We start from the raw sequence: 57671 nt of genomic DNA on the forward strand, positions 1-57671 counted from the left end.
AATATAAATTGAAGAACTTGTCTAACCTTATTAATTCCCCAAAAAGAAATACCCCCTATCCGCCGGGGATAGAGGGACACTTCATGTCGCAGCGCAGGCTCGACCTGGAGCGCTGCATGTTCTAGCCCCCATACTTCATCAAAATATGGAGGACGACGACTTCATCGGACTGATTGATATAAGAATGCGTGGTGTCTGCGCAAAAACGGATAGAATCGTATTGATGTAATAGGTGTGACTCCTGACCGACACGAATCGTGACCGTTCCCGACATGACGGTAACGATCTCCGTTGTACGGGGGTGATGTTTTTCCGGATCGTAGGAGCTATTCGGCTGGAGATAGGCTCGGCACATCTCCATTTCATCACTGGCATGATGGAAGATCGGTTCGATCACCCACGTCTTCTCTTCCCCGGCGATTCTTAACCCTTTCCCGGCTCTGGACACATTCACTCCGCTTTCTGCTGAAAATAAGGCCATGAGCGGGATCGCCAAGCTTTTTGAAATTTTCCACAACATGCCTATGGTCGGATTCGTTTCGCCTCGCTCAATATTGCCCAGCGTGAGCTTGCTCACCCCCGATAAGGCCGCTACATCGTCAAGACTGAGCTGCTTCTCTTTGCGAAGTCTTTTCAGCACCGCTCCTACCTGCAAAACCACTTGTTTCGGATCTTCAGATTCTATAGGCATGCTCTCTCCCCTTTGTCGTGCAATGGAAGCTGCAAAGTATATTATAGTTAGCTTGTTATCTATTATACTTCACTGAAGAGAAGCAAATAAACCCGACTCCCCCGTTATGCACCTCTTCACTCTTCAAGGTAACGGGCGGCCTGCTCGTACCTGTGGATTTCCTCCATAATCGCCATAGGCTCCATCCTGCTATTATGGTATGGTGAAGGTAGATTAGAAAAAGGAGTGTGCCCCTTTCATGAACCTGACCGACATTCGCCGGATGGCGCAAAACGTGAAACATAATATAAACAAAGTCATCGTCGGCAAGGAAGACGTCGTCGACCAACTGCTGATCGCCTTGATCGCCTCCGGCCATGTGCTGCTCGAAGATGTCCCCGGAACCGGCAAAACGCTGCTGGCCAAAGCAATGGCCAAATCGCTGCACTGCACCTGCAAGCGCATTCAGTTTACGCCCGATCTGCTCCCTTCCGATCTTAGCGGCATTAACTACTATAACCAGAAAGCAAGCGAGTTCCAGTTCCGTCCGGGTCCGGTATTTACGAATATTTTGCTGGCCGATGAAATCAACCGGGCAACACCGCGCACTCAATCCAGCCTGCTCGAATGTATGGAGGAGCGGCAGGTGAGCATCGACGGGGAGACCCGCACGCTGGACCGCCCGTTCATGGTAATTGCCACACAAAATCCGGTCGAAAACCAGGGGACGTTCCCGCTTCCGGAAGCCCAGCTCGACCGGTTTCTGCTAAAGGTGCGCATGGGGTATCCGTCGCGGGAGCAGGGCGTTGATATTTTGAAGCGGTTCAAGCAGGACAATCCGCTAGACTCGCTCGAAAGCGTTGCCGACGCCCGCGAACTGACGGCCGCTCAGCTCGCTTATTCGCAGGTCGCCGTCCACGACGATCTGCTCGATTATATGATGCACATCGTCGAACGGACGCGCAGCCACCCCGATATCGCCCTTGGCGTCAGCCCCCGCGGCAGCCAGTCGCTGCTGAAGGCGGTGCAGGTGCACGCGATCCTGCAAGACCGGGATTACGTCCTGCCCGACGATATTAAGGCGATGGCAAAGCCGGTGCTGGCCCACAGACTGCTGCTGCGACACGCGATCCGGTTAAAGGAAGATGCGGCTGACGCGATCATCGACCAGCTGCTGCGGGACACGCCGGTTCCGTCCGAGACGCTGGCGCGTAACGGGTAGTCCGGCATGAGCGTACATTGGCTGCTGATCATAACCGCCCTGATCGTGTTCGCGCAAGGCAAGGCGTACCAATGGTGGGGCTTTCGCCATGTCAGCTACAAGCGGTACTTCGACGTCCCCGCCTGTTTTCAAGGCGACGAGGTACAGCTTGTCGAGGTCATCTCCAACCGCAAGGCGATGCCGATGCCCTGGCTCCGGCTGGAATCGCTTATGCATGCAGGGCTCCGCTTCCAGAACCAGTCCAATCTGGACATCTCCAGCGGGGAACTGTTTCAGAACCATAAAAGCTTGTTCAGTCTTATGCCTTATACGCGAATTACGCGAAAACATAAGGTCCTCTGCCTGAAGCGCGGCTGCTACGACCTGCAAACCGCAACGATGACCAGCGGAGATTTGCTCGGAGTATTCGTCTCGTACCAGACGCTGTACTTCGATAAAGAAACGCGGCTGCTCGTCTATCCCGAGCCGATCCCTCTCGAAGACATCCCGCTGCCTTCCCACAGCTGGCAGGGCGATATTTCCGTGCGGCGCTGGGTCGTCGACGATCCGTTCCGGATCGCCGGGGTGCGCGAGTACCGGTACGGGGACACGATGAATACGATCAATTGGAGCGCCACGGCCCGCACCGGCCGTCTGCAGGTACATCAGCGCGACTATACAGCCGACCACCGGATCATGATCTATCTGAATTTCGAAATTACCGAAACGATGTGGGGCGCGGTTACCGAGCCCGAACGGATCGAGAAAGGGATCTCGTATGCGGCCGCGCTCGCCGAGATGTGTATCGGCCGGGGCATCGACACCGGATTCGGCTGCAACGGCTGCGTAATCGATCAGCCCAAGGAACCGGTCCGTATTCCTCCGTCGGGAGGAGACGCTCACCTGGCCGGTCTGTACGAGACGATGGCCATGCTGCTTATCGAGCGAACGACAGGCTTCGCGGAATTTATCGAGTACGACCTGCTTCAGGGCACATCGAATACGGACTTTATCGTTATCACTTCTTATATCAGCGAAAAGATGGAGCGGCAGTTCGAACGCCTTCGCTACAATGGCAACGCCGTACAAGTGGTAATGCTGGAGGAGGAAGGTCCTGCCCGGCAGAACGGCAGCGCGCAGCAAGCCGGACAAGATTCGTCCGCCGGCTCCGGTCCGTCCCCCGGGAGCACTGCGGCTGCGCCGGCGGCACCGGCCTCGGAGCCGGCTCATACGAAAGGGGCTTGAGTGCGATGCGGCATCTGAAAAACCTGACTCTCGCCTGGCTCCAAGGGCTGGCCGAGCTGCTGCTTTATTTCCCGGTATTCGCGGCCGTATACGTGATCGTGCCGCGTTTCGCCCTCTCTGTACCGGAATGGCTGGCTGTCATCTCCGTTATGTATGCGCTCGGCTATGCCTTTCACTATATGCTTCGGTCGGTATGGCAGCTGCTGGCGTGGATCGGCTCCGTTGCGGTTCCCGCCGTATGCGCCTGGCAGATCGGCGGTTCGCCGCTGATGATCGCCGTCAGCTTCCTAAGTTTCGCCGCTGCCTGGATTCGCGGCAGACAGAACCGGCTGCGCGGCTGGGACCGCTCGTTCAGCACCGGCGTCTGGTGGATCGGAATGATCGGTTATTTTATCGCTTCGTTCGTCTATCCGCGTCTTGACGAAACCGCTCCGTTCTCGCCCTGGATCACGGGCTTCGGCATTGTGGCGCTGGCTCTTACGCTGTACCGGACGAACAGTTCCACGCTCGACAAAGAATCCCAGAGCCGGGAAGGCGCACCGATTGCAGGCGAGACGAGATGGCGCAACCGTGCGCTGCTGTTCGGATTGTTCGCCCTGATCCTGCTTCTCGCGTCTTTCCGGACGCTCGCCGCGGCTGCCGCCCAGGCGGGGGCGGCGCTGTTCGGCGGAGCTATCGCCCTTCTGCTTCAGTTGCTTAATATGCTCCGCCCGGAAGAGGCCGAACGGTCCAATCCGCCGCCGCAGCCGCTTGATCTCAGCCAGTTGTTCGGCGAATCCGAGCCTTCCGCTCTCGCCCTTTTCCTGCAGAAGGTGATGTACATCGTCGTGGCGCTGATCATGCTGGCGGCCGCCATCTGGCTTCTGTATCTCCTCGTCAAACACGGAAAGCGGTGGCTTCACCGGTTTATGGGGTGGTACGGGGAACGTCTGGAAAGCTCCGACGCCGGCTACGTCGACGAGAAGCAGTCGCTTCTGGACAGCAGGGAGTGGGCGCGTGAACGCGCCGATGCATGGAAGCGCCGGTTCACCGGCTGGTTCGGCAAGGAACCCGGCTGGGAAGATCTGACGGACAACCGCGAGCGGGTGCGCCATGCTTTCAAGCGTCTCCTCCTCGGCCGGATCTCCGGAGGGTATAAGCATCACGATGCGCGGACCCCTCGCGAGACCGGGCGCGAACTCATCCGGCGCAGCCCGCTGCGCCCGGACGAAGAAACCGCGCTGCGTCTGTATGAGGAGGTCCGATATGGCAGCAAAGACGTAAGCGACGAACAGGCTGCCGAAGTCAAGACGCTGTTCGGAGCCGGAAGCCGGAACAAGCCGCGTAAATGACTCGGCGGCGGTTCGGTTCATCCGTCCCCAGCACATATCAAATCCCCCTCCGTCGCCACGTGTGGCTGCAAAGGGGGATTCGATAATGAGTCTAAGGGTCATTCGTCTTGGAAAGAGGCTTCGTTCAGAAGCTTGTCTTAGCGGGCGGAACAGGGTGATGTTCAGGTGCAGGTGGCGTTTGTTCCGGAATGCCTCTCCGATTCGAAAAGGTTGGGGTCATGCCGGCCGGCCTATGGCCGGCTCCAGTCCTGATCGTACTGAGCTACAAGCTTTTTGGGCGCGGTCAGCCGCCAAGCCCGTTCCACCTGCTCCCGCAGCTCGTCCGCCCCTACTGCTGACAGACGCACCAAAATGTACGGATACCCTTTATAATGATCGGTTATATAATAAATGTCGGGGTAAGCTTGAAGCAGGAAGTCTTGCGTTTCAAAATCCGTTTTGAGAACAAGCGTCTCTCCGTCCTCGCGAATTCTCGAGAAAAACTTCCCCCGGACGCGCAATGAAGCCGTTCCGTAGGTGGTCCCTTCCTCTACCTCCGGCAATCGCAGCGCAATCGCCCGAACACGATCGAATAAAGCCGGACCGGTCATCGGCTACCCCTTCCCTCTTTACGAAATCCCGCTGATCAGTCGGCCTTCCCGAACTCCCGCGGTTATCCGTTCGAATGCGACGATTTGCGGAAGATGAGCAGATGCAGAAGCGCCGCAGCAATGGACAAGCCGGCGCAGTACATGTTCACCTCTTGCGGACTTAGCGTCTTCCACCAGACGACCACCTGAACCAGCTGGCCCGTCGGGGTCAGCACCAGCCACAAAAATAAACATGCTGCGATCAGCAGCGGCTGAAACAATTTGGACCACGTCCAAGTCCGTCTCTTCATCTCCGTGCCGTTCGTTGGTTTTGTTTCCACTCCATATCCTCCTAACGAGCCAATATCCAGGCGCACATTAGGCTCTCCCGTTATATTCCTATTGTTCTCTCTCTGTTTCATTCGTAAACTGCGGGCCGAGCAGATCCGACAGCGCCCGTTCCAAATAAGGAGAAATGCCGAGCGACTGCGCATAAGCCCGATAAGCCGCCGCTCCCGCCGGATCAGGCGTTCCTGCCGAATCGCCTTCCTTCACGGCCCGGATGAGCAAATTTTTGGGCGTATGCTCCATATCGATAAATTCCAGCACCTGCGTCCGGTAGCCGACCAGCTCGAGCAGTTGCGCCCGTGCCGCGTCGGTAACCAGCGAAGCGAACCGTTCCTTCAGGATGCCGTGCTTCAGCAGCGGCGCCAGCGCCTCGCTCCGCACTTGGCTGAACAGCTCGTGCTGGCAGCACGGGACGGACAGGATCACTTGGGCTCCCCAACGGACCGCCTTCTCCAGGGCGGCGTCGGTAGCCGTATCGCACGCGTGCAGCGTCACGACCATGTCGACCTCTTCGAATCCTTCATACCGGCTTATATCGCCGACCAGGAACCGGAGCCGGTCATAGCCCAGCCTTACAGCCAGCTCGCTGCAATGGCGGATGACGTCCTCCTTCAGATCGAGGCCGACAACTTGCAGATCCAGCTTGCGGATTTCATCGAGGTAGTGATACATAGCGAACGTCAGATATGACTTGCCGCAGCCGAAATCGACGATCCGCACCGTCCGGCCTTGCGGCAAATGCTCCGCCACGTCGTCGATCATCTCGAGAAACCGGTTAATTTGCCGGAACTTGTCGTACTTCGCCGCGATCACTTTGCCCTGGGCGTTCATGACGCCGAGCTCGATGAGAAAAGGAACCGGCGTCCCTTCCTCCAGCACGTAACGCTTCTTCCGGTTATGTGACAGTTCCGCTTCAGGCTTGGTCGCCTTTTTCTTCAGAATGGTGGCTTCGCCCTTTTTGTTTAGCAAAATATGATAGTCCGCTTCGCTAGTCTGCAGCAGCGCCTGCTTGTAGTGAGCGCGCAGCAGCTGCTCCGCCCGGCCGGCCGCCTGATCGGCCGCCACGTTCTCGTGCAGCACCTTCGTTCCTACATAAAGAGCAAACTGGTAGTGAAGCTTGCCTTTGAGCAGTACCGGCTTGATCTTTACTTTGTCGGCCGGAGCGTCTGCCCCCTTCTTCGGTCCGCTGAGCACCGCTTGTGTCCACGAACCGGCTTCCGCTGACCCCCGCAGAATTTCCGTTAACGCATCCATAGGTTCCCCCTGCTAGTTTCCATTCCTAAGGAAGCTATTCGCTTCGGGAACCATTATACTGCAAAAAGGGTACGGAAAGGAAATCAGAACGCCCCGCTCCCGCCGGCTGCCGCTTTCACCTCGACGACGACACTGCCGTGCAGCCGGTCTCCAATGAACGCCATAAGGCGCCACAAGCCCGGTTCCGGCAGCGACATCATCGTAGGCGCTGCAGCATCCGCTCCGTTCAGCGGGGAACCGGCAGACTCACCTTCGAACACGTCTACGACCCGGTTCGAATCCTTGCGTACGGCAACAATCCGAAGCCTGCCCTCCAGCTCGCTCTTGCCCCCCCAGAAGTGCCACATATACTTGTTCGCTTGACCTGCCCTAAAACCAGGGTCAATAAAACCCAGCCTTCCCTTCACTCCGTGCAGGTCGTAGGCACCGCTTCGGAATACCGGACTCACCTGCCATGGTGCATCGGGCACATCGAACACGACATCGGCATACGGCTCCCCGTCCATAAATACGACGAACGACCATACTCCCGATACGGGCAGGGCAAACCTCGTAGAGATCCGGGTAAAATCGTCGTACGCCCTTCCCGCCTCCGATACTTTCATCTCCGCCAGCTCCGTTATTCGGGTTCCAGTTTCGCGATTCACCCCCTCGATGCGAATCATGCGATCCTTCAACTGGTCGAACGGCGTGTAGAAGTTCCACCAGCTGCCGGCAGGCGTTCCGGCGGCATAATCTCCACCCGGAAACACCTCCAATACTTTGACGTTCTTTACGGTATAAAGGTTTCTCGTTTTCCTGTTATTGCCATTATTTTCACGAGGCGTTCCTCTTCCCTCCGGGTTACCGCCGACTCCTCCTTGAATCGTTCGATCTTGTCCCGTAAAGATCGGAGACCATTCCACCGTGCGCATCAGCACGAGCGCCAGCAACACGCCGGCAACCGTTACGGCTGCCGCCAGAGCCAGCGGATTGCGGCGCCGGAGGTACCCGCGTTCCCGTTCCAACCGCACCCGGCCGAGCACCTGCTCCTTTTGCTGCGCGTTCAGCCCTTCCCCGAAGTAAGGCGTCCGCTTCAGCCCCGCGTACCAAGCCGGCTTCGTCTCTGCCGCCCGCCTCCGTTCCTTTTCCCGTTCCTCCATGCCCCTCTGCTTCTGCCGATTGCCTTCGTGACGATCCTCGCTGTTGTTGCCTGTCATCGCGGTTCCTCCTCCTTCAGCTTCCGTTCCACCTTCGCCCTTGCGCGATGCAGGCGGGACTTTACCGTTCCTTCCGACAAATCAAGCAGCTCCGCAATCTCGTTGTTGGACAGCTCGTAATGCGCATCCAGAACCAGAACCTCCCGGTATTTCGCCGGCAGGCCGAGCACCGTTTCCCATAAACTTCGCTCCGCCTGCCGGTCCATCATAACCGACTCCGCGGAACGGGAAGTGCCTTGCGGGGAAAACAATCCGAACAGCGTCACCTTGCGGACGAACGCGGAGCGCAAATAATTAATCGCCGTCCGGCGTGTAATGCCGAGCAGCCAAGTTTTGACCGAGCATTCTCCCCGGAACGCGAATCGATGACGGTACGCTTTCCAGAACACGTCCTGCGTAATATCGTCCGCCGCATCCCACCGCTTCGTTATGAAACAGGCGTACCTCCATACGTCGTCCCCGTACGCCTCCATCCAATCCTGGATTAGCGACTCGGGATCGCCGCTTTGGATCACATGCCGCACATCTTCGTGGCTCAAACCGGAATCACCTCACCCATATAGACAACGCATCCCGCTCAAAGTTCCAACCGGTGCGAAATTTTTGCCGAGCAGCCCGACGTTCTGTCTGCAGGCGGTTGATCATACGCTTATTAAATGATAGCGAGTTCGACATACTGGGGGACTGGGTTATGGCAATCAGGCCGCCGATCTTGAGAGCGGGCGATACGATCGGCATCGTAACGCTCGGAAGCCCGCTCGCGGCAAGCGTCATCGACAGCAGAATCGAAACGCTGCAAAGCCTCGGGTTTCAAATTGCGATGGGCAGGCATGTGTACGACGCCGACGGCTTCCTGGCCGGAACGGACCGCGAGCGAGCGGACGATCTGATGGCGATGTTTCTGGACCCGAAGGTACGGATGATTTTGCCGACCCGGGGCGGGGTGGGCGTCGCCGGAATTTTGCCTTATCTCGATTTTCGGGCGATCGCGGAGCATCCGAAAATTTTATCCGGTTACAGCGATATTACGGTGTTGTCCAACGCTTTATATCAATTCTCCAATCTGATCGGGTTTCAGAGCTTGATGCTGATTAATTTTAGCACGAGCACGCCCGCCTATAACTACAATCAGTTTTTCACGGCCACCTCCACCGTAACGTCCCCGAGACTCATCGGGAATCCGCCGGGCATGCCGCTCGCGAGCCTCGTCCCCGGCAATGTGACAGGCCCGATCGTCGGAGGCAATCTGACTTCTTTTACCGACACGCTCGGTACGCCCTATGAATTCGATACGCTAGGCAAAATATTGGTGCTGGAGGAAACAGCCGAGCCGATCAATAAAGTATACCGGATGCTCAACCGGCTGAAGCTAGCCGGGAAATTGGACGACTGCATCGGCATCGTCATGGGACAATGCACCGATTGTACCGCCGCCTATGGGGTCACTTACCAGGACTTGATCCGGGAAGTGCTCGTCCCGCTCGGCAAACCGCTGATGACGAATCTGGCGACGGCTCACGGGACGTACAAAGCCGCGATTCCGCTAGGCGCACGGGCGAATTTGAACACGGCGGCCAATACGTTTACGATCCTCGAGCCGACCGTCTCCATAGAGGCGTCAGGACCAACTGCCAATACTTTCTACTAAAAATAGGTTGCAGATTCCTTTAAGATGGTACTAATCCGTCAAAAGGAGTTGAACAGCCAAGATGAAATCCAAAATCGGCGTATTACCCGGCATCGTGCTGGGACTATCGCTATTCGGTTCCTCGGTTCAGGCAGCCACGCACACCGTACAGCCGGGCGATACGCTGTGGAAGGTTGCAACCGCTCACAACATCACGGTCCAGCAGCTGACGAGTCTGAACCCTTCAACCGGAGAGATGCTGTACCCGGGTCAAACGCTTCAAGTACCGGATGATGCGAATACGTATACCGTCCGGACGGGGGACACGTTCTGGAAAATCGCCGCAGCCTACGGATTGCCGACCTCATCTCTCATTCGCGCCAATCCTCATATATCGAATCCGGACATGCTGAATATCGGAGACAAGCTCCGTATTCCTGCTGCGCCCTCCGCCTATCTGAACGGGTATTTCCCGCTTAAGGCCGGTACGTACACTCCGTATGTAAACAATTATGCCGAGGTGCGCACCTGGTCTCCGACAGGCGAGGAAATCCGACCGCATGAGGGCGTCGATATTTTCGCAGACAAAGGCACGCCCGTCTACGCAGCCGCAGACGGCACGATTATCAATTACGGCTGGAACCAGTACGGCGGCTGGCGCCTGACGGTACGGACCGACGATTCCACCGCGTTTTATTATGCGCACCTCTCCGGTTATGCCGAAGGGATGGCCAAGGGCGGCACAGTCAAAAAAGGCCAGTTGATCGGCTACGTCGGCAGCACCGGATACGGTCCGGAAGGAACCGAAGGAAAGTTTCTCCCTCATCTGCATTTCGGCATCTATAAAACCAACGTCTCGCCGTGGAAAACGGTGGACCCTTATGCGTATTTGACTTGGTGGGAACTGCAGCGGTAATTGCTTCTTGCTGCTCGGGGATAACGAAGTGTGCCTTGCGATGTAAAAAGGTACGGGACGCTTGAGGCGGGTCGGTCGGGTGACGATTTTGCGTGTTTCGTAGCACTTCTACGATTCATATAGAAAGAGAGAGCTTCGCGGCTGATGCAGCTGCGGAGTTTTTTTACGATTCAGAACTGATTTATATTCGCTAAAGCGTTAAGGCGAACCGGGACATTCTGAAGTAAGAAAACCTGCCTCTTACCGGGACTTTCCCAGTTATGGTGTAATACACGGTTATTTTCACTACTATTTTTAAAATGTGTACTTAAATTCCCGAATCGACTACCAATTTGTTACATTTTTCCCTTGTTTCAAATTTTAACTTTCCTTTTAAATCAAGGTTTTCTGGGTTATCAATAGGAAGATCGTTTTTTAAGCGGCCGGCGGGGATCGGAACCGCCAGGGAATCGTTCGGGGAAGAGCGCAAGCTCCCTGCTCCCTGGCCACGTATAACACTCTATTGTTATGGCCTAATGGACAAGTTAAAATAAGACTAGCTTGCATTCCCGGATGATAACACAATATTGCTTTACCACCCTACTGAACAGGAGAGTCTTGACAGATGAGGCGCCAGTACAATTTGCCTACTTTAGCGGAACCGCCGTTTTTTTGTTTGCCGGAATCAGTCGGCTGGTATTCGGACTGGCCGGAACATTTGGTGAACCGCAGCTATGGGGCGCTCGATAATTTCAGCATCCATTTGATCACGGCGGGCAAAGGAACGGTCGAGCTGGATGGCGATTCGATCACGCTTCAGCCCGGAGACGCCTTCCTCTACTTCCCGCTTATGCAGCAGCGGTATTATTCGAGCCAGGACGAGCCATGGGACGTACGCTGGGTACACTTCTACGGCGGGCCGAAGCTGGTTGAATATATGACCGAGCACGGCTTCCGGCGCACGACGCTGTGGACGGTCAAATCGTGGAAGGAGCTGCTTCCGCTCTTTCATGCGCTGCTTGAGGAAGCGGAGACGCATTCGTTCCTGCATCTGGCTACGCTGTCCTCGATGACGTATACGATTTTGACGGAGTTTATGAGCCGGGCGGAGCCTTTTACCGGCGGCAAGCCAGCCGACACGTCGGACCGGCTGGCCCGGCTGCTGCCGGCGATCCGCAGCCGGGCCAGCGAGCCGTTCGTCCTGGAGGAATGGGCGGAGAAGGCCGGCGTTAGTACGTATTACTTTTGCAAGCTGTTCCGCAAAACGATGCAGATGACGCCGCTCGACTTCGTCACCCTATGCCGGCTCCAGCACGCCAAGCAGCTGCTGCTCGAACGCAGCGACTGGCCGGTGAAACAGGTCGCGCTGGAGGTCGGTTACACGAACCCGAGCTACTTCAACAAACGGTTTATGGAGCAGGAGAAGATGACGCCGCTCGAATACCGGCGCATCCGGCTGGGGCGGGACTAGCGCGCTCCGCTTGTTGGAGCCGCTTGCACGGCTGGTTCTTGGCGCAGGCGGCTCTGCCGAGCTCTTTTCAAACACTGTGTCCACTGGGGGTGCCGGTATTGTCAGTTTAACCAATGTTGCTGGAACCGCCGCTAAGAGTAGAGTCCCCCCACAATCTGTTTACCTGTACCAGCTTCTGATTGTCAAATTCCAATCGATATACGTCCGGTTTAGAGGTTTGAAGCAGAAAATCGAAGTCGTACTGGGGGTCATAAAACGCCATCATTAGCGTCATGACGGCTCCGTGGGTGCCGACCGCTATTTTCTGTCCCCGGTAGAGCTGTAATATTTTTTTCAAAACCGATATAGCCCGGGTCTGACACTCCGCATTGGACTCCCCGCCCTCTAAGGAAAAATTCGGATCGGCAAACGACTTCTCCACCAAAGGGAACAGGTCCGCATCCGGCATTCGGTTTTCTTCGTTCAGAAAGATTCTTTCTTTGAGGTCCTCAAAAACTATGATTTTTTGCCGGGAGTGCCGGGCTAACTCCTGCAAAGTTAAGATTGCCCGCCGGTACGGACTTGAAACGAAAACCCCGATCCCCTCGTCTTTTAATAATTCCGTTATTCGATCCGCATCCGCCCTTCCTTTCTCCGTCAACCCTCTTGTTCTTTCGGTTCCTTCCGTCTTCGGCGATTCGCCGTGCCTGACCATGTAAATGAACGTGTTCATCGTGTCCCCCTCATATGTCCGGGTCAATAATTGACGCCTCGGGATAGCGCCTTACCACAACAATAAGGCCCGACCGGAGGTCGAACCTTGTTGTTGTATCTGTGTATCGATACGAGAAGTACGGGCCGCCCAGCCGATTAAGCCTCCGGCGTAAACGTACGCTTGGCAAGCTCGGCATCAAGCATATAAAACGCATTGCTGTCCTTGTCGATCCGGCGCAGCTTCTGGATGATGCTGTCGAAGGTTGCTTCTTCCTCGACCTGCTCGTCGATGAACCATTTCAGGAAATTGATTGTCGCGTGCTCGCGCTCGTTCCAGGCGATGTCGGACAAATCGTAGATGCGGCGGGTTACCGTCTGCTCGTGTTCGTAGGCTTGGTCGAACGCGTCCAGCAGCGAGCCGTATTCGTTGGACGGGTCCGACATTCCGCTTACGACGGCGCGTTTGCCGAGCGTATTGATGAAGTGGAAAATTTTCATGGCATGGAACTTCTCTTCCTCGGCTTGTACGATGAAAAAGTTCGCGAATCCGTCGAAGCTTTCCGCCGAACAGTAGGCGGCCATCGCCAGATACACCTGAGAAGAGTAAAACTCGTAGTTCATTTGATCGTTCAGCTTGTCTAATAACGCTTGGCTCAGCATCGCGCTCACTTCTCCTTCTTATGCCGGTTGGGCAAGCATGGTATTCCTTTACATTATAGCGATAATCGGGAGCCGGATACAAACTTCGCTCGGTCCAGTTCTGCTCCTTCGCGCGAAGTATGTCGGATTGAGTCCCGGCTGCGGCTCTTGGGCTGCATTGAAGTCCTCTCTCTAACGGACACCACAGCAGCTTAGACGTCGAATTTGCCCATTTCCGCGCTGTAACGGTCACCAGAGCCGCTTAGACACAAAATATCCGCTACAATCAGCCGCCAGCGCCACATTAACGGCTCTCATGTCCGTTAGTTAGCCCGCCCCCCATCTTTTTCCGTTCTAAGCGGCTCCCATGTCCGTTAGCTGGCCCGCCCCCCTGCTTTTGCCCTCTAAGCGGCCCCCATGTCCGTTCCCCGCTGCCTCGTCTGCTGCGCCCCTGCAATACTGTGGCTCCCTGTACCGCTACAACGCTACACTACTGCCGCTGCCGCCCCCGGCTCCCGCTTGCAATTTCCAAAACAAAAAATGTCTTGACGTCCTCTCCATATATTCCTATAATAAAACCTATTAAAACGGTAGGAATTGTTTATATTGTGGGGGAGCTGAGATGAGATATGATGAAACGGTACTTTAAGGTACGGACTTTGGCGATATTCGCCCTGGCCGTCCTGATGATTGTGGCAACGGCGTGCGGAACGAAACCGGAAGCGGGCGGAGACAAGACACAAGGCGGAGCGGGCGGCGATGCCAAAAAAGAAACGAAGGCGCTGACGGTCGGTTACTTGAACGTCATGGACGACGCGCAAGCCATGCTTGCTTACGACGCCAAGCTGTATGAGAAGTACGGGCTGCAAGTCAAGCTGCAAGCGTTCGAAAGCGGCACCGACTTGATTAAAGCGATGGTGGGCGGCCAAGTCGACGCGGGCGTGCTCGGATTCACGAATGCGGTCACCTGGGCTTCGAAGGGCGCCGGTCTGAAAGTCGTCGCAGGTGCACAGATGGGCTTCCACAGTATTCTCGTCCGCAACGATTCCGGCATCAAGACGGTAGAAGACCTAAAAGGCCGTAAGCTTGCTTCCCAGAAGCAGGGCAGCACCGCGGATATCGTCCTGAACGGCGTAACGCTCGCCCAGGCGAAACTGACGAACAAAGATTTGCAGATGGTATACGCCGAGCCGGCCCAAGCGATCCAGTCGCTCGCCGGAGGTGCGGTAGACGCGGCGTTCGTATTCGAGCCTTACTCCCGGATGGCGCAACTGACGTCCCCGGTAACCCAAATTTACGAGATCGGCAAAGTATGGCCGTTCCCTTGCATGGTCGTCATCACCACCGACGATCAATTGAAAAAAGACCGCGACGCGGTTAACCGGATGCTCGACGCCCAGAAAGAAGCGATCGAGATGCTGCAGAAAGATCCGCAAAAAGCGGCTGATTTCATTACGAAACGCTTCATCGAAGGCGATTCGTTCAAAACGGCTAAAGGTGATGTGAAGGCGACTACCGTCATTAAAGAATCGATCGAGTCGCAAACGTTCAACTGGGATATTACGCCGGACCACATCAAAACGATGCAGCAAATCGCCGATCTGATGATCGACCAAAAAGCGCTCGACAAGCCGGTGAAGGTCGAAGACATTCTCGATCTGTCCTGGCAGCAGCAGCTCAAAAAGTAAGCTTGATCCATTTCTTTACGTGAGGAGACCGCCAGGTGAATTCGACAACCGATAAACCGAAACGGTCCGCGAAAACGACCGCTGTGCGCAAGGTGCTGCCCTATTTAGCTGCGATAGGCAGCCTTCTTGCCTTATGGCAAGTTTCTTCGTGGATCCTGAACAAACCATTTCTGCTGCCTGGGGTGCCCGAAGTATTCGGGCGGCTGCTCCGCAGCTTCTCGAACACCGACTTTATGAGCGGTGTGGCCGACAGTATGATTCGTCTCGGCGTCGCCTTTCCGACCGCTTGTCTTCTCGGGGCGGTCCTCGGGCTACTGGCCGGCGTCTCCCACAGCTTCGCCGTTTATTTGCGCGGAATTATTTCGATTTTGCAAGCCATACCGCCGATCACGTGGGTACCGTTCTTCGCGATCCTGCTTGGTTACGGCAACGCTACGATCATTACCGTCATCATTATCGCCAGCTTTTTCCCGATGGCGCTCTCCATGTTGAATGCTACCGAAGGCATCAACAAGACGCACCTGGAGCTGGCCCGCGTGCTCGGAGCTTCAAGAGGACAGTTGATCACGAAAGTGTTCACTCCCGAGTCGTTCCCCGCATTCATTACAGGCGCTCAAGTGGCCTTCGGCAACGCCTGGCGTTCGCTGATCGCCGCGGAGATGGTCGGCGGAGCGATGTCCGGTCTCGGCTATTACTCCAGGTGGCGCGGCGAGGTCGCCGATATGAGCGGCGTCCTGATGAGTATCGTAGCAATCGGCACGATCGCAGCCGTGCTGGACCACCTTGTGCTGGAAAAGCTGAAGCGCAGACTGCTTCGCTACCGCTACATGACGGGAGGCGATAACTGATGCAGACGATCCAGATCGATCGGGTCAGCAAAAAGTTCGGGCAGCTCGAAGTGTTGTCCGACATCAATTTTACAATTGAAAAAGGCGAGTTCGCAGCAATCGTCGGCCCATCCGGCTGCGGCAAAAGCACTGTCCTGCGGATGATCGCAGGGCTGGAGACGGCCTCGGAAGGCCAAGTGCTGGCGAACGGCCAGCGTATCAAGAAGCCGGACCCGCAGCGCGTCCTGATCTTCCAGGAGCACGCCCTGTATCCGTGGAGAACGGTCGAGGACAATGTCGGCTTCGGCCTCGAGCTGGCCAAGGTGCCGGCCAAAGAACGCCGCATTCGCGTCAACGAAGTGCTCGAGAAGGTCGGCTTAAGCGGCTTCCAGTCGTATTACCCGTCCCAGCTGTCCGGCGGCATGAAGCAGCGGGTATCGATTGCCCGCGCCCTCGTGCTGAACCCGGAGGTGCTGCTGCTTGACGAGCCGTACGGCGCGCTGGACGCGATCACCCGGCTCACGATGCAGAACGAGCTGATCAAGCTGTGGAGAGGTTCGGGGATGACCGTGCTGCTCATTACGCACGATATCGACGAAGCCGTCTATCTGGCCGATACGATTTATGTCATGAGTCCCCGTCCGGGACGCATTACCGAGAAATTCCAGACCGCGATGCTGCGTCCCCGCGACCGCAACAGCTCGGAGTTCGTCAAGCTGCGCCACCAGATTATGGACAGCCTGGACATCGGTACGTATAGCATCTAACCAACTTGCGTCCGGCATGAAGAAAGCGACTGCTCCGCGATGAACGCGCGGCCGAAAAAGCAGCCTTTCGTTCGGCAACTCATGCAGGACAGCCATCACAAACAAAGCTCAGCCCAGACCGTCCGCATGGACGCCAAGGCTGAGCTTTTTGCTATTGACCCGAAAGCGGCAGCGGCTTCTTCACCCGCCCGACCGCCGCGCCGCATCTCATGATAACCTCCTTTGCCGTCTAATGATACCGGTACTGCTTCGGAGTCATCCCCATTCTCTTCTTGAATATGTAGCAAAAGTAGTTGAAATTCGGCCATCCCGACTTCTCGCCGATCTCCTGTACGGAGCGGGTCGTCGTCTTCAGCAGGATGCATGCCTGCTTCATTCTGCGCTCGGTCAGCCATTCGATAATCGTCTTGCCCGTTACTTTGCGGAACAGCTGGGAGACGTGGTTCGGAGACAAATGAACCGCCTGCGCCAGGACGTCCAGCTCGAACTCCTTATCGTAATTTTCTTCGATCCATTTCATCACTCCGGACACGGCCGGGGCCGCCGCATACGCCGGTTGTTTCGCTCCGCCGTCGCTTTTCCATAACGGATACAAGTAATGAAGGATCGAGACGAGCATAAGCGTCCTGCCCTCCAGCCGGTTAGGGGAAGGATGCAGTTGAAGCCGGTCGTTGCTCTCGGTCAGAAACTTCCCGAACTGCTCGTGCTGCGGCAATTGCTGAACCTGAACGACCGAAGGGTCGCTGCACAAACGGTCATGAAATTGATACAGGTGAGGAAACGCTTTCAAATACTCGGAGATATATCCCGTTTCGTATTTTAGCAACGAGCGCACGTACGGCTGGGTGGAGCTGATCTGCATCTGCAAATAATGAGGCTGATACGGTTTAATAAACAACAACGTTCCGGGCTGAACATCGTATGTGCCGTGCTCGAAAATCAGCTTCCCTTCCCCGTTATGGATGAAAATGATCTCGATCCCCGGATGGAAGTGGAACAGCTGCTTGAAATTATGCGAGACGTCCTTCCCAACTTCAAGCACAATCGGATTGCGTGCCAGATAAGAACAATGTTCGAAAATCAACATAATTCCTCCATAGGAACACAAAAGTGATTTATTGACATTTTATCATAATAGATCGCAACTTTCCTCCATTTGATTATGGTACTTTTGGATTGCGCAGCTGCATGAATCTGATCCCGTTCCTGACGGACGAAGCCGACGGCATGCAGCGCTCATGAAAGCGATAAAAGCACCTAACCAACAGGGAGGTTGTTCACGTAATGTCACAAAGAGGCCAGAATGCATACTCAAATACGGATACCGTCCTAACCCCGGCCCCACTTGAAAGCGCAATCAAAAGCAAAAGCATTAACACACCCATGCTCCACCGTATACGGCAAAAAGCAAAGCTCCCCTTCCTGCTCGCTCTCGTCGGCTCCGTCGCAGCCGCCTGCTCGGGCGGCAGCACCGGAACCGGCACCGGTCAAAGCCCGGGAACCGATGACTCCAAACCGGCGGTCAAAAACACCGATCCGATCGAGCTCGTCTTTTACTCCACCTCGGGCGACTTCGACAACGAAGGCTTTATGAACATGTTCGGCAAAAAAATTAAAGAAAAGTTCCCTCACATTACGCCGAAGTTTATCCCCCGTACGGCGGGAGTGACGATCCCGAATATGGTGACCGCCGGGGAAACGCTCGATATTTTGTACTTCTCCAGCGGACAGACGAACGAACTGCTCGATGTGCAGCTGCAATACGACATCTCCGATCTGATCAAGCAAAACAAATACGATCTCGGACGGCTCGAGCCAACCACGGTTGATATTCAAAGACTGATCGCGGGCGGCGGCATCTACGGCTTGCCGGTATTCAACAATACGATCACGATGTTCTACAACAAAGATCTGTTCGACAAGTTCGGTGTCTCGTACCCGAAGGACGGAATGACATGGGATGCCGTCTACGATCTGTCCAAGCAGATGGCGCGTACGGACGGCGATACGAAATATCAGGGGTTCACCTTGTCAATGTCGCACAATATGCTCGTCAACCAGTTCTCCATTCCGTATACGGATAAGCAAAACAAGGTGAACTTTACTTCCGACGAGTTCAGGAAGATGTTCGACATGTGGACGCGGTTTTATCATCTTCCCGGCAACGAAGTTACCAAACAGACGGTCAGCTACGGCGTACAGGTCGACAAGTTCGATAAGGAGAAGTCGACTGCCATCTACCTCGGGCTGGCGGCGCTCGGACCGGCCCGCTTCAAGGACAATTTCAACTGGGACGTCGCCTCGTTCCCCGAGTGGAAAGAAAAGCCGGGCATCGGGCCGCAGCCGTATCCGAGCTACTTCTACGTCACGAATACGAGCAAACATAAGGAGCAGGCATTCGACGTCATCGCCTGGCTGACCTCGGACGAATTCCAGCGCCACCTCGCCCGCAACGGTCTGTTCCCGACGCTGACCAACCGGGACGTGATGAAAGATTTCGGCCAGGACGTCCCGTATTTGAAAACAAAAAACTTCAACAGCTTTATGCCCAAAACGTTCGCTTCTCCGGCGATGCCGTCCAAATTCGTCTCGATCGGGGCCAAACATTTGACGACAGCCTTCAACAGCGTGTCGCTGAAAGAAAAAGACATCAATACAGCGCTGCGCGAAGCCGAAGAAGCGGCCAACAAAGAAATTCAGACCAAGCTGTCCGGAAGCAAGTAACCGGCTGACCGGAGCTTCCTATTCTTTAGCAGATACGGAGGTTGATGATCTTGAGCAGTCACGATACGACCGACAACGAGCGGGAAACCGGCAATGCCCGGCTGTCCAGGCGCAAAATGCTTGCCATTCTGGGGACGACCGGCGCGGCGCTTGCCGCCGGTTCCACCGCGGTGTGGGCCACTTCTCATCAGGCAGGGAGCGGGAATATGCAGGTGACCTTACTCGAGCTTAGCAGCGTGCCGGATCTCGAAGAAAATCAGATCGTCAGGACGACGGGGTATTACGCCGCAGGCGACGGCGGCGGCGCCGAATACATCATCAGGACCGCCCAGCTGCCTGAGGACGGCGGAAGCGTGATCAATCTGGTGAACGGCCTTCAGGCGCACCTGCTGCCGGTCCCCAGCGTCAACTATGCCCTGTTCGGGGCCAAGGGAGACGGCGTCGGCGACGATGGCGTCCCGATCAAGAAGGCTCATGCTTATGCGAACAGCGCCAAGCTTCCGGTCATCCAGCTGTCGGGCGAATTCTGGATCAAAGAAACGAACCTGATCCCGATCCAAACGAACGTCCAATGGGGACAGACGATTTTCCATATCGACGAGAGCTATAACGTTCGGGACAAACAGCGGTTCCTCATTTCGAGTGCCAAGCTGCAGCAGACGATCTCACTCGGCGCCGCAGAGAAAGCCGCGCTGCTCTCCAAGCTGAAACCGGGCACGACGATCATCTCCGAGCTGGCGGCCTACAAAAACTGTCTCGTCATCGTCGCCGACAGCAACGACCGGATCGGCATCCGCGCCGGATATGCGGGCAATACGGGCTGGGCCAAGGAAGAGCTGTTCGTTGTGGAGGAGCACGGGCGCATCATCGGCGATATCGCCTGGACGTTCCAAAACTATACGAGCCTGACCGCCTACCCCTGTGATGACAGCTATCTCGTCGTCGAGGGAGGAACCTTTTACTTGTCGGGCAATAATCCGGGGCAAAATCAGGGGTATTGGAACAATGGTTTCTCCATCCGGCGCAGCCGGACGATCATCCGCAACCAGTGGGTCGGGCTCGAGCCGGGACAGACCGACGTCTCCCTCGACCCGCGCAACGGCTTCTACACGTTCACCAACTCCTACGACGTTACCTTGGAGAACGTCCGGCTCCTTCCGTGGGAAAAAGACCGGCCCGGCACGACCCATGACGTCCCGCAGGGCACCTACGGAATCGGCGGCAGCCGGGTGCTGAACGCTACTTTCCGGAATGTGACGGCCGAGGGCAGCACGATCCATTGGGGTGTTTTCGGCACGAATCTGTTCAAGAACTTTCGTGTGGAAAATTGCCGGCTTAACCGGATCGACGTCCATTTCCACTGCTGGAACTTGTACGTGCGCGATTCGGAGATCGGCTTTCACGGCTTTACGCTTACCGGCGGCGGAGATTTATTCGTCGAGAATACGAAGCGGTTCGGCAACGACTTCCTGTCGTTCCGCCAGGATTACGGGGCCAAGTGGGACGGCCATATCCGGATTTCCAACTGCCGGCTCGTGGTCACGAATCCGAACAGCGAGGCGAGGGCGCTGAACTTCTCCCCCTCCGACTTCGACTACAAATATCCGATCGGCTACGGACAATCGATCCGGGTCCATAACTTCGTGTTCGACTTCGTCGCGAATCCCGCGGGAACGGGCGTATGCCGGATCATGAAAACGGCCGCTTTCTCCGTTACGAGCCAGGGGCAGAGGCTGTTTTTCCCGCAGCACATCGAGTTTGCGGGGGTTACCGTTACAGGCCGGGATAAGGGCGTACGGATCATGGAGATCCCGAATCCACTGAGCTACGATGTGCGCAAGGCAGGAGGATACGACGATCAGCAGGTGCGAACGAACTGTTATATGCGGTTCGAGAACATTCAGTGCGAGAAGACCCCCGGTGCAAACGTCTCAATCGGTGTCCCATGTCAACTTTTTACTGGGCGGACTCGGCAACGCCGCTTATGCCGACGAACGGGCTTTGTATCCGAAAATTGAAATGGTCAATTGCGGCGATCTGTTCGTGCATTTTAAAGGCGCTTCCGCCGACGTCCGCATTACGGGCTGCAGAGTGAATAGTATCGACGCTTACGAAGGCGGACCGATGCGGGGACGAATCGTCTTCGATTCCTGCGACGTCCAGGCCGACGTGATCGAAGACAACAAAAGCTTCTTTTATCTCTCGACCCAGCATGGGGTGACGTTTCTGAACTGCACGATTCATCCGCCGATCGTCGACGGTACGCCGAGACCGGACCTGCTCGCCCGCTGCGAATTTATCGACGTCAACAACAAGCTGCAATATTCTCATCTGAATACGCGACTGTCAAAGTCCTTGCACGACTACTTCACAACCGCGGGCACCCCGGTCTTGCCGGAATACATCGAGATGCTGAGAAGCCACCATGAAAAGGACAGCATCTGGATGGCCAGACGCAAAGGAGCTACGGCCGACCGGCCTTCGGCGGATAAGTTTCAATCCGAGACCGGATATACGTATTACGACACGGACCTTGGCGGAACGATCGTCTGGAACGGCACCGCTTGGGCGCTTCCGGCAAAAGTGACGGAAACGTGCCATTATTACGGCGCCGGCATCGCCTCAACTCCGGCAGGCGGAACGGCTTTGAAGCGCGCCGAGGGGCATCCGACCCAGGAGCAGCTGATGCCTCGGGCGGGCCAGTTGACCGCGTGCATCTCGCACATCGCCCCGGGGAGCACAACCGCCATCACCTTTGACATCTGGAAAAACGGCCAGCTGTGGATCTCCGGAATTGCGGCAGCCGGAAGTGCCGGGGAGACACATTCGCTCCCGCTTCCCTCTGCCGCGGACCCGTCCTTTGCCGCGAACGACAGGCTCGGCGTCCGGGTTCATCAGCCGGCCTCGGCGGCGTACAGCGGGACGATCGATCTTCTTGTTACTTTGTCGGACGCTTTGTGACGGACTGGCGTTATCTCAAGTAGGATTAGAGTCATGCAATCACTTGCTGCCCCATTCCTGAAGCTTAACCGGCTGCATCCCACGGATGCGCCGGTTAAGCCTTTTGGAGTTTTCCGCCCCGGACGCGACCGATTCGGCTTCGTTACGTATGAAGTACCAACGGGGAAGGAATACTCTGACCGTACATGAACCGAAAGCGAGGCAACACCATGTCTATGATCTCATACGAGGATTCGATCCGCGTGCGGCTCGCCGATTGGGAGCGGGGATTGCTGAAGCAGCCGGGTCTGCTGGAGCGAACGTCCAAGTCGATTCAGACGAAAATCAACGATAAAATTCCTGCCAAAATACATGCCGCCCTGACGACCGCAGTAAAAGGCATTTTCCGCACCGTCCTGTTCACGCTCGATTATGTGCCCAAAAGCTTGCCGCAAACGGGACTGACCTTGCAGCAGCGGGACGAGAAGGCGGTTGAAGTCGTCAATATGTACAAAAAGATCGCCGCTGCCGAAGGAGCGGGAACCGGAGCGGGCGGATTCGCCCTCGGGCTCGTCGATTTCCCCGCGCTGATCGCGATTAAGATGAAATGCCTGTTCGAGCTCGCTCATCTGTACGGCTACTCGACCCGCGACTACAGGGAGCGGCTGTTCCTGCTGTACGTGTTCCAGCTCGCCTTCTCGGGACGCGATCACAAGGTGCGAGTGTACCGGATCGTGCGCAACTGGGATGAAGTGGCGCTGCAATATCCGGAAGGCGAGCATTCGCTGCAAATCGTCGATTGGGAAAAGCTGCAGCAGGAATACCGGGACGCCATCGACTTCAGGAAGATGCTCCAGCTTGTGCCGGGCATCGGCGCTATCGTCGGAGCGTGGGCCAACTACGGTCTGCTTGAGGAACTGGGACAAACCGCGATCAACTGCTTCCGGCTCAGACTGCTGCACGGCGGCTAAAGGCAGGCCCGCCCAGCTTGACTTCCTCTTTCCAGGCTTCCCGCTGCGGGAGGCCTTGTACAATTTCAGAGCTTATCCTATGGGATGTGAAAGCGTTGCAGCGGCCAACACCCCTTTCAAGCCGCATCTTAAGCTCTGAATATGTACTAGGCCTTTTCCCCTCTATTCAGCCCCGCCGATTTCCGCTATGCTGGGTAATGATTGATTGACGAGGCTGTCGATTTACTAAGAACTCGGGAGTGGAAAGGAAAAGAATTCCTTCCGGTGAGTGTTGGCTTTAAACTCCAACAAACCGATACTAGCGCAAGCAGAGAGGGATGCGGCCATCTTGGCAAAATTGTATTTCCGGTACGGTGCCATGAACAGCGGCAAATCGATTGAGGTGCTGCGCACCGCCCACAACTACGAGGAACAAGGCAAACAAGCGTTGCTGTTCACCCCGGCGATCGACGACCGGTACGGCACGGGCGTCATCACTTCCCGGATCGGCATCCGGAAGGAAGCGGTCGTGATTACATCCAAGCTGGATATGTACAAACTGGCCGAGCGGGAGAAGCCCGACTGCATCCTGGTCGACGAAGCCCAGTTTTTGAACGAGTCTCAAGTGAAGGCGCTGTGCGACATCGTGGATGAACTGAACATTCCGGTTATCGCCTACGGGCTGCGGGCCGACTTCCAGGGCAAATTGTTCGAGGGCAGCTATCACTTGATGGCGCTTGCGGACAAGATCGAGGAAGTGAAGACGGTATGCTGGCATTGCCAGCGCAAGGCTACGATGAATATGCGCTGCAAGGACGGCGTTCCGGTCTTTGAGGGCGAGCAGATTATGATCGGCGGCAATGAAAGTTACGTGCCGGTATGCCGCAAATGTTACAGCGAGAGGCGCAAGCAGGCGGCGAAGCAAAGATCCGCAGCGTCGATGCAAGGTTAACCAGATTAACGATGAATTAGAGAAATAGGTAATGGAATGAAACATTTCCCAACCCGAATCCGTATGAAACGGTACATTCGGATAACGGAGGGATTGCACTTATGAAACAGACGACGGAACGGATACCGTCATCCCGCTCTACGCAAGCTCTCGTCAGCTTGTTTCTGGCCGCCTCCTTGTCGGCCGCAGCGGCAGGCTGCGCCTCCAGAACGCCACCCTCGCCGCCGCAATCGTATACGTCCTATAACGGCGGCGGCACCGGTTCGAACATACCTGCTACGGTTCCGACAGCACCGCCTGCGGGCAGCGAAGGCGACTATTGCACCGATCAGGACAACGACGGTGAATGCGATGACGGAGGCGGCGCGATCAACGGCTCCTCCTCGTCGGTTTATTATCATAACGGCGTAGCCTACTATCCGCGATCCTCGGGGGTGTCCACGGGGACGAGGAAAGCGGAACCGGGAACGTCCTCCGGCAGCCAGACCCCGGCGGCGACTCCGGCTCCAAAGCCTGCCGCCCCTGACCAGACGCCGCCTACGACGAGTCCGAAGACCGGCACCTTCACGACCGGAGCCGGCTCCAGCGCTGCTGCAAGCAGCGGCAGTGCCAGCAGTAACAGCACGACTAGCAGCACGACCATCAGCAGCAGTACCACTACTACGACTACCACTACCATCATCAATGGCAGCTCCGGCAGCGGAATCTCGTCCGGAACCAGCGGTTCTTCCACCAGCAGCTCTTCCTTCAGCAACTCCGGCAGCAGCTCTTCCTACAGCGGAATCGGCAGCTCCAGCTCGAGCTCGTCGAGTTAAGGAAGAAGCTGGAACCACTGTCCCTTGCCTTGCCGAATCGTTTCGTCTACCGTCAGGCAAGGGAATTTACAAGTGCACAAAGTTCATACAAAAAGACGACCCTCATTCCTTCAATGTAGGACCGGTCGTCTTTTTTTGTTGGCTATTCAAATAATGTTGTCTGGTTTCTCGTTACTACTTACTTAGTTCCGAAAGTTCGGAGACTTAAACTAGGTAGATTTCCTCAGCAATGTGCTGCAGTTAGGTCAATTCTCCCCAAGCTTCCCTCTCGCCGCCGTAAACATTAAGGTTAGTGGCTGTTTCAAGTGGAAGTGTAAAGCAGGCGTCACATGCGGACATGCCCGCTTTACGAACACGGTAAACAAAACTTCAATTATAAACTGGTTCTCATTCATCCACAACTTCAAATACCCGATTTTTCAACTCTTCTGGGGCATCATAAGAATTTATTATCTCACCATCTTTAGATATATAAAAAATACTATAATAAGCTGACTTATTATCCAGCCATCCTATAAACAATTGAAGCCTCATCTTCCCACTTTTTAACCCAATATCATCATACATTGAGATCTGCGTATCTGGCATGAATTTGTAATTTTTGTCAGCGTAGTAATCATAACGCCACTCAGTTAATGCATTCAGAGCATTTTCCCCCAAACCACAGGGGTGCCCGAAAAACGCCGAAACGTCATCAGGTCCTATGCCGAAGCGAATATTCAATTTGATAAATTCTTCACTAATTTCGTTGCCGTACTTCTGAGCCTCGTTGCAACTCGTATTCAATTCAGGTTCGAGAATTTTTGGATCGTTACTCACATTGATATTTGGTTGTGGCGTCTCAGAATCAGTCAAATCTGGTTTAATTGAAGCCGGAACTGAAGGCTGTAGCTCATGTTTTGCTAAACGATCCTGGTTTGAGCAACCAACGATAATGATAAAGCTAATAATACCGAGTAAGAAACGATTGATAATCTCCACCTCCCGGTACCTTATATATACTAGACAACTGCAAGGTTGTTAAAGTTGCGATGGACCTGTAAGCGGGCTGGAACTAATCGTCATTGAAAAAAACGCCCCGTCCCTCCCTTATATCGGGAAAGACGGGGCGCTCTTTTCGTTTATGCCATTAAAATGAAATTTTCTGCTCGATGAACGATCTCAGCTCCGTGATCGGCATACGCGTCTGCTCCATCGTGTCGCGGTCGCGGACGGTCACTTGGCCATCCTGCTCGGATTCGAAGTCGTACGTGATGCAGAACGGTGTGCCGATCTCGTCGTGACGGCGGTACCGTTTGCCGATCGAGCCGGCTTCGTCGTAATCGACCATGAAATGCTTCGCCAGGTCGGAGAACACCTTCTGGGCGCCTTCCGACAGCTTCTTCGACAGCGGGAATACCGCCGCCTTGAACGGAGCGAGAGCCGGGTGGAAATGAAGCACCGTACGGCTGTCGTCGCCCTCGAGCTTCTGCTCCTCGTAAGCGTCGATCAGGAAAGCCAGTGTCACCCGGTCCGCGCCGAGCGAAGGCTCGATGCAATACGGAACATACCGTTCGTTCGTCTCCTGGTCGATGTAATGGAAATCTTCGCCGGAGTGCTCCATATGCTGCTTCAGGTCGTAATCGGTACGGTCGGCGATGCCCCACAGCTCGCCCCAGCCGAACGGGAACCGGAACTCGATGTCCGTCGTCGCGTTGCTGTAGTGGGACAACTCGTCATCCGAATGATCGCGCAGCCGGATATGGTCTTCCTTCAGGCCGAGCGTCTTCAGCCATTCGAAGCAGAACGAACGCCAGTATTCGAACCATTTCAGATCCTCGCCCGGCTTGCAGAAAAATTCAAGCTCCATCTGCTCGAATTCGCGCGTACGGAACGTGAAGTTGCCCGGCGTAATTTCGTTGCGGAAGCTTTTGCCGATCTGGCCGATACCGAACGGCATCTTTTTGCGCATTGTGCGCTGTACGTTTTTGAAGTTGACGAATATGCCCTGTGCCGTCTCCGGACGCAAATAAATTTGGTTCGAGCTCGATTCGGTCACGCCCTGAAACGTCTTGAACATCAGGTTGAACTGGCGGATGTCGGTATAATCGCGGCTGCCGCAGTCCGGACAAGCGATCTGGTGCTCCACGATCAGCGCGCCCATCTGGTCGAACGACAAACCGTCGACGACCATCTCGATGCCTTTCTCGGACAGTGCGTTCTCGATCAGCTTATCCGCGCGATGGCGAGCTTTACATTGCTTGCAGTCGATCATCGGGTCGTTGAAGTTGCCAACGTGGCCGGATGCGACCCAAGCTTGCGGGTTCATCAAAATCGCCGCATCGAGCCCTACGTTGTACGGCGACTCCTGGATAAACTTTTTCCACCATGCGCGCTTGATGTTGTTTTTCAGCTCGACGCCCAGCGGACCGTAGTCCCACGTGTTGGCGAGGCCGCCGTACACCTCGGAGCCCGGGAACACAAAGCCCCGGTGTTTGGCCAGTGCTACGATTTGATCCATGTTTACACTCATCTTCGATACTCTCCTCCGCTTATCGGTTTGCCATGAACGGAGCCGGACAATAGAAAAAGCCCTCTCCCATGGCATAGATGCTATGCCTAGGGACGAGAGCTTGTAACGAGCACCCGCGGTTCCACCCTAGTTGACGCGTACGGATGACGCGCCCCCTTTGAACGTATGCAGCTCCGGATTGCCGTTTCCCTGCTTCTTTCCCCGGGCTTTCACCGTCCCCGGGTCGCTTGTGCGAAAGTGGCGTCAGGTACTATTGATCCTTCATGGCCGCAATTATGCTTTGCTCAACATTGTACCCAACTTTGCCGAAAAAAGCAACGGCCGCAAGAGCCCGGGCCCGGCCCGAACTCCAGGCGCCTAACGGGCAAAATCTGTGGTTGACCCCCGTCATGCGAAGCCGGGCACCCGACGCCAATCCGCTAGTTCATCGGTGAAATGAAGTTTTCCGTATAGTACACATGCATCTTGCCGCCGAAGTACACGCCAACCCCGAGCCGCTCCAAGTCGCTGAGCAAGCTTTTCCGGTGTCCCGTAGTCGAATTGAGCCAACCCGCATGTGCGGTAATGGCGTTCGGCTGACCGGCCGCGATATTCTCGGCGGCGCTCTCGTAATTCACCGCATCTGCATCCAACCGCGCTCCGAGATTTTGCCCTGACGGGGACTTGTGATCGAAATATTGATTCACCGCCATATCCTCGCTATGCTTGCGGGCCGTGCCGGCCACCTGGTCGTCCCACTTGTACGGCTTCAGGCCGCGCTTCACCCGCGCCGCATTGGCCAGATCGAACGCCTCCAGCTCGTATGCGGTCCGGAGCTGCTCGCTCGGCGTTCCGTAGTAGTCTTTCTTCGCTTCCTCGGTCTCCTTCGCGATCACCTGGATTGCCTCAATGGCGCTCCCCTCGTGCGTATCGTAGTAGAACGTGACGTAGCTGCCGTCGATTTCGTACATCCCCTCCTCGACCCCCGGCGAATTGATCAAATACCGCGTAAATCCTTTCGTGATCGAATCGAGAGGTTTGCCGAACGTCTTCACCACATCGCGCGAAGCCGCTCCCGGCTGCACACCCTCCTTCGAAGTCGTCCACCGGGACGAATTCGTGTACAAGCCGACTACTTTTCCGTCCATGATGCCGATCTGCGCATAGTTCGCATAATCCGCATTGTAAATGTACCATTCGAATCCATATTCGCTCGCATCCCGGCGATCCGGGGCGCCCAGCTTCGCCTGAACCGACGACACCGAATCCCCGATCGCCACTCCCCGTACCGCAAAAGACTGGACCGGAGCCGGCAGCCCGCTTATATACTGGGCTTTGCTTTTCAAGTTGCGAATAAATTGCACCGACTCCGCCCTGGTCAGCGTATCGCCGGCACCGAATCCTTCCACTGTACCGGAGGTTTTGCCCTGCGCGAGCCCGTTGTCGAGCAAATAGCCGATCGCCCCCGCTTCCCCCAGGTCCTGCCCTTGCGAAGCGGCCAGCAGGCGAGCGGCAAGCCCCCGCTTATAAGGCGTATTCGCTCGTGCCTCATCGACAGGCCAATGCATCTCGCCGGCGTAGGCGTAATATTTGGCGTACCAGGGCGCGTTCGGCTGATCGGCAATCGCCGAGCTCCCGACATATGCGCGAAGCAGCATCGTGACGAACTCCGCCTCGCTGACGAGCTTGTCCGGCTGAAACGTACCGTCCGCGAACCCGTCGACAACTCCCTGCTTCACCGCCCATTCGATAGACGCTCTCCCCCAGTGGGTGGTGACGTCGGAGAAGACGGAAGCTTCTGCGGCTGACACCTGCAGGAGCAGCCCCGGTCCTTTTGCCCCGTCGGCACTTGGCCATCCGGATGAACCGGCGGCGCTTACTAGCAGCGCGGACGCCACCAGGGCGGATACGCCCCATCGAACCATTTTCCTATTTAACCGTACATGGCTTTCACTCATAAATAGTTCCTCCTTCAATACAAGCTCTGCGAATGCTTGCGACTCCCAATCTGCGTTCGTTTACCCCTCTTTCTTGCTTTACCCGTTTCCTTGCGGCACTCTAGCAAAAACATAAGTATTCTTCATTATAATATTCGAAAGAATTGCAGAATAGAGTCTTTTTACGCAATACGCCGCCGATTGTTTTTGTTTTTTAGCCAGATGGCGCATATAAAAAAACCGGCCGTGCTCTGAAGAGCCTCGACCGGGGCAACATTTGAACGTACCGCTCCCGCCTAAACGGCAACCGATTGTTCAGCCATGATTTACTTATTCTTATCCTCCTGGATGACTTTCTTCACCGCTTCCTCCGCTTCCCGAAGCGCCGTGTTGATATCTTTGCCTTCGTACAAAATGCCGCGCAGCGCATTAACACCGAGTTGAGTCGTGGCGGTAGAATAATATTTGCTTTGCGGGGAAGGCGCCGCCATATTTTTGAGCGGAATGGCCGAGATGTTTTTCCCTTTGTACAGCGCCGTATCCTGGGCGAACACCTGCTGGATGCTCTGGCTGTTCAGAGCGGGAATGAACGTGGCCGCCTTCGCCTTTTCGGTCAGGAATTCCTCGGACGTCAAGTAGTCCATCACCTGGTACGCCTCATCCGGGTATTTGCTTCCAATGTTCAGATACACGAACGTCGGGTAAGGCTGCGCCCCCTTGCCGTTAAGCGGCGGATACGAGACGATGTCCCAGTTCAGCGGAGCGAGATCCTTCTCGACGTGCAGACCGCTGATCGGAGTCCACATCGCCGATACTTGTTCCTGGAAAAACATTTTGACGAGACTGTCCATCTTCGTCTTATCCGGATTAAAGCCCGGGATCTGATAAAACCGCGCGATGTTGTTCATTAGGCTTTTTACATCGTCGTTCGCCAGCTTCACTTCCAGCGTCTTCGGATCGACGAGACTGAGCGACTGCTGGTTGCGCAGGAAGTAATGGGTCGGGGACAAGGTTAGCCCGTAATACTGCTTGCCGCCTTCGTTGCGCGTCAGCTTGACGGACATCTCGTACAGCTCATCCCAGGTGACCCCTTCTTTCGGATACGGGACGCCGAACTTGTCGAACAGATCTTTATTGTAATAGATGACGGCCGCCTGATTGTCGAACGGGAGCGCATACAGCTTGCCGTCGCTCATCTGCCGGATCATCTCCAGCGTCTTCGGCTCGAAGCGGGACAGATCGGTTTTATACTTTTTGGCGAGCGGCTCGATATCCACCTGCATGTTGTTCAAGAACACACTGTTGTACGACAAGCCGACCGAGCCGAATACGACGTCGATTTGCTCTCCTCCGGTCAGCAGCTTGGCGAGATTGCCGCTCGTCGAAGGGATGAAGTCCGGCGTAATATGAGGGAATTTCGCTTTAATATATTTGCCGAACTTCTCCTCCCAGTATCCTTCCGCGTTGAAGTTGCCGCCGACATTGTAGAAAACAAGCCTTACCGGATCTTTCGGCTTCTGCGGATCAGCCGCGGTCCCGCCCGATGGCTGCGGCTGGCTTCCGCCGGAACCCGAGCCGGAGCAGGCGGATACGAGCACCAATACCGCCGCCGCTGCAATCATAATCGATCTTCTGAGCATGAGAAGCACCCCTTACGATCTGGAATCGTTATCAAATACGAGCATGAACGAATGGTCTAATCGCCGCAAGCCGGATTACACCGTTTGCGCCTTGCTTACTTGGCCTGCTTTTTCTCCTTTTCTTCCGCCAGCTTCGCTTTAAGCGTCTCGTCTAGCTTGCGGAGCACGGTGTTCAGATCGTCCTTGCCGGTGGCAAAGTCGACGAACGAAGCGACAATGAACGATTGCTGATTGCCGAGCGGAATGTCGATCAGGCCCTGCTTCCGCTTCACCGTCGGATCGGTCGGCGGATAGTAGGACACCGCCTTCATGTTTTTGCTTTTGTAGATCGGATGCTCCTTGCCAAGCGCTTCCTGAATCTGCTTGTTCGCCAGCGTAGTCGGAATGCCCTGCAGCGCGTCCTTCATCTGAATCTCGTCGGACAGCATCTCCATCACGACCTCGAACGCCTCGTCCTTATGCTTGCCCGTATTGGTGATCGCCCAGTAGGCCGGTCCGCGCTGGCTTACCCGCTGAGGCGCTCCGTTCATCGTTGGAAGCGACACGATATCCCAGTTGATCTCTTTCGGGATGTTCAAGTAGACGCTGTGCAGATTGGCCGCCATAGCCGACAAACCGGTTCCGAAAGCCGCCGATTCGTCCGCCGAGCTTTTCAGCGCGTTGCCCGGTATATCGTAAAACCGTTTCAGGTTCGAAAATACCGACTGCCATTTCTCCGGCGCGTGCAGCTGATCCTTCTCCGGATCGAGAATCGGCAGCGAGAACGGATTGTCGCGCAGCATGCCGAGCAGGTTGGCGCTGAAGCCGCGGTACGTCGTGCCGCCCTCCGTGCGCGTCAGCTTTTTGGCGAGCTCGTATACCTCGTCCCAGGTCATGCCGTCGCGCGGGTAGTCGACTCCGAATTTGTCGAACAAATCTTTATTGTAATACAACACGTTCGGGAAAAACGGCGGAACCGGCAGACCGTACAGCTTCCCGTCGCGCGTATAATCTTCGATCTCACGGATAAACACTTGATTGAATCGGTTCAAATCGTATTTATGCTTCTGAATGTAAGGCTTGAGATCGACTCCCAATTGCAAATCCAAGTAACCGGAATACAAGGACGGGATGTCGGTGCGGATCAGATCGGGAATCTCCCCCCGGCTGACCAGATCTGTAATATTGTTTCCTGCCGAGCTCGTAGTGAAATTAAACGTAATATGCGGAAATTTCTTTTTTAACGCTTCGCCGAACCGGGTGTTCAGCTCTTCCACACTTACGCCGGGAGCGAAAATCGTCATCGTATACGGATCTTTCGGGACGGGTTTGGCGTCCTCCTTCTTCTCTCCGTCTCCCGGAGCGGGCGTACTGCCTGGGCTCGACCCTCCTCCGCAAGCAGCCAGCGAAACGGCTAACATCGAGCACACGAATAATGAAAGCGCTTTATTTGTTCGATACATGAACAGCTCTCCCTTCTATCGCATATTGGCATTTTCGGTTACGGAAAATATGATTTGAATATCGCAGCGGGTTCGTGGTGGTGGATAGACGGATAAGAGAAGAATGTCGGCCGCAGCCGTCCGGGATGAATGTCTCAGGAAGCGCCTTTACTCGGAGTGGTGGTCTGAGAAGTACTTGATTCTGCATTACGGCGTGCGGACTGGCCGCTGTTTCTGGTCACGGTCCCATCGATCGCGCCTGTTGCCCGGATCAGCCCCGTGCGGGGTCGGTTGCAGCATCGCTCTTGAAAGGCCTGAAGCAGATCGGGTATCCGTGTGTAAACCTTGCCCCCTTCTTGCAAGTTAGTTTGACCTTAGTTGCCTTCGGGATCTTTTGTCGATGTACCTTCCTTCGCAACATGATTTGCACGGCCCTTACATCGCGACCACCCCTTTCCCATTGGGGAAAATTTCGTATTACTACGAAATAATCATACAAGAAAAGTACAGGTATTTTATGGATTTGAATTCGCTTTCATGGGGTATTATAAGGGGCCCTTCGAAAATAGTCACGCCAAATTCGTAGTGAATATAGGCCAAAAATTGTAACCGGTTTCAGTCGTAAATAAAAGCAAGCCGCCGGGGTGTCTCCTTCCCTGCAATCCGAAGAAAAGGGTCCCCTGCTCTTCCGCCGATCCCCCGATCTCCTCCCCTAATCGGGTCCTTGGCTCCGATTCCGCTTCCTGTACTACGCAGGGAGTTCCGCGGTAACCGGGAAGCCGTGTCCTTTGCGCAAAAAGAGCCGCTCTAGAGCGGCTTTTGCGTCCGAATTCCCTGCATCTGCCCGCCTCATCTGTCTTACATGCTGCTCTGCCTCTGCGTCCCTCCAAGCGACAGTTCTGCCGCTATCCTTTCACCGCCCCGACAAACTGGCCGTGTATGAAGTACTTTTGGACGAACGGATAAATGACGATAATCGGCAGCACCGTCACCATCAGCGCCGCCATCTTCAAATTTTCGGGGTGAATGATTTGCTGGCCGATCGGATTCAGCACTTCGTCTTCCAGCCGGGCGTTGTTCAATATTTCCCGCAGCTGGAACTGGAGCGTCCACATCGATTTTTCCTTGATGTAGAGCAGCACGCCGAACCACTGGTTCCAATAGCCCACCGCGCTGAAAATGACAAACGCCATCGTCATCGGAAGTACGAGCGGGAGCACGATACGGAACAACAGCCGGAACTCCCCGGCCCCGTCGATCTCGGCCGATTCGATTAATTCCTTGGGCAGCTGGTCGATCATATTTTTGTACACGATAATATAAAACGGGCTGACAAGCCCGGGCAGGATGAGCGCCCAGTACGTATTGCCGAGGCCGAGGTTCATGACGTTCAGATACGTCGGGATCAGTCCGCCGCTGAAAATCATCGTAATCAGAATAAAGGTGAACGCCGCGCTTCTGCCGACAAACAGCTTGTGGGACAGTGCATACGCCGCGCACAGAGAGACGACGACGGACAGCAGCGTATTGATCACCGTGAGAGCGGCCGTATTGACGAACGAGCGCAGAAACGTGTAGTTGAAGGCGATCTTCTGATACGAATCGAGCTGGAAATCGATCGGCCACAGCCCGACTTTCCCTGACAGCACGCCCTGGTAGCTGCTGAGCGAGATGGCCAGCGCATTGATGAACGGCGCCAGAATGGAGATGCAGAAGACGACGAAAAATGTATAGTTGAAGCATTGAAAAGCGATTCGGGACGGCGACGAATAACGGTGCACCCGGATCTCCTCCTCCTTCTGACCTTGTACTAATACATGCCCAGACCGGTCAACCGTTTGGACAGCCGGTTCGACCCGATGAGCAGCAGGAAGCCGAGAACGCTCTGCATCAGCCCGATCGCCGTCGTCAAGCTGTACTGGGACTGCTCCAGCCCCATCCGGTAAACGTAGGTGCTGATTACGTCGGACACGTCGTAGACGAGCGGGTTCTGCATCAGGAAGATCCGGTCGAAGTCAATGCTGAATAAATGAGCCAGCCGCAGCAGGAACAGCAGCGTAATCATCGGCACCAGATGCGGAAGCGTAATATGCAGCACTTGCCGCCATCGGCTCGCCCCGTCGATCCACGCCGCCTCGTACAAGCTGCTGTCGATGCCGGCAATAACGGCGAAGTACAGAATCGCCGACCAGCCGACGCCCTTCCATATATCGGCGAAGACGAGAATGCCGCGGAAGATGCCCGGCTCGGTCATGAAGAAGATCGGGTCGACGCCGAACAGCCCGATAAACCGGTTGAACAGACCCGTTTCCGGAGACAGGAACGAATAAAACACTCCGGAGACGACGATCCACGATAAAAAGTGCGGCAAATACGATACGGTCTGCATGACCCGCTTGAACGTTTTCTGGTACAGCTCATTGGCCAGTAACGCAAAGATGATCGGGCTCGTAAATCCGAACAATAAATCGTAGAAGTTCAAGATCAGCGTATTCTGAAACACGGACCAGAACTTGTCGTCTGTCAGAAAGTAAACGAAATGCTCGAAGCCGACCCAGTCGCTGCGAAAAATTCCTTTGTAGATCGAGTAATCTTTAAACGCAATAATGATTCCGTACATCGGGATATAGTTGAACAAAAACAGCAGCACGGCAGTCGGAGCGAACAACAGATACAGCGACAGGAGCGTTTGGACACGCACCCGTTTCCGCTTCGGCTTGTTCGTCCCGGGAGCCGTTTCAAGAGCAGCAGCGGAGTCGTTCATCGAATCGGCACCTCCTTAGGAGAATCGCAGATAGATGGAGCCGTCCGCCCCCGGAGACCGATCTTGCTCCGGGAACGGACGGGGACGAGGGTACAGGCCGGAACCGGCTGCTTGTTACCAGTCGACCATCGTATAGCCGAGCTTGCGCAGACTCTCTTTGTTCGCGTCGATATACTTTTGCAGCGGTTCGTACTTCAACGTCCGGTACTTCTTCTCCCAATCCTGGACTTCCTTGACGAACTGATCCATCGTAATGCGCCCCATAATCGCCTCGGACGTGAACTTGTTGACCGCCTGCCACATCTCCGAGTTTTTCTTGACGACTTCGTCCGGCTCGGCATAACCGGGGATGGCCGCAAGCCCAATCTTCTGCGCATCGTTCTGCAGCACGTTCATGCTGCTGCGCACCTGGTTGAACAGCGGAGTGCCAATTTGCAGCTCATACAGCGCGTTTTGCGCATCCTGACCATCGGTGAAGCCGAAGATAAACGCCAGATGCTTCGACCAGGTGCGTTCCTTCGCTCCGAGCTTCTCGGCGATCGGGACGCGTTTCCCGTCTTTCATCGTATACGTCTCGCCTTCCTTGCCCCAGAAAATTTCCTCCTTCAGCTGCTCGGAAGCGAATGCTTCGATGACGTCCCAGGCGCGGTCTTTGTTTTTGGACGAAGCCGGAATGTACAACCCGTGCGTGCTGATCGGCAGACCGAGTCCCGGAGTGGCATATTTTTTGTCTGCGAGAACGGAAGGGTATTTCGTCAGCGGCGGAGCGAATACGAATTTATACTTTTTCTGGACGTCGGTGCCGGTCGTCATGTTCGCAGCGAGCCCAGGCAAGATTTGATCCGCCGTGTTCCATTGGAACAACACGTTGTTGTTGAGCCATTTGGTCGACCATTTGGTCGTGTCGGTCGTCGCAAACTCTTTGTCGAACAGTCCTTCCGCATACAGCGAGCGCATCAACTCCACGGCCGCTTTATACTCGGGCAGTACGACGTTCGGGATCACTTTGCCGCCCTGAATCCGGGAACCGTACGGATTCGCCCCGTACAGCTGGAAAAAGACGGCCCCGCCGTAAGCGAACATCGTGTCGCCGATCACCCGGTTCGACATCGGGATTGCGTCCGGCTCCGCTTTTTTAATTTTGCGCAGCAGCTCCACCCAATCCTCGACCGTTTCCGGCCACTTGCCGCCGTTGTATTTCTCGACCAGGTCGTAGCGGGCGAAGATGCCGGCTCCTTGCGGCCCTTTGTCGTAGGCCATCGGAATGCGCCAGTATTTGCCGCTGATCGGGTCTTTGGCGAGCTCCATCATTTGCGGCGTAATGTACTTCTGCACGATCGGGGACTTGTCGTAATACGGCTTCAAATCGATGAACGCGCCGTCACGCGCCGCCTTGTAAGTCGGATCGGGATAGTTCGTATGCAGCAGATCCGGCAATTTGCCCGACGAGAGGAGCAGATTAAACTTCGTCTGGTAGTCTTTGTACGGCGGGACCTCGACCTTCAGATCAACATTGGCGATCTGTTCGACAATATGGAGGAACGGATTGTTGCTCGGATCGGTCGTATCGAGCGGGAAATGCTCCAGCCCGGAGTTGTTGTAAAACATCGACAGCTCGATCCGTTCCTTCGCCTTCGGATCTCCCACGGGAGCGGGCGTATCGTCCCCCTCCGTGCCTTTGCCGCCAGAGCAGGCGGAGGCGATCGTACCGGCCAGCAGGACGGCGGCGATCGCAGCCGGCCATTTTTTGCTTAGTTGGCTTTTGTTCATGGACCAGAACCCCTTCCCTAATCAAATGATCGTAATGACATTGTCTTGGGCGGGTGCACGTTCTCTCTAGTCTCGCTTTGGTTGGTCCGGATGGACGCTGGGGCCGTGTCCTGGGCTGACCGTACAGCGTTGTCTTCGCGGAAACCGGTGACGTGCAGCCGATTGGCGTTGTCCTTATGAAGCAGCTGATTTTATGAAGCGCTTTCATTACAGGTGAAACGGTAAACTGATAAAGTATCGCTGCCTCTCCGGTCCCCTCCTCCCCTCGTTTTGAGCTGTATGATACATGTATATGCCACTATCTCGTCTTTAGTTATGGTAAATCTTTCAAGACGATACGGAAAAAGCATGGATCTGCTAGGTTCCTTATTCCGCATGTGCTGCGTGTCACGCCTCTCATGAAATAACCAAAATTGGGCATAGTAAAGTTGCCAGAGGCGAATGGAATTTCGCGGCAATTACGCACCGCAAGGAGGAACTTTCCCTAATGAGCGAACATGATCGCATGGAGCCGATGTCCGGCGAACCCGTCGAGGTCGAAGGTGTCTACTCGAACGAATGGGGCCGCGAGCAATTTATGGAGCGGGGCGACGTCTTCCCGGCCGACCCGATGCTCGGCACGACGAGCTGGAAGCTCGTCCGTTATGAGGTCGACAGCCTCACCGGCGAAACCGAGCACCACCACCTCCATCTGCCCGACAAAAATGCCCAAACCGGCCAAAACTCCCCCCGAAAGCATGTGGACCGCGGGGATAAGTGAGGGAAGCGAAAGGAAACGGAAATCCCGTCCGGATGGACGGGATTTTGTGTTGTGGACGAGGTTTCATGAAGCGTGAGTCCGACAAGTGCCAGCATATCTCACCTTCATTCGATATTCCTTGATGCAAAACGACAATCCTTGGAATTTTATAACAAAAATGTTTACTGTACCACTAATACCGATTATACTTAGCCTCTCTTCTTTCTAGTTTTGGGGAGGAGTAGCATGAAAAAACTAGAATTTGTTTTGTGCAAACCGAAATAAATTCTGTAAAAGCCCAAGTATAAAACGCAATTGATTCTATCTATCAGAGGAACGTAACCAGAATAAAGTTGATGTGCAGCAACTTCTCTCAGGCAAGAAGAAAACCCTATTTGGAGGAGGGACAAATGAAGTTTGTATTTTCATATAGAATACAGACCGTAATTTCGGCCATTATTGAGAGGTTTCAATTTAAAGAAACAGGCCGCCCTCTGATTGGAGGTGCGACCTGATTTCTGGTGGCCCGATTGAATTTCTGTGACCTGTAAAGCTTCAAAGATGCTCGTAACTATCACCATACCGGCTTGCCCCGCCAGCCATCCCATCGGCTGAACCGCCGAGGCCAGGCGGCGTTCTAATGAATATCCCGGTTGTCCACAAGCTCCCGCAAATACTCGTTCTCGCGTTCCCCGCCGGTCGAGTTGTTGTTCTTGATCATGCTGAGACGGCCGTTGCGCAGCTCGCCGTGTTCGTTCGTCGACTTCTCCTGATCGTTATCTTGCGGCGACGCGTCGTGCTTGTTGTTGTTGTATTGGTTGGACATGAGAAATGGAGCCTCCTTTGGCAAAATCTTGCCTTAGGATGCTCCATTCGGCCGGGCATTATGTATCGGCTTGGCCGAGCTCCGCTTCGGACGCCAGCGGAGTGCCGCCCGCCCAGTCGTCCTTCAGCAAAAATCCCGCCGCGCCGTATATACGTCCCCCCGCCGCAAGATGATCGTACACGATCCGCTGCAGCGTCGTCTCTCTCGGCAGTCGCGGCAGATCGTCCAGCTTCGTACCGAAGCCGAACACCCGCTCCAGCGTCTGATCCTCGTCCGACTTGATCGGCGTCACGTAATAGTCCGACTGGAACCGGACGATATTCGAGTCCTCCGGCAGCAGTTGCTTGAACACCGGTCCGAGCAGCCACGAGCTGCAGACGAACCCTTTGTACGGCACTTCCGGAAAATGCCGCGCCGCAAACGTGACCGCCTGCCCGTAGGAATCCCGGCACAGCTCGTGTGACATTTTGCCGCCTTCGGGGATGTGCACGTCAAGCACCGTATCGCCCGGCTCCAGCACCAGCTCCCACTCCGCATCCGCCAAGCGGACCTGAGTCCGGAGCGCCGCGCCGTCCTTCGAGATCAGGTGTCCGGTATGGATGTTCCCGTCATACGTATAGACGGACGTCCAGCCGTGCTCCGGATCGGATATGCCGTTCGTTCCGTCCACTTGCCCGTCAGCCCGGTACCGGACGCCGGAGTCGCTTAAGGCGGCAATTCGTCCGGTCTGCCGGTGGCGGAACGCTTTTACCGGCTTCTGGTATGTGGTGAAAATAAATTGCAGACGGCCGAGCCGGAACAGCTTGCCGGTCCAATGCTTGATCAGCCAATTCGTCTGGCCGAGCCCCCATTCTCCCTGATACCGCTTGTAATGCCGCATCCATACGGTCATATCATGAAGCGTGTCGACGAGCACCTTCTCCGGGATACCCTTCGACTCGTACCAGGAAATCGTCTGCGGCAGCGCTCCCAAGTACACGACCGCGGCCAGCATCCCGGAGTCCGGGCCGGAAGCGCGCAGCCGCTCGTTCACCTCTCCATGCGGAAGCCGCTCTACGAACAGCTCCCGGTGAAATTGCCGGGCCTTGTCCGCCAAGGCCGCGTCTTCGCGTATACGGGCGGCTCCGTGACGAACCGCTTCCGCGATCTCATCCGGCAATCCGATCGCCGTGCACGCCCGCTCAACATAAACCGGGTGCAACAAATCGCAGTTGCCGTCCTCCCCGGCCACATCCCCCAAAAAGCTTCCCAACATCCCGCTCCCCCGCTTTCCGAACCGGCGACGGTTCCCCTTAGATTGGCAGCAGCGGTACCCGGTCAAGCTGCTCCAGACGACGAATCATCTCGTACCACGCCTCCGGTTTTTTGTCCTGAATCGCGTAATACGTCTGCAAAAACCGGGCGACCAGCGCAGCCGGCAATTCGTTCAAGTTCTCGTCATAGGCCAGGAAGCACAGATCGAGTCCGGTTACGGCCTCTCCGTTAAGCTCCCAGGACGGATGAACATAAGGGAAGTCGAGGCGACGGTAGCCGAGATGGGACAACACTTCACGCCGTACGAACGGGTCCATCGGCTTGATGCCGCCGAAGGCGTGCTCCTCGACCAGATACGGATTATAGATCTCGGCGAACATGCCGCTCAGCTTGCCGCCGCTGCTTGTTACCCATTCGAACAAATCTTTCTGCCGCTCTTGAGCGAGGAACCGGCCTACGCCGAGCCCTTCCTGCCCGATAATCGTGAAGTCGGTCATCGCCACGCCCATGTCGGGATAATAACGGTATTCCGTAGCTCCGACAACCTGATCTTCGTGAACCGCCACCACGACGCGCAACCCTTCATCCAGCAAAGGCTCGGCCCACAGCTCGAACGCGAGCACCTCCTCGGCCGGGAAGATCCGCCCCATTAATTCGTGCATTTGCCGGAAATAGTCGTCATCGATGCTTCGGATACGGATAAATTCCATGTCTGTAGTCCACCTTTCTTCTTAGCCGCTGATACGGTTCATTCTACCAAAAAAACGGTCAAGGATAAACGCCTACCGGCGCCTTTGACGCTGTGGTTTATCGAGATTTAGAGCCGCTTCCACGATATACTTTCTGATAAATGAATAAGAAAAACCGTCCGGAAAAGCGTCCGGACGGCCCTTTGACATACAAACCGATACGCTAACGCGTGAAAAAGGGAATGGATCCCCCTTCCTTCGCTCCAGCCGCTCGCCCTCAGGTCGTGTTTTCTTTCATGCGGTGGTATCGCTAACGAACCCGGCAACCGTTATAAGAGCCGAATGCGAGTGTTTGAATTTGTAACGAACTCTCGTATCGTTATTTCCGCGAATCGGATCGTTTGTTCTCCACTTTGGGTTCAATAACGATCCCCGGATTCGTTACGTCTGGAATAACGTCGTTTTGCAGCAATAAGCACCCTACGATTCGTTAGGCTGTACCTGAGTATACGTTCTCAAACGCCAAGGAAGGAAACTCCTCCATTCCCTTTAGCACCGTAAAGATCAGTAAAGATCTTACACTTTGCGGCAGATCAGAAGCCCTTCTACCCACCTTATATGTAGAAAAAACCGCCTACATGGCGGCTTTCCGGCTCCCGTATTCGCGCAGCAAGCTTTCGAACCGGTCTGCGGGCACCGGCGGGCTGAAATAGTACCCTTGCAGCATATCGCACTGCTCGCGCTGCAAATAATCGAACTGCTCCTGCGTCTCCACGCCTTCGGCGACGACCTTCAGCTGCAAGTGTCGGGCGATCGCGATAATCGCCGATACGATCGCCGTATCGTTGTCGTCATTTGCATTGGCAATATCCCGGACGAACGACTGGTCGATCTTGATCTTGTCGATCGGAAACCGTTTCAAGTAGCTCAGCGAGCTGTATCCGGTTCCAAAATCGTCGATGCCAATCCCGATGCCCAGCTTCTTGAGACCTTGCAGCGCCTGAATCGTCCGGGTGACGTCCATCGCCATGCTTTCGGTAATTTCGAGCTCCAAATAATTCGGCTCCAGCCCACATTCCGACAAAACCGCTCCAACCGTCTCCGGCAAATGCTGCTCCTCGAACTGCCGGTTCGACAGGTTGACAGATACCGTGATCGGCGCATACCCCGCCGCTTGCCAAGCTTTCGCCTGCATGCAGGCAGAGCGCAGCACCCATTCCCCGATCGGCTTGATCAGCCCGGTTTCCTCCGCTACCGGAATAAACACGCTTGGGGGCACATAACCTTGCACGGGATGCTTCCACCGGACCAGCGCCTCCGCACCGACCAGCGCCCCGCTCTTCAGTTCGACCTGCGGCTGGTAATGCACGTCAAGTTCGCCCCGCTCGATCGCCTTGCGAAGACCGGATTCGATCTCCAGCTTCCGGTTGGCCGCCGCTTCCATCGCCGCATCATACGCATAGGCCCGATTGCCGCCTCGCCGTTTGGCGCTGTCCAGAGCGGTCTGGGCTTTTTGCAGCAGCGATTCGCCATCCGTTCCGTCTTTCGGATACAACGCATAACCGATACTGGCGGACAAATGAAACTCCAGGCCGCCGATGACGACAGGCGTATCCGGATGGTTCATCTTCGACGCGATCTTCGCCGCCTCGCCTTCCGTGCGGAGCACCGCCATATAGGCGAACTCGTCGCCGCCCATTCGGGCCGGGATAAAGTCGCACCCGTCCGTAACGCCGCGCAGACGTTCCGCGAACGATTGGAGCAGTTGGTCCCCGACCTTGTGACCGGCCGTCTGCGAGAACGATTTGAACCGGTCCAGATTGAGGCAAAATAAAGCGACCGACTCTTGCGCCGACCTTCCCGAGTACAGGCACGCTTCCAGCGCGTCCATAAAGCTTCTCCGGTTCGGCAATCCGGTCAACTCGTCGTAATAGGCCAGATGATGCATCCGGCGCTCCGTCCGTTTGCTCTCCGTAATGTCTCTCGCCAGGCAATAGGCTCCCGTAACCCGCCCCCGTGCCGAGAGCGGCACCATATGAACCAGCAGATCAACCGCCCGGCCGTCTTCTCTGCTGTAGGCAATCTCGTAGCTTTGAGAGACGCCTTCCAGCGTCCGGTTGAAATGGTACATGGCCTGCTCCGGGTTAACGCCGGATATTTCGGTAAGATGGCGGCCGATAAAGCAGGAAGACGAAAGGCCGGTCAGATTCTCGACGGCGGGATTGACGCTGATCAGCACGCCGCTGCGGTCCATGGAGAACACGGCGTCCGAATTGTAGTCGAACAGCGACCGGAAGTGGTGCTCGCTCTCGGCAAGCTGCTCCGCTGCAGTGGCCAAACGTTTGTCGAACACGGCGGCAATGAGGACGAAGCCGAGCACGAACAACGTGACCAGCGCGATGCCGCAAGCAAGGAACAGAGCACTCATGCCGCTGTCAGCGGCCGTATGGACGGCGGGCGATTCGGCATGAAACCGGGCGGCGAGCATGCCGGTATAATGCATCCCGACGATCCCGGCACCCATGATGAAACCGCCGCCCCATTTGCCGTATACATAATACCGGCTCCGGGGGATGCGGAAATACAGCGACAACGACAGCGCTCCAAGCGACGAGGTGATCGCGATCGCCACCGACAGCCACCATAACGCGGCGTCGTAGGTAAGGACGATCTCGTGCAGTTGCATGGCGGACATGCCGATGTAGTGCATCGACGAGACGCCAGCGCCCATCAGCAGTCCTCCGGCCAGCAGGCCGGGCAGCGGCATTTCCTTGCGGCTGACAATATAGAGAGCGATCCCCGAGGCCAATACAGCCAACAGGTAAGAAGCAAAGACGACACCGTAGTCATAGCGGACAGGAACGGGGAGATGAAATGCGAGCATCCCTATAAAATGCATCGACCAGATGCCCGAGCCCATAGCGAAAGCGCCGCAGCTTAACCAGAGCCTGCGGGCCGGACCCCGCGCAGCCGTAATGCGGCCGGCCAGATCCAGGGCGGTATAGGAAGCAAGGACAGCCACCAGATAGGATAGCGCCATTAATCCGTGATGGTATTGCCCCCCAAGCTGCTCCATGGCGTACCTCCGTGTATCGATCGTGATGTTAGCTCCATCATAGCACCTTTGCCGACATTTTCCATCATATTTTTACTTTTTTCGACAAAATTCTTCGAGAGTAAACCTCCCCCTTCCAGGGGCTCCGATTCACCCTCCGTCCGTCCCCGCACTCTTGCCGTTCATCCGGATCAGGAGCAGCGTCGTATCGTCGGTAACGGCTCCAAACCGGTTGAATGCGTCCACGATCCGCTTCAGCGCCAGCTCCGGGTCTCCCCCTTCGCCGGCTTCACTTAGCAACTGCTCGAACCGGTCCAGCCCGAACCGTTCACCGCCGCCGTTCTCCAGATCCAGCACGCCGTCGGTGTACATGACGAACAAATCGCCGGGCTCCATCACGACTTTGCCGCTCCATGGACGCAGTACCTCATCGATGCCGAGAGGCAGAGAGTGGGTATCGAGCGCTTCCGCCAATCCGCCGCGCACGATGTAGGGAGCGACATGGCCGGCCGAGACGTAGGTGACCGATGACGATTCCCGGTCCACGAGCGCCAGGCCGAGCGTCACCATCGCCATCTCCTCCGGCTCGCGCAGCAGCATCCGGTTCATATGCTCCACGATCTCCGTAAGCGAATGGCCGTAATAAGCTTCGGACCGCAGCAGGCCGATCATCTTGGACATGACCAGCGCGGCGGCGAGCCCTTTGCCCGTGACGTCTCCGACCGCAAATAACGCGCGGCGCCCTTCGAGCGGAATCAGATCGTAGAAATCGCCGCCCACCTCCTTGGCCGATTCGGTCATCACGGCCGCCTCGATCCCGGGCGGAAGCCGCCACTGGGCGCGCAGCATGCCGGCCTGTACTTGACGCGCTTCGCGAAGCTCGGCGTCCTTTTCCTCATAATACGTGCCCAGCTTCTCCAGACGCTGCCGCTTCTCGATCTCGCGCGGCTCGAAATCGCTCACCCAATGAATGAGCAGCACGCTGATCAGCAAAATAAACAGCGCCGTCAAATAAACGACGATATAGTTGCCGTTCGAATACGGAACGACCAACGCATTCAGTTCGGTCCCGAGCCGAATCGACAAGATGTAGAAACCGAGCCCGATCCCTGTGACGAGAAACCGACGGTCCGGCGACGATACGGCAGCTAGCGCATATAACACGAAGACGTCCAGCACGGCAAACCCGATCTGGATCAGCGTATTGCCCGCCACGGCAGCCGGAAAAGAGGTGGAGAAGGCGAATGTGGTATACGCCAGCCCCAGCAGTACGACGCCAAGCGCCATGGCGAGCCGGAAGCCCCGCCTGTCGATGATCCAGCCGGCCAGCGGGATCGCCAGCACGTAAGGGATCGACTGGTAATAAATCGTATGACTCCCGAACTCCTGCATAAACGGCTCGACAACCTGGTACATGATGCCCCCAAGCAGGAAAATGACGAAAATAAAAACGATGACCGGAACCGGATTCACTCCGAAATGCCCCGGTTGCTGCCGGCTGTCCCTGTCCGCGTCCCAGCCCGCATGCTCCCCCGCCAGTTCCTGGCGTATTCGCAGCAAAATATAAACCGCAACGAGCGGAAGCGCCGATACGATAGCAATCCCCGCTTGCGGCGGGATGCGATCGGAAATAATATGGAAGAAATACCGGACAAAGCTGACCAGCATGCCGTTAACGCCGAGAGCGAGTCCGATCTGCGCAAAAGGCACGCAGCGGGTGAGCATATACAGCCAGCTTAGCGACGGAAGCGAAGCGAACAACCCCATCGCGCCAAAGACGGCAGGCCACGCGAAGCCGTCCAGCACGAGCAGCGAAAGGCTAAGGGCCGCACATAAAACCAGACAGCCGCTCGTCAGAGCCGGCAGCAGCTGTCCGATCGTTCGCCTCCGCCTATGCAGGAGCACCCCCCAGCCGGCAAAGGACAGGGCATATCCGCTCAGAAAGACGGTGGCCGCTTCAGCCGGGTCCACACCCGCCGAAGCCGCGCTCGGGCCAAGAATCGATCCGAACAACGGAATCGATAACGTCCAGCCTTGCAGCGCTGTCATGAACAAGATTACCGGAACAAACCGTTTGATCAGACGCTCGTTCAATGCCTTTTCCCCCACATGAATGTCATTCAGACGAATTCGCGTCCGGAGCGGCCAATCGGCTGCAATAGCTGCACCCGTGCGCCTGTCCGTTTGCTTCTCTGTGATCCGAGTCGAATTTTGCCAATGACTTACTAGTTCGACAGAACTACTTCATTCCCTTCCGCCCTTATCGGGCTTAACGGGAAATGATTTCCCGACTCCCGGGGAGATCGGTTGTATCCGAAATCTCCCGTTGACGCCCTGCCGGGAATCTTCTACAGTTACTATCATGGTTGCGACCCGGCTTTCGGGTCTGTCCGGAAGGGAGCACGTTTCATATGCCCGAATTTAAAATACCTTTACGCCAATACGCGGGATTATTGCACCATTACTTGCGTTCGCAGCGGCGATCGATTATTGCGCTGAGCGCCCTGCTCGTCGCCGGACTGATCATGCAGCTCGTCAATCCGCAATTCATCCGTTACTTCATCGATTCTGCGCAAGGCGCGGAGTCCAACCGGGCTTTGTGGATCGCCGCCGGCCTATTCATCGGGGTGTCGCTGCTGCAACAGATCGTCACGGTCGGCGCGACCTATATCAGCGAAAATATCGGTTGGATCGCGACCAACAAGCTTCGGGGCGATGTAGCCGAGCATTGTCTGGGCCTGGACATGTCGTTTCACAAGTCGCATACGACCGGTGCGATCATCGAACGCGTCGACGGCGATATCAATACGCTGGCCAACTTTTTCTCCAACTTCGTCATTACGCTGGTGAGCAATCTGCTGCTGGTCGTCGGCATTCTCATCCTGCTGTACCGCGAAGGCTGGCTGGTCGGAATCGGCATGACCTTTTTTGTCGTCGCCGCCATTTATTCGATCCAATATATTCGTAAGTTCGCCGTCCCCCACTGGGGCAAGCTCCGTCAGATCAGCGCCGACTTCTTCGGTTTTCTCGGCGAGCATCTGGAAGGCACCGAGGATACCCGGGCTAACGGGGCCAGCGGCTTCGTCATGCACAAATTCCATACGCTGCTGCGCACCTGGCTGCCGATCCGGGTCCGCGCCTTCCTCGGCTGGGCGGCGATGTGGATTACGACACTGGTCGTGTTTACGATCGGCAATGCGATCGCTTTTGCGCTGAGCGCCTATTTGTGGCATAAAGGAGCGATCTCGATCGGCACCGTTTATATGATCTTTTATTACACCGAGCTGATGGCCAAGCCGATCGAGAAAATTCGCACGCAGATGGAGGATTTGCAAAAAGCGGACGCCAGTATCGTCCGAATCCGCCAGTTGCTCGATACACAGCCGGCAGTTCGTGACGGAATCGGAACGCCGATTCCGGGCGGGCCTCTTGCCGTTAAGTTCGACGACGTCACCTTTTCGTATGAGAGCGGCAAAGCTACGCTGGACGGCATCGATTTCCATCTCGAGAAAGGCCAGGTGCTCGGCCTGCTGGGGCGGACCGGCAGCGGCAAGACGACGCTGGCGAGGCTGATGCTCCGGTTTTACGATATCCAGCAAGGGGAAATCCGGCTGGGCGGCGTCCCGATCCGGGATACGCGGCTTCGGGAACTGCGAGGGCGGATCGGCATGGTGACGCAAAACATCGAAATTTTCCAGGGCACGGTCCGCGATAATTTGACGTTTTACGACACGTCCATACCCGATGAACGAATGATTCGCGTGCTGAACGAACTCGGCCTGGACAGCTGGCTGAGCTCCCTTCCGCAAGGGCTAGATTCGACGCTCGAATCAGGCGGCGGCGGACTGTCCGCAGGCGAGGCGCAGCTGCTTGCTTTTGCCCGCGTCTTTCTCACCGATCCCGGTCTTGTCATTCTGGACGAAGCGTCATCCCGTCTCGACCCCGCCACCGAGCAGCTTCTGGAGGCGGCCGTGACGAAGCTGCTCCGCGAGAGGACCTGCATCATCATCGCGCACCGGCTGGCAACCGTGCAGCGCGCAGACCGGATCTTGATTCTCGATAATGGCCGGATTTCCGAGTTCGGGGACCGCGAGGCGCTGGCGGCCGATCCGGACTCCCGATTTAGCCGGATGCTCGCGGCCGGAATGGAGGAGATGCTCGTATGACGACCTTTCAACTGTTATGGCGGCTGATCTGTTACCGGCCGCGCTGGTATATCGCCAACGCCTTGATGTGGACGCTGATCTATCTGACCCCGATTTTGCCGGGCCTGGTCACGAAAGCCTTTTTTGATACGCTGTCGGGCTCCGCGCCCGCGCAGCTCGGTTTGTGGACGCTGATCATCCTGCTGCTCGGCACGGCTCTGGTCCGGTCCGGCTTTATCATCGGCGGGTTTATTACCGACGTTAATTTCCGGATGCGCGTCGGCGGGCTGCTGCGCCGGAATATGCTGCATCATATCTTAAAGGAGCCGGGGGCCAAGGCGATTCCGATCTCCCCCGGCGAAGCGATCAGCAATTTCCGCGACGATGTGGAGCAGACGGAGGAAGCGATCAGCTGGTCGGTGGACGCGTTCGGCATGACGGTGTTCGCCATCGTATCGTTTGCGATTCTGATGGGAATCGACGCCCGTCTGACGCTGCTCGTCTTCGTTCCGCTCGTATTGGTCGTGACGGCGGCGCAGTTGTCGACGACGATGCTGCAGAAATACCGGGCGGCCAGCCGGGAAGCGACCGGGCAGGTAACCGAAGCGATCAGCGAGATGTTCGGCGCCGTTCAGGCGATTCAGGTCGCGGGCGCGGAGAGCCGGGTCATCGGACGGTTCAAATCGCTGAACGACCAGCGCCGGAGCGCGATGCTGAAGGACAAGCTGCTCAACCAGACACTCGATTCGGTATTCTCCAACACGGTGAATTTCGGGACAGGACTCATCCTGCTGCTCGGCGCCCAATCGATGCGGAGCGGCAGCTTCACGGTCGGGGACTTCGCTTTGTTCGTGTATTACTTGACGTTCGTGACCCAGTTTATCCAGAACTTCGGCAAGTTCATCACCTACTTCAAGCAGACGGAAGTGTCCAAGAAGCGGATGGAAAGCCTGCTGCAGAACGCGCCGCCGACGCGGCTCGTCGAGCCGCATCCGCTGTATCTCCGCGGCCCGCTTGAGGAACCGTTCATTCCCGCCAAGACGGAATCGGACCGGCTGGATCGGCTGGATGTGAACAATCTGACGTATCGTTATCCGGAGACAGGCCGGGGGATTGAAGCGATCGATCTCAGTCTGCCCCGCCATTCGTTCACCGTTATTACCGGACGGATCGGCTCCGGCAAGACGACGCTGGTGCGCGCTCTGCTCGGCCTGCTGCCGAAGGACGAGGGCGACATCCGCTGGAACGGCCGTCCGGTCGACGACCCGGGCAGCTTCTTCGTACCGCCGCGAAGCGCGTACACGTCTCAGGTGCCGCGACTGTACAGCGACACGCTGAAGCGCAACATTCTGCTCGGCGCCGCCGACGATCCGGCCAAGCTGGATGCGGCGATCCGCGCCGCGGTGCTGGAGCCGGATCTGGCGGGACTTCCCGCCGGGCTGGATACGGTCATCGGCCCGCGCGGAGTGAAGCTGTCCGGCGGCCAGGCGCAGCGGACGGCCGCAGCGCGTATGTTCGTGCGCGAGGCCGAGCTGCTCGTCTTCGACGACTTGTCGAGCGCGCTCGACGTCGAGACGGAGCGGCGGCTGTGGGAGCGGCTGTTCGAACGCCGCGAAGCGACCTGCCTCGTCGTCTCGCACCGCAAATCGGCGCTCGCCTATGCCGACCGCATCCTCGTGCTGAAGGACGGGCGGCTCGAAGCGGAGGGCACGCTTGAGGAGCTGCTCGCCGGCAGCGAGGAGATGCGCAGGCTGTGGAACATGGAGCTGGAGTAGAGAGCGGGCTTGAAAGCAACATTGGTTTGGGGTACGGATGGGGTCTAGACTAGGTGTTGGAGTAAGCGTCGGTTGGAGTAGGTGCCATACGCTTACATGTACTAGCGGAAGTCTCACTTCCTATATCGCAATAGAACAGCGTAATAAGACGGGTTACCGGAAGTATCGTTTCCGCTATACCCGCTAAAAAGGCTGTGATCCCCCTTTTTCGCGAGAATAGAGGAAGTTTTTCTTCCGGTATGACCGCTTTTACGGGAATATTCGTACATTAGAGGAAGTAAACTTTCCGCTACATTTTCAGATATTACGTGGTTCGGCTGTTACGCAGTCGGTTTGGCGGTTTGGCGGTTTGGCGGTTTGGCGGTTTGGCGGTTTGGCGGTTTGGCGGTTTGGCGGTTTGGCGGTTTGGCGGTTTGGCGGTTTGGCGGTTTAGCGGTTTAGCGGTTTGGCCGTTTGGCCGTTTGGCCGTTTGGCGGTTCCGCCGTTCGCAATTCTGCTGTTCGGCAGGCTGCTGTCCCGACACATCATGTGCCGTCCCATAGAAAGAAAGGTGGTCTCTCACCCGTTCTTAGATGTCCATGCGTTGAAAGGTTGAAGAGCTACCACCCAATTAAAACCGATTCTTCCACCCTGATCAGAGGAGGAAGGAATCGGTTTTTATTAGTAAAGAATACCTTTACACTCCGCCGGCCTGGCGGCAACCTAACGTACCATTGTCGCCGCACCAGCATACTTGTCACTACTTTCCGCACCGTGCAAAGCACCCTTCGTGGGTGATCGGCGCCGCATGGCGGTGGTCAACCACACTTGCACTATCCGCGCTAGCCGGGCTACTCCGGCGCGTCAGCCTACACCCGCTCGAACGCCAGCGGCTCGTAATGCGAACTCCGTTCGAACGAGCCGGCGCTGCTTGCATAAAAGCCATCGTCCAGCCGGAATACGCCGTTGTTTGAAGCTACCCAAGGCGCGTCCGGAACCGGGTGGTAGCCCCGCATCACGGACCAGTTCGCGTAATTTTGCGGACCGTTGGACTCGATCAGTCCGACCCGCAGCCCGGGAATCGGCGCGAGCCGGGCCGCTACGTTTTTGTTCCAGTCGACCATCCACGGATTCACCGTCAGGTCTGCGCAGAAGCACGGCACGCCGCGTTCATAGGCCGTCTTGGCCACTTGCAGCGCTACGCTGATCGTTTTGGCGACCGGCTTGAGCGTAATCGCCCCGTACCCCAGATCGATCCGCTCCCGCGCATCCCCGGCATGGTGGACGCTTTCGTCCGCCGCTACGCGAACGGGGATCGCTTCCACCGATACTTTGTTTTCTTCCGGAAACGGCTCTTCAAGCAAAATCGTCCGCTCCAACGCTCCGATCTTGTCGGCATGATCAAGCAAGCTGCATCACACGCTCCGCTGTATCATAACGGCCGTTGGCGTCGAGGTATTAAACGACCCGGCCGCTGTCCGTGTACGGCCGCCCTTAAACTCCTTCTCCATCTTCTCCATACAAAAAACCGCCGGAATCCAGCTCCGACGGTTCCTCTCTACTGCCGGCGCTTCCTGCCACGCGCCATCCGTACTTATCTCACTCGGCGATACGGGCCGGACGAATACCGATTGTCCTGCTGCGTCAGCGCGCTCAAGATCAGAACGATCGCCGAGATGATGTGCATGATCATGCCGACAATTGGAATAAAGCCGACGATGCTCGTCACAATCCCGACGACGCTGCCCAGCCTGCCCGCATTTTCTTTATGACAAATCAGCAGGGTGACCAGGTGCAAAGCCAACATCACCCATAACGCCGTGTATCCGCTGAATATAACGAACGCGCCTCCCAGAACCGGGATGCCGAGGAATGCTTCCATGCCGCCCGTAACGAACTTCATCAATCGCGATAAGCTCATAGTGATACTCTCCTCCCGAATGCAGGCGCTGCAGCCCGCTCTTGATTATGTACTCAGTATAGCACCCGGGAGAAGCATCTACATCGGACCAAAGACAAAACCTCTTCCCCGTCCAAGGTCGGGCATCCCACTCGTCCATCTGACCGGAATCGACGTTAGATTACACGTTATACCCGATCCTTCAGCTCCAGACGGAATACGACGCGCCTTCCTCCCCGCCCGTCGTAATCGTCGCAAACGGGGAGTCCTTCCGCTATACGGTCCTGAGCGTCCATCCGGAATCCGAGTCTGGTGTGAAACGCGATCGAGCCCGACTTCGTCGGAGCGGTCACGCAGACGACTGCGCTTCGTCCCAGATCCCGGACCGTTTCGATAAACTCGTCGTACAAAGCGCGCGCAATCCCCGTTCCCCGGCAATCCGGGGCCACCATCACGAGACGGATGTAAGCCTCGTCCGGCAAGCTTTGCGACAAAAAGCCGAGCACAAAACCTACGATGCGTCCCTCCTTGACGGCGACGAAGCACGTCTGGCGGAAATGCCGGAAAAACCATTTCGTCAAACAATCGCTTTCTACCGGGCTTCCCCACCATGCCTCCGCCACCGAACGAATCGGAGCGCAGTCATCGGGCTCGATCTCGCGGATCGCATACAACAGCCTGCTTTCCGGATACCGTTCCATTCCCGTTCATCCCTCCCTTCATCCTTCCGTTCATTCACCCTTCTTGGCCGGATATCGGGTGTGGTTCAACTGCTCTTTCAGGCGGCAGCTCGTCTCCAGATCGATCCCATATAGATTGGCGATCGCCGCAACGTAGTACAGGACGTCATATAGCTCTTCATCGATCGTCCCTTTAATTTGCCCCGTTTCCCGGTACAGCTTGTCCTTGCGGACAGCTTCGGCCAGCTCGCCGATTTCCTCGAACAGCTTCAACATATACTGGTGCTTCAGCTCGGGACGGTAATCCTTCTCTTTAATGTAAGCTTGCAGCTGGTTTAGCGTTATCGTTTGCCGTTCCTGTTGGCCGCCATTCCCCATATTCCGCTCCTCCCTGCTCGTCCGACCGAACGTCTATTGATCCCATGGCAGGATTGTCAGATCCGGCCACTTCGCTTTCCACTTGGCCGCTTTGCGTTCGTAGATGTCTTGGGTAATCTGCGTTTTGTTCGCTCTCACGATCATGCCGAACAGGTCGTTTAAACCGTACGGAGCGTATACCGACGGCTTCCCCGGTCCGTCCAGGCGGATTCCGACGCAGGTCGCCGTCGTCGGCCAGCTGTTGATCGCTTCTTCCAGTGTCCGGTACGGGCGGATCGGAAACCCGAAACGCGATTCGTACCAGAGGTGGACGCGGGCCTGGTTTTTCACGTCGATCCGCACCGGGGCGTCGGCAAAAAGCGCCTGCGCCTTGCGTACCATCCGGTCCTCCGCTTCAAAGCTCAGATCCCTGTCGTCGTAATAAACGAAATCCGCATCCTCGATTCCGTAAAGCGGGTCGTAGCCCGACAAAACGTTCCATACCGTCTGGACGATACAGCCGGCTCCCAGATAATAGCTGTGCCGTCCAAGGGAAGGCGCCGCCTCGAGCATGGCGGATAGCCACGACTGTTCGGACGTCATCGACCACAGCAGCTCGGTTTGGGCGGTTATATCGCGATTGTAGCCTGCAAATTCGCTCACCGGGCGCCTCCCTTCAAGATGGATAGATTCGCCGGAAATGCTCGACGGTCGGGAACGGATCGTAGAAATGATGCAGCAGCCTTTTCCACTCCTGATACTTCTCGGAGCCGCGGAAGCCGATCGTATGGTCTTCCAGGGTGTCCCAGCGGACGAGCAGCAAATATTTGCGTTCTTCCTCAATGCAGGCATGCAGCTCATGCGAGCGGTACCCCGGCATGGACGAGATAATCGCCGACGCTTCGGCAAAAGCGGCTTCGAACCGCTCCGCCTCTCCCGGCTTAACTTGCAGCATGGCGGATTCCAAAATCATAATCATCTTCCTCTCTGGACAGGATATTCGGCGAGTAGTCACGGACCGGACTGCCGGCACACCGACAATGGGAAACGGCCTGTTCGCGACATTATACGCTACATCCCCTTGGAGGGACAACCATTTTGTGGAGTAGGCGGTACCGCTATCGTACCCAATAGCCGCTGACGCAAGTGTCGGCTGAACTTATGACGAATTCATGCCGGTGCCGCCTAATAAGCCGCCGCTTCCGGGATCGGAAGCCTCGGACCCGCTACAGGTAACCTGCCTTCCCTGCTGGTGGAACATACCGATTGCGCGGCCGGATTGCTTTTGTTAATATAGGAACACACGTTCTTATTATAACAGGTGGTGAAGGTGAATGAAACGTCAAATTCGTTACGAGCCGATGCCCGTCAAAACCATGCTTAACGCCGTTAAAGCTCCGTCCATGCCGTTCGAGCAGTCCATTAATCCGTACCGGGGATGCCAGCACGGCTGCGCCTTCTGCTATGCCCGTTCCACGCATTCGTTCCTGGGCGCCGAAGCCGACGATACGTTTCAAAACCGCATTTTCCTGAAAACCAATGCGGCCGAAGCCCTTAAGGAACAGCTGGAGAAGATGGCTCGGTCGCGCAAAGGCATCGGAGGTATAGGCCGGATTGCGATCGGTACGGCGACCGATCCGTATCAGCAGGTCGAAGCCAAGGCCCAGTTAACCCGGCAGTGTCTGGAGGTGCTGGCGGATTATCCGGTTCCGGTATCGATCACAACCCGGTCGCCGCTGATTTTACGCGATCTCGACCTGCTTCGGCGCATGCCCGACGTGTCGGTCAACATCAGCATCGGCACGCTGCGTACGGACATTTGGCGCAATTTCGAGCCCTCCACTCCTTCTCCGGCCAAACGTCTGGACACCGTCCGTCAGCTCAGGCAAGCCGGTATACCGGTCGGCGTATTCGTTGCGCCGATCTTGCCCTTTCTATCGGACGGGGAGGAGGATTTGCACAGCCTCATACGAGCGCTGGCGGAGCATCGTCCCGAGTATGTCATGTCTTCGTTCCTGCGGCTGAGTACCCGGGAAGTGAAGGTGTGGTTTTTCCACACGCTGCGGGAGTTGTATCCGCATCTGACCGAAACGTATGCGGCCTTGTACAACGGCACCTCCTCGGCACCGGAATCGTACCGCCACCCGCTTAGGCATAAGATCCGGCAGTGGCTTGTCCAATACGGTCTTCGGGACTCCGAATCGGTCCGATTAGCCGCTAAACCGCAGCCTGACGATTCGGCTTGCTCTACTGCGGGTCCCGCCGTCCAACAGTTATATTTGTTTTAGCTGTGGGCAACAAAAAAGGGAGGCAGCGCCAAGACAGCACCCCTCCTTTGTATCAGATTAACCCTTTGCGGTGCAGAACCGTGATAATCCGGTAAAAATCGTATGATCCGTTCTCCGGTGAATCGACCAGACCGGCTCGAACCGCCGCTTCAACGGCCGCCTCCGCCCAATCCGGCACCTCGGGCATGTTCAGCTGCTGCCTCACATCGGCCAGAGCTTGCTTCGTCCCGGCCAATTCCCCTTTTAGAGCCGCGAGCTGCGTTTTCAACTCTTCAATCGCTTGAATCATCTGATCCGCCTCCCGGTCGTAAGCTGTCAATCCGTAACTCTCAATGATGCTGATCAGCTTGGACGCATAGTTCGGGTCCGTCGCGTATCCGGCAGCCTGCAAGGCGCGCGCGGCACCGGCGTAATCTCTTGCGGCGCTGTGCGCAAAAAAGCCTGCGTTCGCGTACCTGCGGTTTTCATGCAAAAACCGCGAATGATCCTTGATGCTGTCCTCCCAGCTGGCGTACGTACGGAAGCCTGCCCGAATCGTCACCCACTGGCCGTTTATATATTCCCGCGTATCCTGTGTCGTTCCGCTTCCTTTAATACCGAACAAATTGTTGCCGGGCACCGAAGCCCCCCAGCCGGTTTCCAAAGCCGCTTGCGCGATTGTAATGCTGGCGAGCACCCCGGATGTCACCATGTTCTCGACGGCGCCTCCGGCGATTCGTCCGATAAACGTTTGGTTCGTCATGATGCACCACCGCCATCTCGTCGAATTTCAAGGATTGGCCTCGTGTTATCTTATGAAAACGGAAGGCGCGCGGGAACGGCTTATACCGGGGGTGGGGGATGGAACTCATCCCGGGGCGACAGGAAGCTTCGAAGCGGGTCCTTCGCTACTTATAATGCCCCCCGATCATCTTGGACCTACGCTGAGCCTGAGCCGGCGGGGTGGCGGACGACGCCCTCATCAGCGCCGTATTGCCGTACTTCAGCTTGACTTCATCGACCGTCCGCTCCAGCAGCATCCTCCGTTCACGGTCGTCCGGGAACATGGACATCTGGTACACGTCGTCCGAAGTCAGATCGGACAAGGTGACGCCTACTTTGCGGACCGGCATGCCGTTCCAATGTTTCTCGAACAGCCGGCAGACGGCCTCATACACTTCCCCCGTCAAGTTCGTCGTATAAGCCAGCTTCATCTGCCGGTAAAAGCCTGTCGGCCGGTCGAAATCCGCGCCCTGGCATCCCGCCGCGACGACCTGCCCCATCAGCCCCTTCGAACGGCACCGCTGGCACACCAGCTCCGACAGCTCGAGCAGCACCACCTTCAGATCCTCCAGATTCCGGTAATCGACCGGAAGTGTCATCATGTGGCCGATCCCCTTCTGCTGCGTATCGAACGTATAGGGGGATACCGGGGAATCGTCGTGGCCGTTGGCGATCCGCCAGAGCACCTCGGCGTTGATGTCGCTATTTTTCCCAAACTTGCGTCCGAGCATTTCTTTGACTTTATCCAGCGGGGTATTTGCCAGCTCTCCGATCGTCGTAATGCCGAGCAGGTTAAAATGCTGCGTCATCCGCGAGCCGACCATAAACATTTTGTCGATCGGGAGCTGCCACAGCGTATCCGCAAGCTTCTCTTTATGAAGGTGAAAGATGCCGGAAGGATCCTTTTTCGCATAATTGTCGCAAGCTGTTTTCGCTAAAATTTTGTTCTCGCCGATTCCGACCCGCGTCCGGATCCGCGTCTCGTTCCAGACCTGCTCCTGGATTGCCTTGGCGATTTGCTCCGGTTCGCCGTACAGGGCGCGGGAGCCGGTCACATCAATAAATTGTTCGTCGATGGAGTAAGGTTCGACCAGATCGGAGAAACGTTCGTAAATGCGGGTGATCTGCAAAGAAACGTCAATATAGTACTGCATACGGGGCTTGATAATCTCAAGCTGCGGGCACTTGGCGAGCGATTCCCGGATCGATTCCGCCGTCGTCACTCCGTATGATTTGGCGATCGGGCAAGCAGCTAATATGATACCGGACCGCCGCTCGGGATCGCCTGCAACAACGACAGGCTTGTTGTCCAGGTCCGGACGCGACGCTTTCTCGACGGAGGCATAGAAGGATTGGCAATCTGCGAGAAATACGATCCTTTTGCTCAACGCGGTTCCCTTACAGACGTCCGTCATATAGGCCCAGATAATAATCCATCAGCAGCTCGAGCTCTCCCCCGAACATACCGCGTATGAGCGTATACTTGGCCCGGCGCCCCCGGCAGTCGTACTCCCGGGAAACCTCCCTGTAGTTCCGTTCCTCCCCGTAAAGGACGATTCCGCGTCTGCGCAGCTCCCGCTCGGTTATCGCCATATCTTCGCCGATGCGGCTGATGGCCCGTTCCATTACGGCCAGATAAGGTGCGGAGAAGACGAACGGCCCCTCGTTTTCGGTTTTGTCCTTGTCTGCGGTAAAAATGGAAAGGACGACGGGCAGAAGGGTCGCGTTACGAAGTATTTGCATTTCCTCGGGAGAAGCGTCGAGATGCACATCAGATGATAAGGACATACGGAACACCTCCGAATAAAATAAGAACACATGTTCCTATTATAATCCGACCCGGCGTTTTTATTCAACAAATAACCCCCGACAAAAAAGCCCAATTCACGTTTCGACCCAGGGACAAGCAGTTGGGCTGGGCATAAGTGGGGGAATAGGGGCGCTCCACAGGGCGCGATCGGATAAACAAATGGATATGCCGCATGCACAGCCTGCCCTCCACTGCCCTGCCCGCCTCCCCTTGCCGGGTCGTGCTGGAATAAATTCGTGCACAGCCGGAAACGATAAAGGAAATCATGTCATCGAGAGGAGACCATTCGCATGACCGAGCACAGTACGGATCACAGCATGTTCGAACAAACCGCCTTTGAGACTGCCGGCATACCGACGCCTTACGATCAACAGGACATAGGCTCGACGGACGGTGTCAGCGATGCCATCCAGAGCATCATGGATCATATTGAGGAAGAGATTTACCATGAGCCGGAGCCGGACCGCAAAGCTGGCGATGGAGCGGCAACAGCGGACGCAACGGACATAACAGACCAACAGATTGAACGAACCGAACGGACCAAAATTTACAAACCGGATTAGGAATCCCGTCTGGTACAACCG

The 57671-nt window shown here is 56.2% G+C and carries 51 protein-coding genes; 20 read left to right on the top strand and 31 right to left on the bottom strand.

The genetic code is table 11. From position 1 onward, the window contains the following. Window positions 1-121 precede the first annotated feature (121 nt). Window positions 122-691, bottom strand: a complete 570-nt coding sequence (locus tag AC3Y2E_RS27370) for a helix-turn-helix domain-containing protein (RefSeq protein WP_379216113.1) — start codon at window positions 689-691, stop codon at window positions 122-124. A 238-nt stretch (window positions 692-929) separates the two neighbouring features. Between AC3Y2E_RS27370 and AC3Y2E_RS27375 the strand changes: the two genes are divergently transcribed. From AC3Y2E_RS27375 to AC3Y2E_RS27385, 3 genes are read left to right on the top strand one after another with little or no spacing between them, the layout of a single operon-like run. Then, the gene (locus AC3Y2E_RS27375; RefSeq protein ID WP_379216115.1) at window positions 930-1892 is read left to right on the top strand and encodes an AAA family ATPase; all 963 of its coding nucleotides are present in this window, start codon (window positions 930-932) and stop codon (window positions 1890-1892) included. Between the two features lie 6 nt (window positions 1893-1898). Beyond that, complete coding sequence (locus tag AC3Y2E_RS27380) at window positions 1899-3116, top strand: DUF58 domain-containing protein (RefSeq protein ID WP_379216117.1); 1218 nt, start codon at window positions 1899-1901, stop codon at window positions 3114-3116. A 5-nt stretch (window positions 3117-3121) separates the two neighbouring features. Next, the gene (locus AC3Y2E_RS27385) at window positions 3122-4447 is read left to right on the top strand and encodes a DUF4129 domain-containing protein (RefSeq protein WP_379216119.1); all 1326 of its coding nucleotides are present in this window, start codon (window positions 3122-3124) and stop codon (window positions 4445-4447) included. Window positions 4448-4677: 230 nt separating this feature from the next. Here AC3Y2E_RS27385 and AC3Y2E_RS27390 read toward each other — a convergent pair whose 3' ends face one another. The 5 genes from AC3Y2E_RS27390 to AC3Y2E_RS27410 form a co-directional block, all read right to left on the bottom strand. Then, the gene (locus AC3Y2E_RS27390) at window positions 4678-5037 is read right to left on the bottom strand and encodes an MmcQ/YjbR family DNA-binding protein (RefSeq protein ID WP_379216121.1); all 360 of its coding nucleotides are present in this window, start codon (window positions 5035-5037) and stop codon (window positions 4678-4680) included. A gap of 62 nt (window positions 5038-5099) precedes the next feature. Next, entirely contained in the window at window positions 5100-5357 is a 258-nt protein-coding gene (locus AC3Y2E_RS27395) for a hypothetical protein (protein ID WP_190930140.1), read from the bottom strand. Between the two features lie 58 nt (window positions 5358-5415). Beyond that, a complete protein-coding gene (locus AC3Y2E_RS27400; protein ID WP_379216124.1) occupies window positions 5416-6618 on the bottom strand; it encodes a class I SAM-dependent methyltransferase in 1203 nt (400 codons plus the stop codon). Window positions 6619-6701: 83 nt separating this feature from the next. Then, the gene (locus tag AC3Y2E_RS27405; RefSeq protein WP_379216126.1) at window positions 6702-7817 is read right to left on the bottom strand and encodes a DUF4871 domain-containing protein; all 1116 of its coding nucleotides are present in this window, start codon (window positions 7815-7817) and stop codon (window positions 6702-6704) included. After that, window positions 7814-8356, bottom strand: coding sequence for an RNA polymerase sigma factor (locus tag AC3Y2E_RS27410; protein WP_379216128.1), 543 nt, complete (start codon window positions 8354-8356; stop codon window positions 7814-7816). The genes AC3Y2E_RS27405 and AC3Y2E_RS27410 overlap by 4 nt, the downstream gene beginning before the upstream one ends. 152 nt (window positions 8357-8508) lie before the next feature. On the opposite strand from AC3Y2E_RS27410, the gene AC3Y2E_RS27415 reads away from it, so the two are divergent. From AC3Y2E_RS27415 to AC3Y2E_RS27425, 3 genes are all read left to right on the top strand, one after another. Further along, entirely contained in the window at window positions 8509-9465 is a 957-nt protein-coding gene (locus AC3Y2E_RS27415) for a S66 peptidase family protein (protein ID WP_379216130.1), read from the top strand. 61 nt (window positions 9466-9526) lie between these two features. Continuing rightward, window positions 9527-10360 carry a M23 family metallopeptidase gene (locus AC3Y2E_RS27420; protein WP_379216132.1) on the top strand — a complete coding sequence of 278 codons (834 nt, stop codon included), beginning with the start codon at window positions 9527-9529 and terminating at the stop codon, window positions 10358-10360. A gap of 604 nt (window positions 10361-10964) precedes the next feature. Then, a complete protein-coding gene (locus AC3Y2E_RS27425) occupies window positions 10965-11810 on the top strand; it encodes a helix-turn-helix transcriptional regulator (RefSeq protein WP_190930145.1) in 846 nt (281 codons plus the stop codon). 106 nt (window positions 11811-11916) lie between these two features. On the opposite strand, the gene AC3Y2E_RS27430 is transcribed toward AC3Y2E_RS27425, so the two are convergent. Together AC3Y2E_RS27430 and AC3Y2E_RS27435 are read right to left on the bottom strand one after the other, a co-directional pair. Then, on the bottom strand, window positions 11917-12522 hold the full coding sequence (locus AC3Y2E_RS27430) for a histidine phosphatase family protein (RefSeq protein ID WP_379216135.1): 606 nt from the start codon (window positions 12520-12522) through the stop codon (window positions 11917-11919). Between the two features lie 137 nt (window positions 12523-12659). Then, window positions 12660-13163 (bottom strand): ferritin, encoded by a 504-nt coding sequence (locus tag AC3Y2E_RS27435; protein WP_379216137.1) that lies wholly within the window; start codon window positions 13161-13163, stop codon window positions 12660-12662. 608 nt (window positions 13164-13771) lie between these two features. Here AC3Y2E_RS27435 and AC3Y2E_RS27440 point away from each other — a divergent pair. The 3 genes from AC3Y2E_RS27440 to AC3Y2E_RS27450 are packed head-to-tail and all read left to right on the top strand — an operon-like array spanning window position 13772 to window position 16424. Beyond that, window positions 13772-14830 (top strand): ABC transporter substrate-binding protein, encoded by a 1059-nt coding sequence (locus tag AC3Y2E_RS27440; protein ID WP_379216139.1) that lies wholly within the window; start codon window positions 13772-13774, stop codon window positions 14828-14830. Between the two features lie 35 nt (window positions 14831-14865). After that, window positions 14866-15678: an ABC transporter permease gene (locus AC3Y2E_RS27445; RefSeq protein ID WP_190930148.1), complete on the top strand. Its 813-nt coding sequence runs from the start codon at window positions 14866-14868 to the stop codon at window positions 15676-15678. Further along, window positions 15678-16424, top strand: a complete 747-nt coding sequence (locus AC3Y2E_RS27450; RefSeq protein ID WP_379216142.1) for an ABC transporter ATP-binding protein — start codon at window positions 15678-15680, stop codon at window positions 16422-16424. The genes AC3Y2E_RS27445 and AC3Y2E_RS27450 overlap by 1 nt, the downstream gene beginning before the upstream one ends. A gap of 229 nt (window positions 16425-16653) precedes the next feature. Here the strand turns inward: AC3Y2E_RS27450 and AC3Y2E_RS27455 are convergent, their stop codons facing one another. After that, window positions 16654-17511: a helix-turn-helix transcriptional regulator gene (locus tag AC3Y2E_RS27455; protein WP_379216144.1), complete on the bottom strand. Its 858-nt coding sequence runs from the start codon at window positions 17509-17511 to the stop codon at window positions 16654-16656. A 296-nt stretch (window positions 17512-17807) separates the two neighbouring features. Between AC3Y2E_RS27455 and AC3Y2E_RS27460 the strand changes: the two genes are divergently transcribed. The 6 genes from AC3Y2E_RS27460 (at window position 17808) to AC3Y2E_RS27485 (ending at window position 24805) form a co-directional block, all read left to right on the top strand. Beyond that, window positions 17808-19148 carry an ABC transporter substrate-binding protein gene (locus tag AC3Y2E_RS27460; RefSeq protein ID WP_379216146.1) on the top strand — a complete coding sequence of 447 codons (1341 nt, stop codon included), beginning with the start codon at window positions 17808-17810 and terminating at the stop codon, window positions 19146-19148. A 50-nt stretch (window positions 19149-19198) separates the two neighbouring features. After that, entirely contained in the window at window positions 19199-21166 is a 1968-nt protein-coding gene (locus tag AC3Y2E_RS27465; RefSeq protein WP_379216149.1) for a hypothetical protein, read from the top strand. Then, on the top strand, window positions 21069-22109 hold the full coding sequence (locus tag AC3Y2E_RS27470) for a hypothetical protein (protein ID WP_379216151.1): 1041 nt from the start codon (window positions 21069-21071) through the stop codon (window positions 22107-22109). The genes AC3Y2E_RS27465 and AC3Y2E_RS27470 overlap by 98 nt, the downstream gene beginning before the upstream one ends. 215 nt (window positions 22110-22324) lie before the next feature. Next, window positions 22325-23059, top strand: coding sequence for an EcsC family protein (locus AC3Y2E_RS27475; protein WP_379216222.1), 735 nt, complete (start codon window positions 22325-22327; stop codon window positions 23057-23059). A 328-nt stretch (window positions 23060-23387) separates the two neighbouring features. Then, complete coding sequence (locus AC3Y2E_RS27480) at window positions 23388-23990, top strand: thymidine kinase (protein ID WP_379216153.1); 603 nt, start codon at window positions 23388-23390, stop codon at window positions 23988-23990. A gap of 101 nt (window positions 23991-24091) precedes the next feature. Beyond that, entirely contained in the window at window positions 24092-24805 is a 714-nt protein-coding gene (locus AC3Y2E_RS27485) for a hypothetical protein (RefSeq protein WP_379216155.1), read from the top strand. A 387-nt stretch (window positions 24806-25192) separates the two neighbouring features. Here the strand turns inward: AC3Y2E_RS27485 and AC3Y2E_RS27490 are convergent, their stop codons facing one another. The 8 genes from AC3Y2E_RS27490 to AC3Y2E_RS27525 form a co-directional block, all read right to left on the bottom strand. Next, window positions 25193-25786, bottom strand: a complete 594-nt coding sequence (locus AC3Y2E_RS27490; protein WP_379216157.1) for a hypothetical protein — start codon at window positions 25784-25786, stop codon at window positions 25193-25195. A 148-nt stretch (window positions 25787-25934) separates the two neighbouring features. After that, entirely contained in the window at window positions 25935-27317 is a 1383-nt protein-coding gene (locus AC3Y2E_RS27495; protein ID WP_379216159.1) for a glycine--tRNA ligase, read from the bottom strand. A 419-nt stretch (window positions 27318-27736) separates the two neighbouring features. Beyond that, window positions 27737-29254 (bottom strand): CAP-associated domain-containing protein, encoded by a 1518-nt coding sequence (locus tag AC3Y2E_RS27500; RefSeq protein ID WP_379216161.1) that lies wholly within the window; start codon window positions 29252-29254, stop codon window positions 27737-27739. A 305-nt stretch (window positions 29255-29559) separates the two neighbouring features. Next, on the bottom strand, window positions 29560-30873 hold the full coding sequence (locus AC3Y2E_RS27505) for an extracellular solute-binding protein (RefSeq protein WP_379216164.1): 1314 nt from the start codon (window positions 30871-30873) through the stop codon (window positions 29560-29562). Between the two features lie 95 nt (window positions 30874-30968). Beyond that, the gene (locus tag AC3Y2E_RS27510) at window positions 30969-32315 is read right to left on the bottom strand and encodes an ABC transporter substrate-binding protein (protein WP_379216166.1); all 1347 of its coding nucleotides are present in this window, start codon (window positions 32313-32315) and stop codon (window positions 30969-30971) included. Window positions 32316-33199: 884 nt separating this feature from the next. After that, on the bottom strand, window positions 33200-34075 hold the full coding sequence (locus AC3Y2E_RS27515) for a carbohydrate ABC transporter permease (protein WP_379216168.1): 876 nt from the start codon (window positions 34073-34075) through the stop codon (window positions 33200-33202). Between the two features lie 29 nt (window positions 34076-34104). Beyond that, window positions 34105-35058, bottom strand: coding sequence for an ABC transporter permease (locus AC3Y2E_RS27520; RefSeq protein WP_379216170.1), 954 nt, complete (start codon window positions 35056-35058; stop codon window positions 34105-34107). A 114-nt stretch (window positions 35059-35172) separates the two neighbouring features. After that, window positions 35173-36828 carry an extracellular solute-binding protein gene (locus AC3Y2E_RS27525; protein ID WP_379216172.1) on the bottom strand — a complete coding sequence of 552 codons (1656 nt, stop codon included), beginning with the start codon at window positions 36826-36828 and terminating at the stop codon, window positions 35173-35175. A 487-nt stretch (window positions 36829-37315) separates the two neighbouring features. On the opposite strand from AC3Y2E_RS27525, the gene AC3Y2E_RS27530 reads away from it, so the two are divergent. Further along, complete coding sequence (locus AC3Y2E_RS27530; protein WP_379216174.1) at window positions 37316-37588, top strand: transposase; 273 nt, start codon at window positions 37316-37318, stop codon at window positions 37586-37588. A gap of 616 nt (window positions 37589-38204) precedes the next feature. On the opposite strand, the gene AC3Y2E_RS27535 is transcribed toward AC3Y2E_RS27530, so the two are convergent. From AC3Y2E_RS27535 to AC3Y2E_RS27555, 5 genes are all read right to left on the bottom strand, one after another. Continuing rightward, on the bottom strand, window positions 38205-38393 hold the full coding sequence (locus AC3Y2E_RS27535) for a hypothetical protein (RefSeq protein WP_379216176.1): 189 nt from the start codon (window positions 38391-38393) through the stop codon (window positions 38205-38207). Window positions 38394-38451: 58 nt separating this feature from the next. Next, entirely contained in the window at window positions 38452-39648 is a 1197-nt protein-coding gene (locus tag AC3Y2E_RS27540) for an acyltransferase domain-containing protein (protein ID WP_379216178.1), read from the bottom strand. A gap of 37 nt (window positions 39649-39685) precedes the next feature. Next, window positions 39686-40357: a GNAT family N-acetyltransferase gene (locus tag AC3Y2E_RS27545; protein ID WP_379216180.1), complete on the bottom strand. Its 672-nt coding sequence runs from the start codon at window positions 40355-40357 to the stop codon at window positions 39686-39688. Window positions 40358-40970: 613 nt separating this feature from the next. Next, on the bottom strand, window positions 40971-43412 hold the full coding sequence (locus tag AC3Y2E_RS27550) for an EAL domain-containing protein (protein ID WP_379216182.1): 2442 nt from the start codon (window positions 43410-43412) through the stop codon (window positions 40971-40973). 129 nt (window positions 43413-43541) lie between these two features. Then, window positions 43542-45485 carry an MFS transporter gene (locus tag AC3Y2E_RS27555; protein ID WP_379216184.1) on the bottom strand — a complete coding sequence of 648 codons (1944 nt, stop codon included), beginning with the start codon at window positions 45483-45485 and terminating at the stop codon, window positions 43542-43544. Window positions 45486-45802: 317 nt separating this feature from the next. Between AC3Y2E_RS27555 and AC3Y2E_RS27560 the strand changes: the two genes are divergently transcribed. Both AC3Y2E_RS27560 and AC3Y2E_RS27565 read left to right on the top strand, forming a co-directional pair. Next, window positions 45803-47557: an ABC transporter ATP-binding protein gene (locus tag AC3Y2E_RS27560; protein WP_379216186.1), complete on the top strand. Its 1755-nt coding sequence runs from the start codon at window positions 45803-45805 to the stop codon at window positions 47555-47557. Beyond that, window positions 47554-49311, top strand: a complete 1758-nt coding sequence (locus tag AC3Y2E_RS27565) for an ABC transporter ATP-binding protein (protein ID WP_379216188.1) — start codon at window positions 47554-47556, stop codon at window positions 49309-49311. Before AC3Y2E_RS27560 ends, AC3Y2E_RS27565 begins: the two co-directional genes overlap by 4 nt. Before the next feature lie 848 nt (window positions 49312-50159). Here the strand turns inward: AC3Y2E_RS27565 and AC3Y2E_RS27570 are convergent. The 6 genes from AC3Y2E_RS27570 to AC3Y2E_RS27595 form a co-directional block, all read right to left on the bottom strand. After that, window positions 50160-50699, bottom strand: a complete 540-nt coding sequence (locus AC3Y2E_RS27570; RefSeq protein ID WP_379216190.1) for a hypothetical protein — start codon at window positions 50697-50699, stop codon at window positions 50160-50162. 185 nt (window positions 50700-50884) lie between these two features. After that, window positions 50885-51211, bottom strand: coding sequence for a hypothetical protein (locus AC3Y2E_RS27575; protein WP_190930171.1), 327 nt, complete (start codon window positions 51209-51211; stop codon window positions 50885-50887). 167 nt (window positions 51212-51378) lie between these two features. Next, window positions 51379-51891 (bottom strand): GNAT family N-acetyltransferase, encoded by a 513-nt coding sequence (locus AC3Y2E_RS27580; protein WP_379216193.1) that lies wholly within the window; start codon window positions 51889-51891, stop codon window positions 51379-51381. A 30-nt stretch (window positions 51892-51921) separates the two neighbouring features. Beyond that, entirely contained in the window at window positions 51922-52248 is a 327-nt protein-coding gene (locus tag AC3Y2E_RS27585; RefSeq protein WP_379216195.1) for a MazG nucleotide pyrophosphohydrolase domain-containing protein, read from the bottom strand. Between the two features lie 33 nt (window positions 52249-52281). After that, complete coding sequence (locus AC3Y2E_RS27590; protein ID WP_379216197.1) at window positions 52282-52890, bottom strand: nucleotidyltransferase family protein; 609 nt, start codon at window positions 52888-52890, stop codon at window positions 52282-52284. A 13-nt stretch (window positions 52891-52903) separates the two neighbouring features. After that, on the bottom strand, window positions 52904-53200 hold the full coding sequence (locus AC3Y2E_RS27595; RefSeq protein WP_332075878.1) for an antibiotic biosynthesis monooxygenase family protein: 297 nt from the start codon (window positions 53198-53200) through the stop codon (window positions 52904-52906). Between the two features lie 361 nt (window positions 53201-53561). Between AC3Y2E_RS27595 and AC3Y2E_RS27600 the strand changes: the two genes are divergently transcribed. Next, window positions 53562-54515, top strand: coding sequence for an SPL family radical SAM protein (locus AC3Y2E_RS27600; RefSeq protein ID WP_379216200.1), 954 nt, complete (start codon window positions 53562-53564; stop codon window positions 54513-54515). A gap of 52 nt (window positions 54516-54567) precedes the next feature. Here AC3Y2E_RS27600 and AC3Y2E_RS27605 read toward each other — a convergent pair whose 3' ends face one another. From AC3Y2E_RS27605 to AC3Y2E_RS27615, 3 genes are all read right to left on the bottom strand, one after another. Further along, window positions 54568-55257, bottom strand: a complete 690-nt coding sequence (locus AC3Y2E_RS27605) for a glycoside hydrolase family 73 protein (protein ID WP_379216202.1) — start codon at window positions 55255-55257, stop codon at window positions 54568-54570. A gap of 145 nt (window positions 55258-55402) precedes the next feature. Beyond that, a complete protein-coding gene (locus AC3Y2E_RS27610) occupies window positions 55403-56665 on the bottom strand; it encodes a DNA polymerase IV (RefSeq protein ID WP_483875103.1) in 1263 nt (420 codons plus the stop codon). A gap of 10 nt (window positions 56666-56675) precedes the next feature. Next, a complete protein-coding gene (locus AC3Y2E_RS27615; RefSeq protein ID WP_332075874.1) occupies window positions 56676-57065 on the bottom strand; it encodes a YhjD family protein in 390 nt (129 codons plus the stop codon). Between the two features lie 312 nt (window positions 57066-57377). On the opposite strand from AC3Y2E_RS27615, the gene AC3Y2E_RS27620 reads away from it, so the two are divergent. After that, window positions 57378-57650 (top strand): hypothetical protein, encoded by a 273-nt coding sequence (locus AC3Y2E_RS27620; RefSeq protein WP_379216207.1) that lies wholly within the window; start codon window positions 57378-57380, stop codon window positions 57648-57650. Window positions 57651-57671: the final 21 nt, after the last annotated feature.

Source organism: Paenibacillus sp. MAH-35, from assembly GCF_058135425.1.

Excerpts from the sequence above, each read along its gene's own strand:
- AC3Y2E_RS27505 (WP_379216164.1), bottom strand. The coding sequence starts at position 30,873 with ATGCTCAGAAGATCGATTATGATTGCAGCGGCGGCGGTATTGGTGCTC.
- AC3Y2E_RS27595 (WP_332075878.1), bottom strand. The coding sequence starts at position 53,200 with ATGATTTTGGAATCCGCCATGCTGCAAGTTAAGCCGGGAGAGGCGGAG.
- AC3Y2E_RS27585 (WP_379216195.1), bottom strand. The coding sequence starts at position 52,248 with ATGGGGAATGGCGGCCAACAGGAACGGCAAACGATAACGCTAAACCAG.
- AC3Y2E_RS27600 (WP_379216200.1), top strand. The coding sequence starts at position 53,562 with ATGAAACGTCAAATTCGTTACGAGCCGATGCCCGTCAAAACCATGCTT.
- AC3Y2E_RS27580 (WP_379216193.1), bottom strand. The coding sequence starts at position 51,891 with ATGGAACGGTATCCGGAAAGCAGGCTGTTGTATGCGATCCGCGAGATC.
- AC3Y2E_RS27575 (WP_190930171.1), bottom strand. The coding sequence starts at position 51,211 with ATGAGCTTATCGCGATTGATGAAGTTCGTTACGGGCGGCATGGAAGCA.
- AC3Y2E_RS27605 (WP_379216202.1), bottom strand. The coding sequence starts at position 55,257 with ATGACGAACCAAACGTTTATCGGACGAATCGCCGGAGGCGCCGTCGAG.
- AC3Y2E_RS27380 (WP_379216117.1), top strand. The coding sequence starts at position 1,899 with ATGAGCGTACATTGGCTGCTGATCATAACCGCCCTGATCGTGTTCGCG.
- AC3Y2E_RS27375 (WP_379216115.1), top strand. The coding sequence starts at position 930 with ATGAACCTGACCGACATTCGCCGGATGGCGCAAAACGTGAAACATAAT.
- AC3Y2E_RS27420 (WP_379216132.1), top strand. The coding sequence starts at position 9,527 with ATGAAATCCAAAATCGGCGTATTACCCGGCATCGTGCTGGGACTATCG.
- AC3Y2E_RS27615 (WP_332075874.1), bottom strand. The coding sequence starts at position 57,065 with ATGTCCTTATCATCTGATGTGCATCTCGACGCTTCTCCCGAGGAAATG.
- AC3Y2E_RS27455 (WP_379216144.1), bottom strand. The coding sequence starts at position 17,511 with ATGTTGATTTTCGAACATTGTTCTTATCTGGCACGCAATCCGATTGTG.
- AC3Y2E_RS27370 (WP_379216113.1), bottom strand. The coding sequence starts at position 691 with ATGCCTATAGAATCTGAAGATCCGAAACAAGTGGTTTTGCAGGTAGGA.
- AC3Y2E_RS27460 (WP_379216146.1), top strand. The coding sequence starts at position 17,808 with ATGCTCCACCGTATACGGCAAAAAGCAAAGCTCCCCTTCCTGCTCGCT.
- AC3Y2E_RS27390 (WP_379216121.1), bottom strand. The coding sequence starts at position 5,037 with ATGACCGGTCCGGCTTTATTCGATCGTGTTCGGGCGATTGCGCTGCGA.
- AC3Y2E_RS27620 (WP_379216207.1), top strand. The coding sequence starts at position 57,378 with ATGACCGAGCACAGTACGGATCACAGCATGTTCGAACAAACCGCCTTT.
- AC3Y2E_RS27530 (WP_379216174.1), top strand. The coding sequence starts at position 37,316 with ATGAGCGAACATGATCGCATGGAGCCGATGTCCGGCGAACCCGTCGAG.
- AC3Y2E_RS27425 (WP_190930145.1), top strand. The coding sequence starts at position 10,965 with ATGAGGCGCCAGTACAATTTGCCTACTTTAGCGGAACCGCCGTTTTTT.
- AC3Y2E_RS27415 (WP_379216130.1), top strand. The coding sequence starts at position 8,509 with ATGGCAATCAGGCCGCCGATCTTGAGAGCGGGCGATACGATCGGCATC.
- AC3Y2E_RS27450 (WP_379216142.1), top strand. The coding sequence starts at position 15,678 with ATGCAGACGATCCAGATCGATCGGGTCAGCAAAAAGTTCGGGCAGCTC.
- AC3Y2E_RS27430 (WP_379216135.1), bottom strand. The coding sequence starts at position 12,522 with ATGAACACGTTCATTTACATGGTCAGGCACGGCGAATCGCCGAAGACG.
- AC3Y2E_RS27405 (WP_379216126.1), bottom strand. The coding sequence starts at position 7,817 with ATGACAGGCAACAACAGCGAGGATCGTCACGAAGGCAATCGGCAGAAG.
- AC3Y2E_RS27550 (WP_379216182.1), bottom strand. The coding sequence starts at position 43,412 with ATGGAGCAGCTTGGGGGGCAATACCATCACGGATTAATGGCGCTATCC.
- AC3Y2E_RS27565 (WP_379216188.1), top strand. The coding sequence starts at position 47,554 with ATGACGACCTTTCAACTGTTATGGCGGCTGATCTGTTACCGGCCGCGC.
- AC3Y2E_RS27560 (WP_379216186.1), top strand. The coding sequence starts at position 45,803 with ATGCCCGAATTTAAAATACCTTTACGCCAATACGCGGGATTATTGCAC.
- AC3Y2E_RS27535 (WP_379216176.1), bottom strand. The coding sequence starts at position 38,393 with ATGTCCAACCAATACAACAACAACAAGCACGACGCGTCGCCGCAAGAT.
- AC3Y2E_RS27545 (WP_379216180.1), bottom strand. The coding sequence starts at position 40,357 with ATGGAATTTATCCGTATCCGAAGCATCGATGACGACTATTTCCGGCAA.
- AC3Y2E_RS27500 (WP_379216161.1), bottom strand. The coding sequence starts at position 29,254 with ATGAGTGAAAGCCATGTACGGTTAAATAGGAAAATGGTTCGATGGGGC.
- AC3Y2E_RS27400 (WP_379216124.1), bottom strand. The coding sequence starts at position 6,618 with ATGGATGCGTTAACGGAAATTCTGCGGGGGTCAGCGGAAGCCGGTTCG.
- AC3Y2E_RS27435 (WP_379216137.1), bottom strand. The coding sequence starts at position 13,163 with ATGCTGAGCCAAGCGTTATTAGACAAGCTGAACGATCAAATGAACTAC.
- AC3Y2E_RS27510 (WP_379216166.1), bottom strand. The coding sequence starts at position 32,315 with ATGTATCGAACAAATAAAGCGCTTTCATTATTCGTGTGCTCGATGTTA.
- AC3Y2E_RS27540 (WP_379216178.1), bottom strand. The coding sequence starts at position 39,648 with ATGTTGGGAAGCTTTTTGGGGGATGTGGCCGGGGAGGACGGCAACTGC.
- AC3Y2E_RS27525 (WP_379216172.1), bottom strand. The coding sequence starts at position 36,828 with ATGAACAAAAGCCAACTAAGCAAAAAATGGCCGGCTGCGATCGCCGCC.
- AC3Y2E_RS27440 (WP_379216139.1), top strand. The coding sequence starts at position 13,772 with ATGATGAAACGGTACTTTAAGGTACGGACTTTGGCGATATTCGCCCTG.
- AC3Y2E_RS27385 (WP_379216119.1), top strand. The coding sequence starts at position 3,122 with ATGCGGCATCTGAAAAACCTGACTCTCGCCTGGCTCCAAGGGCTGGCC.
- AC3Y2E_RS27475 (WP_379216222.1), top strand. The coding sequence starts at position 22,325 with ATGATCTCATACGAGGATTCGATCCGCGTGCGGCTCGCCGATTGGGAG.
- AC3Y2E_RS27520 (WP_379216170.1), bottom strand. The coding sequence starts at position 35,058 with ATGAACGACTCCGCTGCTGCTCTTGAAACGGCTCCCGGGACGAACAAG.
- AC3Y2E_RS27485 (WP_379216155.1), top strand. The coding sequence starts at position 24,092 with ATGAAACAGACGACGGAACGGATACCGTCATCCCGCTCTACGCAAGCT.
- AC3Y2E_RS27495 (WP_379216159.1), bottom strand. The coding sequence starts at position 27,317 with ATGAGTGTAAACATGGATCAAATCGTAGCACTGGCCAAACACCGGGGC.